The organism is Alteribacillus sp. HJP-4 (assembly GCF_042139015.1).
Lineage (GTDB): Bacteria > Bacillota > Bacilli > Bacillales > Marinococcaceae > JBHIKY01.
In genome coordinates, this window is record NZ_JBHIKY010000001.1 from 1 (window position 1) to 57,671 (window position 57,671).

General features: G+C 43.4%; 44 protein-coding genes (1 of these 44 running past the window's edge). 8 read left to right on the top strand and 36 right to left on the bottom strand.

Annotated features, from left to right (window positions below; all coding sequences use genetic code 11):
* Positions 1-343: 343 nt before the first annotated feature.
* Positions 344-1,744, bottom strand: coding sequence for a sensor histidine kinase (locus ACE4RR_RS00005; protein ID WP_375533334.1), 1,401 nt, complete (start codon positions 1,742-1,744; stop codon positions 344-346).
* A complete protein-coding gene (locus tag ACE4RR_RS00010) occupies positions 1,734-2,432 on the bottom strand; it encodes a winged helix-turn-helix domain-containing protein (RefSeq protein ID WP_375533335.1) in 699 nt (232 codons plus the stop codon). Before ACE4RR_RS00010 ends, ACE4RR_RS00005 begins: the two co-directional genes overlap by 11 nt.
* 121 nt (positions 2,433-2,553) lie before the next feature.
* Between ACE4RR_RS00010 and aldA the strand changes: the two genes are divergently transcribed.
* Positions 2,554-4,002: an aldehyde dehydrogenase gene (gene aldA, locus ACE4RR_RS00015; RefSeq protein WP_375533336.1), complete on the top strand. Its 1,449-nt coding sequence runs from the start codon at positions 2,554-2,556 to the stop codon at positions 4,000-4,002.
* Positions 4,003-4,090: 88 nt separating this feature from the next.
* Here the strand turns inward: aldA and ACE4RR_RS00020 are convergent, their stop codons facing one another.
* From ACE4RR_RS00020 to ACE4RR_RS00070, 11 genes are all read right to left on the bottom strand, one after another.
* Positions 4,091-5,266, bottom strand: a complete 1,176-nt coding sequence (locus ACE4RR_RS00020; RefSeq protein WP_375533337.1) for a Gfo/Idh/MocA family protein — start codon at positions 5,264-5,266, stop codon at positions 4,091-4,093.
* A 20-nt stretch (positions 5,267-5,286) separates the two neighbouring features.
* Entirely contained in the window at positions 5,287-6,363 is a 1,077-nt protein-coding gene (locus ACE4RR_RS00025) for a Gfo/Idh/MocA family protein (RefSeq protein WP_375533338.1), read from the bottom strand.
* Positions 6,364-6,433: 70 nt separating this feature from the next.
* The gene (locus ACE4RR_RS00030) at positions 6,434-8,035 is read right to left on the bottom strand and encodes a response regulator transcription factor (protein WP_375533339.1); all 1,602 of its coding nucleotides are present in this window, start codon (positions 8,033-8,035) and stop codon (positions 6,434-6,436) included.
* Positions 8,036-8,041: 6 nt separating this feature from the next.
* The gene (locus ACE4RR_RS00035; protein WP_375533340.1) at positions 8,042-9,826 is read right to left on the bottom strand and encodes a cache domain-containing sensor histidine kinase; all 1,785 of its coding nucleotides are present in this window, start codon (positions 9,824-9,826) and stop codon (positions 8,042-8,044) included.
* 19 nt (positions 9,827-9,845) lie between these two features.
* Positions 9,846-11,162: a multi antimicrobial extrusion protein MatE gene (locus ACE4RR_RS00040; RefSeq protein ID WP_375533341.1), complete on the bottom strand. Its 1,317-nt coding sequence runs from the start codon at positions 11,160-11,162 to the stop codon at positions 9,846-9,848.
* A gap of 59 nt (positions 11,163-11,221) precedes the next feature.
* Complete coding sequence (locus ACE4RR_RS00045) at positions 11,222-12,193, bottom strand: bile acid:sodium symporter family protein (protein ID WP_375533342.1); 972 nt, start codon at positions 12,191-12,193, stop codon at positions 11,222-11,224.
* Positions 12,194-12,237: 44 nt separating this feature from the next.
* Positions 12,238-12,879, bottom strand: coding sequence for a YesL family protein (locus tag ACE4RR_RS00050; protein ID WP_375533343.1), 642 nt, complete (start codon positions 12,877-12,879; stop codon positions 12,238-12,240).
* A gap of 21 nt (positions 12,880-12,900) precedes the next feature.
* A complete protein-coding gene (locus tag ACE4RR_RS00055; RefSeq protein ID WP_375533344.1) occupies positions 12,901-14,208 on the bottom strand; it encodes a Gfo/Idh/MocA family protein in 1,308 nt (435 codons plus the stop codon).
* A gap of 46 nt (positions 14,209-14,254) precedes the next feature.
* Positions 14,255-15,103 carry a carbohydrate ABC transporter permease gene (locus tag ACE4RR_RS00060; RefSeq protein WP_375533345.1) on the bottom strand — a complete coding sequence of 283 codons (849 nt, stop codon included), beginning with the start codon at positions 15,101-15,103 and terminating at the stop codon, positions 14,255-14,257.
* Between the two features lie 17 nt (positions 15,104-15,120).
* Complete coding sequence (locus ACE4RR_RS00065; protein ID WP_375533607.1) at positions 15,121-16,017, bottom strand: carbohydrate ABC transporter permease; 897 nt, start codon at positions 16,015-16,017, stop codon at positions 15,121-15,123.
* A gap of 183 nt (positions 16,018-16,200) precedes the next feature.
* On the bottom strand, positions 16,201-17,547 hold the full coding sequence (locus ACE4RR_RS00070) for an ABC transporter substrate-binding protein (RefSeq protein ID WP_375533346.1): 1,347 nt from the start codon (positions 17,545-17,547) through the stop codon (positions 16,201-16,203).
* A 232-nt stretch (positions 17,548-17,779) separates the two neighbouring features.
* On the opposite strand from ACE4RR_RS00070, the gene ACE4RR_RS00075 reads away from it, so the two are divergent.
* Entirely contained in the window at positions 17,780-18,079 is a 300-nt protein-coding gene (locus ACE4RR_RS00075; RefSeq protein WP_375533347.1) for a hypothetical protein, read from the top strand.
* Positions 18,080-18,310: 231 nt separating this feature from the next.
* Here the strand turns inward: ACE4RR_RS00075 and ACE4RR_RS00080 are convergent, their stop codons facing one another.
* Entirely contained in the window at positions 18,311-23,989 is a 5,679-nt protein-coding gene (locus ACE4RR_RS00080) for a bacterial Ig-like domain-containing protein (RefSeq protein ID WP_375533348.1), read from the bottom strand.
* Between the two features lie 596 nt (positions 23,990-24,585).
* Positions 24,586-25,335 carry a YqcI/YcgG family protein gene (locus tag ACE4RR_RS00085; RefSeq protein ID WP_375533349.1) on the bottom strand — a complete coding sequence of 250 codons (750 nt, stop codon included), beginning with the start codon at positions 25,333-25,335 and terminating at the stop codon, positions 24,586-24,588.
* Between the two features lie 158 nt (positions 25,336-25,493).
* Between ACE4RR_RS00085 and ACE4RR_RS00090 the strand changes: the two genes are divergently transcribed.
* From ACE4RR_RS00090 to ACE4RR_RS00115, 6 genes are all read left to right on the top strand, one after another.
* A complete protein-coding gene (locus ACE4RR_RS00090; RefSeq protein WP_375533350.1) occupies positions 25,494-27,218 on the top strand; it encodes an ABC transporter ATP-binding protein in 1,725 nt (574 codons plus the stop codon).
* 488 nt (positions 27,219-27,706) lie between these two features.
* A complete protein-coding gene (gene cobA, locus ACE4RR_RS00095; RefSeq protein ID WP_375533351.1) occupies positions 27,707-28,855 on the top strand; it encodes a uroporphyrinogen-III C-methyltransferase in 1,149 nt (382 codons plus the stop codon).
* Positions 28,856-28,890: 35 nt separating this feature from the next.
* A complete protein-coding gene (nirB, locus tag ACE4RR_RS00100; RefSeq protein ID WP_375533352.1) occupies positions 28,891-31,323 on the top strand; it encodes a nitrite reductase large subunit NirB in 2,433 nt (810 codons plus the stop codon).
* A gap of 14 nt (positions 31,324-31,337) precedes the next feature.
* Positions 31,338-31,661 (top strand): nitrite reductase small subunit NirD, encoded by a 324-nt coding sequence (nirD, locus tag ACE4RR_RS00105; RefSeq protein ID WP_375533353.1) that lies wholly within the window; start codon positions 31,338-31,340, stop codon positions 31,659-31,661.
* Positions 31,662-31,736: 75 nt separating this feature from the next.
* Complete coding sequence (locus ACE4RR_RS00110) at positions 31,737-33,272, top strand: NarK family nitrate/nitrite MFS transporter (protein ID WP_375533354.1); 1,536 nt, start codon at positions 31,737-31,739, stop codon at positions 33,270-33,272.
* A gap of 219 nt (positions 33,273-33,491) precedes the next feature.
* A complete protein-coding gene (locus ACE4RR_RS00115) occupies positions 33,492-33,692 on the top strand; it encodes a hypothetical protein (RefSeq protein WP_375533355.1) in 201 nt (66 codons plus the stop codon).
* Positions 33,693-33,714: 22 nt separating this feature from the next.
* Here ACE4RR_RS00115 and nasC read toward each other — a convergent pair whose 3' ends face one another.
* From nasC to ACE4RR_RS00220, 21 genes are all read right to left on the bottom strand, one after another.
* The gene (gene nasC / locus ACE4RR_RS00120; protein ID WP_375533356.1) at positions 33,715-35,853 is read right to left on the bottom strand and encodes an assimilatory nitrate reductase catalytic subunit NasC; all 2,139 of its coding nucleotides are present in this window, start codon (positions 35,851-35,853) and stop codon (positions 33,715-33,717) included.
* 19 nt (positions 35,854-35,872) lie between these two features.
* A complete protein-coding gene (locus ACE4RR_RS00125; protein ID WP_375533357.1) occupies positions 35,873-38,149 on the bottom strand; it encodes an FAD-dependent oxidoreductase in 2,277 nt (758 codons plus the stop codon).
* Between the two features lie 586 nt (positions 38,150-38,735).
* Complete coding sequence (locus ACE4RR_RS00130) at positions 38,736-39,026, bottom strand: hypothetical protein (protein WP_375533358.1); 291 nt, start codon at positions 39,024-39,026, stop codon at positions 38,736-38,738.
* Positions 39,027-39,074: 48 nt separating this feature from the next.
* A complete protein-coding gene (locus tag ACE4RR_RS00135) occupies positions 39,075-40,787 on the bottom strand; it encodes a DUF6044 family protein (RefSeq protein WP_375533359.1) in 1,713 nt (570 codons plus the stop codon).
* Positions 40,781-41,911 (bottom strand): dTDP-4-amino-4,6-dideoxygalactose transaminase, encoded by a 1,131-nt coding sequence (gene rffA, locus ACE4RR_RS00140; protein WP_375533360.1) that lies wholly within the window; start codon positions 41,909-41,911, stop codon positions 40,781-40,783. The genes ACE4RR_RS00135 and rffA overlap by 7 nt, the downstream gene beginning before the upstream one ends.
* Positions 41,912-41,937: 26 nt before the next feature.
* Positions 41,938-42,303, bottom strand: coding sequence for an EamA family transporter (locus ACE4RR_RS00145; RefSeq protein ID WP_375533361.1), 366 nt, complete (start codon positions 42,301-42,303; stop codon positions 41,938-41,940).
* A 12-nt stretch (positions 42,304-42,315) separates the two neighbouring features.
* Entirely contained in the window at positions 42,316-42,993 is a 678-nt protein-coding gene (locus ACE4RR_RS00150) for a GNAT family N-acetyltransferase (RefSeq protein ID WP_375533362.1), read from the bottom strand.
* 21 nt (positions 42,994-43,014) lie between these two features.
* Complete coding sequence (locus ACE4RR_RS00155; RefSeq protein WP_375533363.1) at positions 43,015-44,007, bottom strand: glycosyltransferase family 2 protein; 993 nt, start codon at positions 44,005-44,007, stop codon at positions 43,015-43,017.
* Positions 43,994-45,031, bottom strand: coding sequence for a dTDP-glucose 4,6-dehydratase (rfbB, locus tag ACE4RR_RS00160; RefSeq protein ID WP_375533364.1), 1,038 nt, complete (start codon positions 45,029-45,031; stop codon positions 43,994-43,996). The genes ACE4RR_RS00155 and rfbB overlap by 14 nt, the downstream gene beginning before the upstream one ends.
* The gene (gene rfbA, locus ACE4RR_RS00165; RefSeq protein ID WP_375533365.1) at positions 45,031-45,957 is read right to left on the bottom strand and encodes a glucose-1-phosphate thymidylyltransferase RfbA; all 927 of its coding nucleotides are present in this window, start codon (positions 45,955-45,957) and stop codon (positions 45,031-45,033) included. The genes rfbB and rfbA overlap by 1 nt, the downstream gene beginning before the upstream one ends.
* A 645-nt stretch (positions 45,958-46,602) precedes the next feature.
* Positions 46,603-47,688, bottom strand: a complete 1,086-nt coding sequence (locus ACE4RR_RS00170; protein WP_375533366.1) for a Gfo/Idh/MocA family protein — start codon at positions 47,686-47,688, stop codon at positions 46,603-46,605.
* Between the two features lie 17 nt (positions 47,689-47,705).
* Positions 47,706-48,668: a Gfo/Idh/MocA family protein gene (locus ACE4RR_RS00175; RefSeq protein ID WP_375533367.1), complete on the bottom strand. Its 963-nt coding sequence runs from the start codon at positions 48,666-48,668 to the stop codon at positions 47,706-47,708.
* A gap of 22 nt (positions 48,669-48,690) precedes the next feature.
* A complete protein-coding gene (locus ACE4RR_RS00180; protein ID WP_375533368.1) occupies positions 48,691-49,791 on the bottom strand; it encodes a Gfo/Idh/MocA family protein in 1,101 nt (366 codons plus the stop codon).
* 25 nt (positions 49,792-49,816) lie between these two features.
* A complete protein-coding gene (locus ACE4RR_RS00185) occupies positions 49,817-50,695 on the bottom strand; it encodes a sugar phosphate isomerase/epimerase family protein (protein ID WP_375533369.1) in 879 nt (292 codons plus the stop codon).
* Between the two features lie 35 nt (positions 50,696-50,730).
* Positions 50,731-51,564, bottom strand: coding sequence for a carbohydrate ABC transporter permease (locus ACE4RR_RS00190; RefSeq protein WP_375533370.1), 834 nt, complete (start codon positions 51,562-51,564; stop codon positions 50,731-50,733).
* A 17-nt stretch (positions 51,565-51,581) separates the two neighbouring features.
* Entirely contained in the window at positions 51,582-52,517 is a 936-nt protein-coding gene (locus tag ACE4RR_RS00195; RefSeq protein ID WP_375533371.1) for a carbohydrate ABC transporter permease, read from the bottom strand.
* A 57-nt stretch (positions 52,518-52,574) separates the two neighbouring features.
* The gene (locus ACE4RR_RS00200) at positions 52,575-53,882 is read right to left on the bottom strand and encodes an ABC transporter substrate-binding protein (RefSeq protein ID WP_375533372.1); all 1,308 of its coding nucleotides are present in this window, start codon (positions 53,880-53,882) and stop codon (positions 52,575-52,577) included.
* 408 nt (positions 53,883-54,290) lie between these two features.
* Entirely contained in the window at positions 54,291-55,439 is a 1,149-nt protein-coding gene (locus ACE4RR_RS00205; RefSeq protein ID WP_375533373.1) for a GntR family transcriptional regulator, read from the bottom strand.
* Positions 55,440-55,752: 313 nt separating this feature from the next.
* On the bottom strand, positions 55,753-56,874 hold the full coding sequence (locus ACE4RR_RS00210; protein WP_375533374.1) for a glycosyl hydrolase family 18 protein: 1,122 nt from the start codon (positions 56,872-56,874) through the stop codon (positions 55,753-55,755).
* 160 nt (positions 56,875-57,034) lie between these two features.
* A complete protein-coding gene (locus ACE4RR_RS00215) occupies positions 57,035-57,178 on the bottom strand; it encodes a hypothetical protein (RefSeq protein WP_375533375.1) in 144 nt (47 codons plus the stop codon).
* Between the two features lie 117 nt (positions 57,179-57,295).
* Positions 57,296-57,671 carry the 3' portion of a RidA family protein gene (locus ACE4RR_RS00220; protein ID WP_375533376.1) on the bottom strand. 89 nt of this gene lie beyond the right edge of the window, so only the last 376 of its 465 coding nucleotides appear in the window; the start codon falls outside the window, past its right edge; its stop codon occupies positions 57,296-57,298.

Below are 57,671 nucleotides of genomic sequence, written 5' to 3' on the forward strand. Positions count from 1 at the left end.
GCGGGCTGGGCTTGACGCTTCTGCGAGATCATCTACGATTGAAACATAGGGAAGAATGATCTGTAGCTGTCACCATCGCATCATTCCTATTCTGTTAAAGGGTGTCCACTTTCTTGACAGAGGTCCATCATGTCCGGCAAACCAATAAAACCAGGCTGTTTGGAGCATTTAGCGGAATCAGTGTCCGCGTAACCTGATGTCGTTTCACGACATTTGAGTTTTTCGCAAATTTAGCCTGCAATAAATCCGAAGACCTGGCCCCATCCAGCTTGCGTTTTCAGTAGATCTTAAGCATAGAAGAAAAGCCAGCTATTAAGGTTGCACTGACCTTAAGCTGGCTTAATTATTGTATCGGCAGTCGTATTATGAATGTGGTGCCTCTGCCTTGTTCACTTTTGACATCTATGGTGCCGTCATGCAGTTCCACCAACCGTTTAACGACAGAGAGGCCGAGTCCGAACTCCCCAAAAGTGATATTTGTTCTCGATAAATCCGCCTTGTAAAAACGTCTCCAGATCGATTCAATTTTCTCCGGCTCAATGCCGATGCCGGTATCTTCAATTTCAAAAATGGCTGCATCATTCTGCTGCCTGGCCCTCAGCCACACCTGCCCCTTTTCGGTAAATTGAAGACTGTTTTTTGTAATGTTCATTAGAATTTGAATCAGGCGGTCGTAATCGGCATACACCATCACTTCTTCACTCGAATCAATGATGATTTCGTTCTCCTTTTCCTCAGCCTGTATCACGAGAAATTCTTTAATAACCTCCAAAATTTCGCTTGCCTGAATCGTATTCTTCTGCAGGGTGATCTGGTTGGAGCGGATTTTTTCGTAATCAAGGTTTTCATTTACAAGCCGGATAAGCCGTTTGGTTTCCTGACCGATTAACTGAAGTCCCTTTTCTTTTTCTGACTCCTCAATCATGTTCCGTTCTATTCCTTCAATTACCCCGTTTATAGTCGTTAAAGGCGTTCTCATTTCATGAGAAACATCGGCAATAAACTGGCGTCTCCGGTTTTCGAGGCTTTCAATTTCTTCATTGGATTTTTTGATTTTCACCGTCATTTCATGAAAATCATTAGCCAGTTCACCGATTTCATCAAAATCAGAGGACGGGACATCTACGTCATAATCTCCCCTTGCAACGGCTGAGGTTGCATGACGGAGCCTTTCAATTCGATTTACGTGGAATCGTGATAATACATAGCTCAGCAGCAGGGCTGATGCCAGGGCAATGAATACTGTATATAGTAAAAAATTGTTGATTTGACTTATCATTTCGGCGGAGTTACTGATTGGTGAAACGAGTAAAATCCCGCCGGCAAGCGCTCCGCCTTCAAAATAAGGGAGAACGACAAGTGAAACGGTCTGATCAAACCGTGCCACATCCCTCGTAATTTCCAATTTAGACCCCTGCTGGATCTGTTCCCACTCTTCTTCGGTCAGCTGAGGGTTGCGATATTCCCCCGTAACAGGATATAGCACTCGGCCCTCGTTATCAAACACGCTGAAATCAATATTTCGTCCCTGCAGGATTAACGTGTATGGCTGAAGATCTGCCCCTGTCCGGCCGCGGTTAATATCATAGAGTATATCCTCCCCATAGCTGGTCAGTTCATCGACTTTGTCCTCATAAACAAACTCTTCCATATAATGAACAAACAGCAGGCCGAGCAATATAATTGCGAGTATGGAAACACCAACGTGGCTGATAAGCAGCTGATACATATATCTAATTTTCATGACTGTTCTCTACCTCATCGAACTTATACCCGACTCCCCACACCGTGATGAAAAAAGAATAGTGGTCAGCTTGAAATTTTCTCCGCAGCCGCTTAATATGAACGTCCACCGTTCTTTCATCTCCGTAAAAATCATAGCCCCACACCTGTTCGAGCAGTTGTTCCCGGCTGAAGACCTGGCGGGGATGCTGAAGGAGATAAAATAATAGGTCAAATTCCTTTGGCGTCAGATTGGAAACGGTCTCTCCCTGAAAGAAAACTTCTCTAGTCTCTTTATTGATCCGGAAGAAACGTGTCTCTGTCACATTTTTTTCAGGAGCGGCGGCTGCTGCGGTCCTCCGTGTTACTGCTTTGATCCTCGCCATTAATGCGAGCGGACTAAACGGCTTCGTTACATAATCGTCTGCCCCCATTTCAAAACCGATGACCTGGTCAGACTCACTGTCCTTGGCAGTCAGCATAATAATAGGAACCGTACCTTTTTCTTCCCGAATTTTTCGGCAGAGCGTCACACCGTCCATTCCAGGAAGCATCCAGTCAATAATCAAAAGGTCCCATCCGCCATCTTTGTAACGTTGATAGCCTTTTAATCCATCTGTTTCAAATGTACTTTCCATGCCTTCTTTTGAAAAAAACATTTCCAGCATGGAACGGACACTTTCATTGTCTTCTATTACTAAAATCTTCATCCTAACACCTGCCATCAAGCGTTCTCATTTGGTTGTAAGTTTACCATACGTGCTTCCGGGAATGTTTAAAACCATAAAAATGTGGAATAGAACAATCACGTTCCATCCTAGGAGGTATATCATGACAACTTATAAACATTATATCAATAATAAATGGATTACATCCGATCATGACGAGACTATTGAAGTTCTTAATCCTGCCACAGAAGAAGTCATTTCTACGATTCCTTCCGGCTCAAGAAAGGAAACAGAGCTTGCGATTGAAGCGGCGGATCTTGCTTTTAAGAATTGGAGCAGGACGCCTGTCATTGAACGGGCAGAATACTTGACGAAAATTGCAGATGTTTTTGAGGAAAATAAGGATCACCTCGCCCGTTGTCTCACGCAGGAGAACGGGAAGGTTCTTTCTCTGTCTGAAGCCGAGGTTGATACAGCTGTAGATTATTTTCGATATATGGCAGGCTGGGCACGGAAGTATGAAGGGGAAATCTTAGATAGCGACCGCCCGAATGAAAATATTTTAGTTATGAAAAAGCCGATTGGAGTCATTGGCGGTATCATCCCATGGAACTTTCCTATATTTATTTTTGCAAGAAAGGTTGCACCTGCACTCCTTACAGGGTGTACAGTTGTGATTAAACCTGCTCAGGTAACTCCGAATACAACAGGAGAAATGATAAACCTTATTAATGAGCTTGATCTCCCGAAAGGCGTTTTAAACGTTGTATATGGAAAAGGCTCCACCGTTGGCAATACGCTAGCTTCCCATAAAAAAATTGGCATGGTTTCCATGACCGGAAGCAAGCCGGCAGGTACCGCAGTGATGGAAGCCGCAGCACAGGGAATTACGAAGGTAAATCTCGAGCTTGGCGGCAAAGCTCCTGCCATTGTCACAAGGCATGCTGATTTAGACACAGCGGTAGAAAATATTTATCTTTCCCGAACAATTAACAATGGACAGGCCTGTACAAATGCGGAGCGTGTTTATGTTCATGAAAGCGTAGCGGAAGAGTTTACCGAGCGGCTGATTGATAAAATGAAAAAAGCGAAAATCGGCGATTCCTTAGAGGATAGCAGCGCTGAAATCGGCCCGCTAGTGAATAAAGATCAGCTTGATGGTGTCGTAGATATGGTAAAAGAAGCAGTCAGTGCCGGAGCTACAGTCCGTACCGGTGGACAGACAGCAGGTAATGGCAGAGGATATTATTATGTACCTACGGTGCTTACTGATGTTTCGCAGGAAATGAATGTTATCCAGGATGAAATATTCGGTCCGGTCATACCAGTAATGACCTACAGCACAATGGATGAAGTAATAAAAAAAGCCAATGATACAGAATATGGTCTTTCTTCGTCCATCTTCAGCGATAATTATCATGAAATTATGAGGGCCGCCAATGAACTAAAATTCGGAGAAACCTTTGTAAACCGTGAAAACTTTGAAGCCATTCAAGGCTTCCACGCCGGCCGAAAGCAATCCGGAATCGGCGGGGCGGATGGACGCCATGGTCTCGAGGAACATCTCGAAACTCACGTGGTGTATATGCAGTATAAAGAAGATATGCAGTGAGCTGAATAATTTTTTATGAAACTTTCTTAACCAAATGGTATTTATCGAAGAAATGGAGCCTTGGGCAGACGCCGGGCTCCATTTTTGCTTATTGATTTGTAATAAGTCCTCCGCGTTGAGCCCATACCGCTGCTTCAATGTCGCTCGGAAGCCTCCATTTCTCATAACACTGTTTCAGGACAGCTTCGAGTCCTTCAACTTCCCTGCGCTTCTCTTCTTTATTATAGTGTATGACTGCCTCCGGAAAATCAATTGCTTCCGGCACAGACTCATGAAGTCCATTGATGCATTTCACGTGGGTTAAAGCCGCTTCAGGTCCGCACATTGGTTCTGACTCATTCTTTTCAATCATTTCAATACAGCGGTGAATTTTGATAGAACGCTCTTTTTCAGGGTCGCTGTAAGTTTTAACAGTGCCATCTGCCATAACTGCTTTCATTGGCTCATATCGATTATAAGTAATCACTGCCTTTTCAAACTCATATTCAAATACTGGTCCAAGCTGTTCGGCTACTGCATGAGCTGCAAAGAAATAAAAATCAGCTCCATTTTCGGTGGTGCCTTTCAGAGCGCAAGTATCAAACGTTTCGATGGGATTGGCCCTGTACAGCTCAGCTGTTATTTCTGTAATATCAGTACTTTTGTACTGTTTGTCCCCGAGTATATAAAACATATTATGCAGAAAATGTGATGTAGCGTTATTGGCCACGCTGTCAAATATTAAACTTCCGGCACTGCTGTATTTTTTACCTGCCCACGGAGACCTTGCATAATAGTCATCGTTTCGCGGCCAGAGCGCCAGCGTTTTTAAGCGTTTGGCCTTTCCAAAGGCACCGTTAAGAATATCCTTTTTCAGCTCTTGGATAGAGCTGCTGAATGACCAGTTAAAGCCGATCGCTACAAACTTACTCTTTTCACTTTTTAATGCGATAATCTGTTCGGCTTCCTCAACGCTAGGACTCATGGGCTTTTCACAAAGGACATTGCTGTTATTTTCCAGCGCACAGATTGTCTGAGCTGTATGAAAATGAATCGGGGTTGAAATGACAGCCAGATCTGCGCTGTGTGACTCATAAAAAGCTTCTAAGGAAGCGTACACAGGAATATTTCTTGATTTAATCTCTTCATAGTAATCACTTTTTTCCGGATAAATATCAACAACGCCTTCTATATAATCAAGCAGGTCGTTTTCCCGCATTTCTCTGAGATAGTCATTTCCATACCCGCCGATACCAACGAGAACTATTGCTAATGATCGTTTCATTTTCCTGCTCCTCTCTCCAGTCACTTTTCGAGCCAATTTGCTTTTTCCTGTGCCTCAAGACATAGCTCTGCTGCTTTGAAGGCGTGTCCCTGAGTCATCGCATTTTCCGTACCATGCATGCAATCATGTATCAGGTCACGATAGTAGGGATACCCGACTTGCCCTGTCAGCGAAAAATACCTCTCCCCCTCATGATTGACAAGAAACAGATGATTGGGCCCAGTATCTTTTGTTACGTCAAGGTTCTTCCTGAGTTCAATATAGCCATCTGTACCAAGGATGACCGTTCGTCCGTCCCCCCAGGTGGGCAGTCCGTCCGGTGTCAGCCAATCTACACGGAAATAATTCACAGCCCCATTATCTGCTGTTAAGGAAGCTTCGCCAAAATCCTCCAATTCCGGAAATTGTTTATTTTTATAATTGGCAACGTTACTTAGGGTCACATGCGCTGATGCTGCCCCCGTGAAATACAAAAACTGTTCAATTTGATGACTGCCAATATCACACAAAATTCCGCCGTACATCTCTTTTTTGAAAAACCAGTCCGGCCTTGCCGGTGCATTTAAACGGTGCGGCCCTGTTCCAATAACCTGAACAACTCTGCCGATTGCTCCTTCATCTATCAGCTGACCGGCAAACACCGCACTTTCCACCGCTACTCTTTCACTATAATTGATCGCCCATTTCAGCCCGGTTTCCTCCGTTTTAGCCTTCGCTATTTCAAGCTGCTCTTTCGCCGTGAAAGGGGTTTTCGCAGTGAAATAATGTTTGCCGGCGCTTAATATCTCAAGACCAAGGTCTCCACGCTGAGAGGGTACAGCGGCAGCGGCTACCATCTGAACTTCGTGATCCTCCAGTATTTCAGCTTTCGAAGCAGCCTGCCTGACACCTGGAAATTTTTTTAAAAAATGATTTATTTTCTCCCTGTCCTCATCAAACACCCATTTCAGTTCAGCGCCGGCTTCCATCAGCTTTTCACACATTCCGTTTATATGTCCGTGCTCAAGCCCGATGGCAGCTATCGTAAATTCTCCCGGCCCTGCTGCTTTCCCAGGTTTAGGCTTAGGACGGTAATCTATCGTATTTGAACCGCTCATTCCTGACCGCTCCTTACAAACACATAATAATTATCCTATCATTGTAAGGGATTATTCAGCTTTATTCTTATTAATCCCGAATATCCTTCTCAGATTCGGAAATGGTTTTTTCCAAATCAGTTTTCTTATACTCTGAAGGGGTCAACCCGGTATGTTTTTTAAAAACCTGGCTGAAATAACGAGGGTTATTTCCGAATCCAACTTCTTCCGCTACCTCAAACACTTTCGGCTCTTCCGTCTGCTCGATCAGCTCCATCGCCTTTGCCATCCGCTGTCTCATTAAATAAGCAGAAAATTTCTCCCCTGTTTCTTTTTTGAATAATTTTCCGAGGTAATCAGAATTCATGTAAAATACATCAGATGCAACGAAGGACAACGATAACGTTTCTTCTTTAATATGTTCATGAGCGTATGCAATAACCTGGTTCACCAGATCGTTTTGTGTCCTTTTCTTCGCATCATAGTTCATTTCTGCGATTTCACCGGCCACGTTCTTCATAAAATTCTCGATTTCAGGTAGAGTGGAAAACGTATGAAATTCTTTTATTTTTTCAAACATTTGATCCATCACTTCTATTTTCGTCTGTCTGATCATGGACATGAATAATTCGATGCAGTGAGAGCGCACGACTTGAACCTCTTCTTTTGTTTTTACTAATTCCTTGAAAAATTGATCAAGTATCAGCCTAACATTTTTTTCATTTCCACTGCGAATGGCCAGGATTAGTTCCTCATGATCAAAGGAAAAGGCTTTGTGGGGCGCTGTCTCTCCAGCATTAATATCATCCGCAGTAATAATGCCGCCGCTCCCTAAATAAAATTGGTGGGCCAGGCCATCGAGAATCTCCTGATATAACGGACGAAGCTCCGTAATCGAGTTTGTTGTGCTGATGGAGGTGGTGAAAGTACTTTTATAATAAGTCTCCCATGTTTCCTGTACTTGTTTTACTTGTTCAAGTAAAGACTCTGGTGGCGATTCTTCCACTAACAGGACAATCCTTTCAGAAATGATCGTAGAAAGAAGAATACGCTGCTCATTTTCTAATTGTTTGGTCACCAATTCTTTTAAGGAAAACAGCTTTTCAAAATTGCCTTCCTCGTCATCCAGAACAAATGCAAGCAGTCTATACGATTCCGACCGTTCTTCAATCCCGAACAATTCCTTGTAAAAATCCAATTCTTTTCTATCGTATTTTTTGTTTATAATGAATTCACGCAAAAATTGTTCCTTCGCTTTTGGGATAACCTTTTTCAGGCTTGTTTGTATTTCTTCAATAAAACGCTCTTTTTCTGCTCCGCTCTGCAGTTCCTCGACCAGCTGCTTTAAAGCTTCTTCAATTTTCTTTTCATTGCTCGGCTTTAAAAGGTAATGCTTGACCCCGCATCGCATAGCTGTTTTGGCAAATTCAAACTCATCATATCCTGAGAGCACGACAAAGCGGATTTCCGGAAGCACCTCATGAACAGCTTCAATAAGCTCTATTCCATTCATGCCCGGCATTTTTATATCAGTCACTACGATATCAGGAGGGTTTTTTTGAATCATTTCAAAGGCCATTTTGCCGTTATAGGCCTTGCCAGCCAGCCGGGTGCCGCATTCTTCCCAATTAACCAGCATCGATATTCCTTCCAATATATTTATTTCATCATCGACTACGAGCACATTATACATCCGGCCTCACCCCTTTATATATGGCAGTGTAATCGTTACAGTTGTGCCCTGTTCAATCTCACTTGCAATATTTACCCCATAATCATTTCCAAACATTAAGTGGATTCTTTCGTTGATATTATATAAACCAATCCCCGATCCCTTCGGCTTTACCTTTCCTTCATAAATCTGCTCAATCGTTTCTTCCGGCATCCCCGGTCCATTATCTTTAACGATAATATCAAGAAAATCTCCTTTTGAAACGATATTCACGGTGATTGTACACGTATCAATCATTTCCTCCAGGCCGTGCTGAATGGCATTCTCCACGATCGGCTGAATGGTTAGCTTTGGTATGCTGGATACATCCAATTCCGGATCTCTTTCCAGATGAAAGTTAAGGCGGTCACTGTACCGGTATTTTTGGATAGTAATATAATTCTCCACGATTTCCAATTCTTCTTTAATTTTAATTAATGGATCTTTTTTACTTATAATATTTCTCATCATATTTCCGAGGGCTTCTGCCATGGCTGAAATTTTCAGCTGCTGGTTCATTTTAGCCATCCAATGAATGGAATCCAGTGTGTTGTAAAGAAAATGAGGATTGATCTGCGATTGCAGTGCTTTATATTCCGTTTCTTTTATTACCAGCTGTTTTGTGTAGTTTTCTTTAATTAATTCATTTATTTTATCAAGCATGATATGAAAGTTCTGCTGCAGGTCGCCAATTTCATCCTTTAAATAATGCTCCTGATCGTATTCGACCTGATCAAAATTCCCCTGCTGTACTTTCTTCATCTTTAAAGTTAAGGCTTCAATCGGTCGTGAGATTGCTTTTGCCGACTGGCGGCTGATGAAAACCGTAATAAATGTGACAAGGATAATATAAATGATCATGACACGGGTAATCAGCTGTTTTTGACTGGCCACATTTTCAAAAGAAAGAATATTGTAGTAGGTCATATTAAAAAAACGGGAAGGCTGCGGTGTGATGAAATAGCGGCTGCCATCCACATCTCTGATCTGATAATCTTCACTTGACTGGATATCGAGAAATGAATTAACTTCAGCATCTGTAAACTCATCAGAATAAATAATCTCGTCTCTATGCGTGATGACAAAGTTTTTATTTGAAGAAAAATTCAGTGTGTCGTCAATGAGATCTTCAAGATTTAACATGATCATCAAATATCCGAGATTTTCTAACGAAAAGCCTGCTTCCTGCTTTATTTCCCTCGCTGCCAGCAGAGACTTCCCATTCTCAGCTCCCTGCCAGATGTTTCTTCCCCCTACTTCATCCACTCTATTAATAATTTTTCTATATTGCATATCCTCCGGGGAAAATCCTGCTCGAATTATATCGCCGCGCACATCGATAACCTGTACGGAGGAAATATATGATTCTTGATTTAAAAAAAGCGTCAGCCGGTCTGTTAGCTCCGTTCTTGTCCGGTAGGCATCATAGCTTATATTCTCTTCCCTTAAGTCTGCCATGATAGACTGTATACTCGGGTCTGTCACAATTTGAAAAGAAAGCTCTTCCATTTTCTCAAGCTCCCTGTCGAGAACAGTGGACGCAAGGTGTAGACTGTCAGCAGACTCTTCAAATATTTTATCTTCATATATAATAGAAAGAAAATGAAAAATGAGGAGGCCCAGCACACCAAAAGCAAACAGTAATAAAAAGGTGAGCGAGAAGATTTTGTTGCGTATTTTTGTAAACTGGTTAAATATCGAAGTTGGGTGAAGCGTTTTCAAAAAACGCATCACAAACTGTCTGCTCGTTGCTGTCTTATCTTTAATGCTCATAAACAGGCCACCCCCTGCCTTATCCACGCATCTGCTTTTTTGAATTTAATGCACGGTATTCTCTGCTGCGAAATACAATGAAAATCACCGCTGCGAGTCCTGCTAGCTCCCCCACTGACGCGGCGATCGCTCCATTCACCCCATTCCACTCGGGATACAGAGAAACCAGGCCATACAAGACGATAAAAACAACGAGTAAATTAATCGTCTGCGCAAACAGCATCTTTCTCGTATGACGTTCCAGCATAATGAAGCCGTTGAAGAAATCAACCCATGGAAAAATAAGTACTTTTAAAATAAAAAACTGAAGAACTAGAAGAGTCGGATCCGCGAGTGCCGGTTCCGCGCCCATCACTGTTTTCATAAACCATGGCCCAAATGCAGTAAACGACATTAATGAAAGTAAAAGAGCCGGCGCAAGACTGAGAAAAATGTTGAATTTCCACACTTTGTTTTTATCGGTTTGATAAAATTGTAGCACAATTTGGTGAGTGTACATGAAAAAGCTCAGCATCAATTGAGAAATCGCAAACGCTAGCGCAAAGGAAGCAATGCTCAGCTCAATTTCTTCACTTTTCGCAAGAAAGACATAAATTAATGGCTGCAGCAGCGTTTGAAAAAGGAAATAAAAAACGAGCGGCAGGTAAAATGGCATAATTTCTTTTGTTTTTAATTGATGAGGAGCCGGGTCTTTATTCTTTAATATATTGTGTCCTCTCCACACGCTGATCACACATTCAATGAACATTCCGACCAAAAATAATACAGCTCCGGTCATGCTGGTCACACTGTCTGTGGCAACAAACCAAAAAGCGGCTGCAAACATTCCCGCCAGCCGCAGGACAACACCGATCGTCAGCCATTTCGTCTCCAGGTTGCGGATAATAACCCCTTGATAAATTCCACGGATTCCTGAAAAGATGATTACAATTGAAATAACGCCGAAAGTGACTGAGATTGTCCGTACCATGTTGTCATCTGCACTAAATAAGTGGACAAACATCCAGGCTCCAAGGGGGGTAAAGCTGATTATCATACTTATGGAAACCATCAATATGCTTACATAGACGAATAAAACAGAGAGCACCTTAAACGAGCGCATATCCTTAACTAGAGCAGAGCTGGTCTGACGAAAAACAATCATCGGTTTTTCCACCAGACCAAACATTGCAAGTGCCACCGCATAACAAGCGATGATAAAAGCAGCATCCTCCCCTCTGCTGAGCGTACCATTAATAATAATATGCGTGATAGCTGTCAGGCTCGAGGACACTCCAAGTGGAATAAAAAAACCTGCCAGTTTTTTATAAGTTAATGCAGAAGTCTGGTCTTCCATCTTACATCACTTCTTCCTGCATCTAGAAACAATGCTTTCTCATTGCACTTTTCTTTCTTTTATTGATTGAACCGGAAATCTTCTTCTTTTTCATCTTTATTCATAAAATAATACTGAACATACTTCCCGGCAAGGACTGCCAATACCTGCTGGAATATGATGGCCAATACGACTGGAAGAGCAGCTGCTGCCGGAAAATACGTGATAGCAAGTGTAGCACCGACGCCGGTATTCCTCATCCCACTCGTATACATCAAGCTGACCGAAGTACTTTTCTCCCATTTTAATACTCTGGCTGTGCTGAATCCGACCACATAGGCAAAACAGGCAATACAAGCGACCAGCAAAAATAAAAAAATCAGCCTGCCGTTAATCGATTGAAAATATGGAGAAACCACGGCGCTATTTATTAAAATTACTGTCAAAACGCCAATTTTTGAAAAAGGAGCGAGCGATGCTCCAAATTTCTTCGACCTGCCGTCAATGATCCTGTTCACAATTATACCAAGAAGAGAAGGCACCACTACCATCCACAGCAGTCCCGTAATCAGTCCCCATACATCCATAGCTACCTGAGCTCCTACTAGTATATTCAATGTTAATGGCACAAGCAGAGGAGAAACCAGCGTATTCAGCAGAACGACAGCCAGTGTAATTCCTGTATTACCTCCGAATATTCCCGTCCACATTATGGTGATAACACCGGTCGGAATCGTGAATGCAAGCACCAGCCCGGTAATTAAATAAATATCGTCTGAAAAAAAAGCGAGTCCCGCAACGTATGCCACCGCGGGAATAAATACCTGTAAAATTATCATGCTGGCTATAATAGGAAGGGGACTGGTAAAAGCTTTTTTCAATTGAGTCAGATTCAGGTTAAGACAGCTTGAAAAACTAATAAATGCAAATATCCATTTTACGAGTGGTGATAATGCCTCTGCTCCGTTCAAAATCGTGACACCCAGTAGAACGATGATGGGAATAGCGTATGGCAGAACTTTCTCTAAGCAGTAATTCAGAGCAGTTAACATGAGATTTCCTTCCTTTACTAATAGTGCAAAAAGACCTAATAAAATTAGGCCGTTTTGCTTTGCAGTATTGTATTTTTTTGTTTGACTTTTTTGAACGACTGGTAAGCCATCCACATATTCAGCTGAACGAACAGGCTGACACCGAGTATGGGAATAAAACCTGGAAAAGTTATGAAGAAATAATATGCGGATACCATCGTGATCACCATTAATATTACATTACTCAGGTTTAAAAAGCTCATTGCGATTGCGTATTTAATGTTATCTATAAATTTCAAGTCGTAATGAACATAGACTGGGAAGATAAAGAAGAGCATGAAGATAAACACTACCCCGATGACAGTCATGACTACATTCATTAAAAAGAACATCTCTCCCTCAAAGCTGCGGAAAAAGTTTAAATTAAAGTACCAGAGCATTCCGAACGCAATTAAGGACATGCCAAGACCATTAGCTTTTATAAACTCTTTTTTATACACCTGCCAAAACATCCTAAATACCGGTATATCCTCTTCTCCGAGCGCTTTACGTCTGGCAACAGCAAACAGGGCGACAGTACTCGGTGCAGCTCCAAATACGATGCCTCCAAGAAGTGTACAGGCTGTCCACATGACATTTAAATAGAAGAAATAACATACCCACTGACATACGGTGTACACGAATTGAAATAATCGTCCTTTAACCAACCTTCTCTCCTCCTATCTTTCTCAGTCTATCTTTTCTCTACTGTTTACCTGCTCACTTGCGAGAAGATCTTCTATAAGCACCGGTCTGCCTTCTTTTACAGAGCGCCAGACTGCTTCACCTGTTGTCACCGAGTAGGCACCATCTTTGCTTCCTGACAGAATAGTATAGGGCCTGGATGGATCTTCACCGAGAAAAATGTCCTCTTGAATGACAGGATCTCCACCTCCGTGTCCGCCATCACGCTCGACTACATTAATGGTTTCCTTCGATCCGAAGAGTGGAAAATAGTCAATGGTCTGCCCTGGTGTTGGAAACGGCACTCTTGACGGGGCGTGGTATTCCATAGTTTCCAGCCGGCCTTTCGTACCGTTAATCGCCAGCCGGTATCCTTCATATGGAAGAGAAAAATTAATCGAGTAACTGAGCAGCGCACCTTTATTATACTTTACTGTCGCAGTATACGTATCTTCAATTTGAATCTCGGAATCAAACACACATTGGTCCGGCCGATAATTCGTGTAACCTTCCCTCCGCTTTAAGTCTGAATCGATATGATCATCCTGAACCGTCGCGCTGTTGCTGCGGGTATTCCAGCGCGTATAATAAGAACAGTCCTGCTTTACATCACAAGTACCGCAGTGACGTCCATCTTCTTTCACTGGATTATGCACGCTGTCTTCCCCGTAATAATTCAATCCACCAAAAGAAAATACCTCTTCTGGAACCTGGTCGAGCCACCAATTAACTAGATCAAAATGATGGGAGCTTTTGTGAATGGATAATCCTCCTGAAAGCTCGCGATTTCTGTTCCAGCGCTGAAAATAGCTGGAGCCGTGGTACGTATCAATGTACCAGTTTAAATCAACCGAAGTAATGCGGCCAAGCTTTCCATCAAGTATCATTTCTTTGATTTTCATATGATAAGGACTGTAACGGTAATTAAACGTTACCGTCACCTTACCTTTGCTTTCATTTTCAGCGTCCATAATTCTGCGGCAGTCTGCAGCGGTAGTAGCCATTGGCTTTTCGGTAATTACGTCAAGACCGCGGGCAAGACTATGAACGATATAATCTACATGCGTATCATCACGGCTGGCAACGATGACGATGTCGGGATTTGTTTCCTCGACCATCTGTTCAAAATCATTGCCGCCATATTCTGGAACACCAGCGGTTTCCGGAAAATGTTCTTTGCATACTTGAAAGCGCTTCGGATCAACGTCAAGCATGCCGACGAGTTCGCAGCTTCCGGAAAACGTCCGGATCATCGGATCGATAAACATACCGATCGCTCTTTTACTAACTCCACAAACGGCATATCTTTTCACAACCGACACCTCATTTTTTCTTGATCTGCTACTATAATGAAGGAAATTATCCTTTTAACCCACTTGTGCTGATTCCATCGACAATATAGCGCTGGAATATGAAGAAAATTACTACAATCGGGAGTAGACTTAAGGTGGTCATCGCAAAAAGTCCGCCCCAGTTTGTTACTGAGTTAGGATCCGAGAAAAGCTTCAGTGCAAGCGAAAGCGGATACTTTTCCGGAGTCTGCAGATAAATAAGCGGTGCCATAAAGTCATCCCATCTCCAATAGAAGGAGAAAATTGTTGCCGTCATCATTGCCGGCACGATTAGCGGTACAATTATTCGGAAGAAAATTGATATCGTATTACACCCGTCAATTCGCGCTGCCTGATCCAATTCTCTTGGAATGGTGCGGATGAACTGCATCATCAAGAAGATAAAGAACGGTACACCGAAGAATGACGGCGCAATTAATGGCAGATACGTATCAATCCACTGGAACCAGCTGAACATAATGTACTGCGGGATCATTACCATTTCAAAGGGCAGCATCATCGTCAGCATCATAACTATAAACCAAAACTTTTTCCCTCGAAAATTTATACGTGAAAATCCATAAGCGACTACAGCTGAAAATACTACACTTCCTATCGTCGCTAAAGTCGTGATAATAAAAGAGTTTTTAAAGAAAGTCGCAAACGTGATGCCGCCAAAGCCTGCCCAGCCGTCTGCATAGTTTGAGAAATTCCATGCTTCCGGTATAAGATGGTGGGCATCAACGAAAACCTGCGAGCTTTCCTTTAACGAGCTGCTCGCCATCCAGATCAGCGGGTAGAGCATAACCGCTGTAAAGATAATGAGACAAAAATGCATGATCAGCTTTTTTATTAGTTTTTTTCGTTTGTATGTCATTTGCTTTTCTCCTTTCCTTAATTATCGTCGTAATGTACCCAGTGCTCTGAGCTTTTGAATATCAATGCCGTAAAGATCGCGATCACCAATAACATAATCCAGGCCAGCGCTGCTGCATATCCCATATTGAAATATTCAAATGCCTGTCTGTACATATAAAGGATGTAGAGAAGCGTACTGTTGATCGGATCCCCTTCTGTTACGACGAAGGCAGGAGTAAAAGCCATGAATCCTTGTATGGTCTGCATAATCGTGTTAAACAATATGACCGGTGTCAGCATTGGCAGCGTAATCTTAAAAAATTGCTGAATCGGCTTTGCGCCATCTACAGCCGAGGCCTCATAAAAGGTTTTCGGAATATTTCTCAGCCCTGCAAGGAAAATAAGCATCGATGAACCGAACTGCCAGCCGTATAAAATAACAAGTGTCCATATCGCTGTGTCCGGATCTCCAAGCCAGGAATGCTGCGGAAGACCGAATTGGCCAAAGAAGCCGTTGACTGCACCTTCCGTTCCAAACAACTGCCTCCACATAATAGATACACCGACACTGCCGCCGACTACGGATGGCAGATATAAGAGTGTCCGGTAAATACCTACCATTTCCACAACTTTATTTAAGGCAAGTGCGATTAATAAAGCAAATACAAGCCGTAGCGGAACCGCAGTCCCAGCGTATAAGAATGTGACTTCCATCGCCTTCCAGAACATTGCATCCGCGGTAAACATTTTTACGTAGTTGTCCAAACCGATCCATTGCGGCGTGCCGCCCATTGTATAATCGGTAAAAGATAAATATAACGAGTAAAGAATTGGAAAAAGCGTCAAACCAATCGTTCCGATAACGAATGGGGACAGGAACAAGTATCCCATTCCATTTTCTCTGTCTTTTATCGGAGGTTTATTTTTTTTCATTCCAAGAAAGTTTTTTGGTTTCTTCCCCGGCGGAAGACCGGTTTTTTCCTGTAGTCTTGAGTGTTCATTTGCTTGCGGCTGTTCCATTCCTCTCACCTCTCTTGAAATCCATCTCCTATTCACTCCTGTAAAGGAAACGCGGTCCTGCGTTGGAACTATCACAGGACCGCGAACCGTGATGATTTATTGACCCAAAATAGATTCAGCTTCCATTCTGAACTGTTCTGCCCCTTCTTCCGGGCTTAATTCACCGTAAATGACAAGCTCATCTGTATCCGCGAGAGAGTTTAATACTTCAGCTGCTTCCGGCGGGAAGTTATTGTCAATCGGCGAGCTGTTGTCAGTCAATTCATCAATATACTCATATACCTGCTGATCTGTTTCACTAAGTTCCGGCTCCATTGCTTCTTGTACTTCCGGGCTGATTGGAACACCGCGGTCAGCACCTTGAATTTGATATACTTCTACTTCGTTAGTGTAGAAATTAATAAACTTCGCTGCTTCTTCTTTGTGTTCAGAGTTTTCACCGATCGACCAGAGCATAGCCGGCTTCAAATACATTCCATCTGTATTATTTTCACCAGGCAGAGGGGTCATCTCGATGTTACGTCCTGCGGAGTCTACCATGGTGCCAAGCTGATTTGTCCAGCGGAAGTCAAATGCAGCTTCGCCGCGTGCGAGAAGTTCATCTTCCAGCCCCTGAATTTCTCCGATTGTGTCATATCCAGGAGACACACCGGCATCAACAAAGTCTTTATTCATTGTGAAGTAGTCTGTAAGAAGTTGATCGTCGTCGTAACCAAGACCGGATCCATCATCATTAAAGAGTCTCTGTCCTTTTTCTCTCAAGTAATATTCGAACATGTTTCCAGGCTCCATCAACCGGACACCGTAGTTACCAGTTTCATCCGTTATCGTCTGTGCAGTCTCTGAAAACTCTTCCCATGTCCAATCAGCCGTTGGCTGCTCGGCACCTGCCTCGTCAATCATTTCAGGATCATAAAGACCTGCCAGTGCGTTCACACCAGTTGGAATACCTACAAGCGTGCCTTCTACTTCACCAGATTCCATAATGGTATCGCTTACACCTTCGAGTTCAATTGTTCCATCGTCAACAAATTCTGTCAGATCAGCGAGCTGACCCTGTCCAGCATACTGATTTACAAATTCGCCGTGATTCTGCTGGATTATGTCCGGCATGTTTCCACCTGCTGCCTGCGTGGATAACTTTTCAAAATAGCCGTCAAAACCAGTGAAGTCTGGTTCGATTGATACATTCGGGTTCTGTTCTTCGTATAATTCAATGATTTCGTTTGTCATATCGTGACGCCCCTGTGAACCCCACCAGGACATTCGAAGTGTGATTTCTCCGTCTTCACTTTCTCCGCTGTCTGTTTCTTCACTATCAGAACCAGCATCAGCATCGTTGTCTTCTCCGGCATCTTCCCCGCCGCTTGTACCTCCGCCGGCGCATGCTGCCATAAAAATAACCATGAGTGCTGCGGCTAAAAGTAGTAAAAGCCTCTTCACATTTCTCACTCTCCCCTTTTATTTTTGAAAGCGCTTTCTGTTACTGGTTCAATCATAAGCCAAGCTGGCATATATCATAATAAAAATATCAGACTTCTATGTTTAAAAAACAGACAATAATCTGAAAATTTTTAAACAAGAGATAACTTTTGCATTATAAAGGGGCGGTATCAAAAGTGGTTTTTTTAAATTCTGCCCCACTTTGGTGGTTAAAATCACACCAATACAAGTTATGGGGCTGTATCATAAATGGTACTCGCCCCTTTTTGGGATTTCATCCCTGCAGGCGGACGCTTTCCGCGGGGCTTGTCTTCAACTAATTCAGCCTCAGCGAAGCTTCGGCAGAATGGATTTTCAGACGGCGCTGATCCCGTCGGAGTCGCCGCCTTCCGATCTTCAATCTAAGAATATACACCAAAAGGGTGGCTTGGCATTTCACGTTGTTGAAATGAATACAGTCAAAGATGGCCGTACGAAGAAGCTTGGACCAATCAATAATAGTATTTTGAAAGACGAATCCGGGGAGGCTTGAGCCGTGCCCGCGGAAAGCGAAGCGTTTTGACGGAGCACATGTTGAAAACTCATAATTAATAAACAGGGGCATCTGAATAATCGGGTTAATAACCAAATAAAAGGTTGAGGCGAAGGGTATCTCACCAACCTGGCAATCCGTATTGGGGTGGTTTTCTGTGCACATGAAAATGGAGTCAGGATTGAACTCATCCTGACTCCATTTTCTTATTGTAAAGGGCTTTTGATACTCCTAGTTACTAAAGTCTACAAATGTGAGGTATTCATCGAGCATTTTTGCCATTTGTCCTCTGGTAGTACCTGCCAAAGGATCAAAAATACGTCCATCCTCACGTCCGTCGATAATACCTGCCTGTAAAAGACGTTCTACATCATCAATTGCCCAATCGCCGATTCGGTCTGCATCCTCAAAGGATTGAGCCGATAGCTCTTCATTGAGCTTATTATCATCAAAACCTGTAATTTCCATTGCTCTTGATAGCATCGCGGCGGCCTGCTGACGTGTGACGGATTCATTGGGAGCGAACGTTCCGTCGCGGCGGCCTTGAATGATTCCCTGTTCAATGGCCGGCTGGATTTCTTCTGTAAACCAATCATCGCTTCCGACATCTTTAAATTCACCATCATACTCGCCTTTCGCTTTTAATCCAAGTGCACGTGTTAATAGAGCAGCAAACTGAGCGCGCTTCATCTCTTCATTTGGAGCGACCGTTCCATCCTCACGCCCTTGGAAAATAAAGCGGGAGCCGAGCTTGTCAAAATATTCTTTAGCCCAGAAGTCGTTTGGAACATCTTTAAATTTCGGATCATTTTCCACGATCACATACCTGCTGAGTGATTGTGTTTTAAAGAAAGCCGTATCTCCCTCGACAATTGTCGGTACAGCCGTGAAACGATTTCCTCTATTTTCAAGACGAACCACCGATGCTTTGTTCTCATCCAGCTCTGTTTCGCTCGTTATCGAATTCGTGATATGGCGGTCAAAGGTGGTGAGAACCGCATTTTTCATACCAGCATGTGCCGTTACGCGGAAACTCATAACCGGAGATTCAGCGTTAAGCTTGTTAGATTTCAGCTGGCCGTTGTTTCTTTTCGCATTTGAGACATTTGAAGAAAACCTGACTTCAGCTGTTCTGTCTGGATTTTTCAAGGACAGTTCGTCACTAAGACGATCCTTTGACAGTTCAGAGATATACATTTCCATCGATGAGCTCGGAAATTCAATGCGAATGCGAGCTTCTGGATTCTTTTCCTGGATGAAAGCGATACTTTCCTCAGTAAGTTTAACTCTTCCTCTTTCTCCTTCTTCATGGTCAACCTCAAGAATAACCAGGTTCACCGCATCCTCAGCGTCAAGTACTTCCTGGAGACGCTCTGCAATAACCGAGCGGACTACTCTTTTTACGCCGTTATTGTTGGTTTTCTTTTCTTGATCATAAGCATCATCATCAAGTCGAACTGTTCCTTCTTCCTCTTCATCCTCATCAGGTGGGGTAGAATCATCAGGAGCGATGAATTCTAGGAAGTCTCCCCAGATAATATCGCCATTTTCATCGCGCTCGTATGGAAGCTCTGGTTCAAGACTCGCGAAATTATCGTCATTCAGTTCTACACCGGATTGATTTGCAGAAACAGAGCCGTCAAACAAGTAGTTGCTGTCTGATTCGAGCTCTTCCGGATAGCTGTCTGATTCCTCATAATCCTTTTGATAAGAGACAAACTCACTTAGTTCAAAATCTTCTTCAATATCTGAATAAGTGGAGAAATTAAGGTTTCCTCCGGCATTGTTGAAGGAAACGTTATCCTCAGCAATGACGCCCGGATTACTGTTACTTGTGAAGCCGTAGGCACCGTTATTAAAAGCGATGCTGCTGCGGATCACATGAGGAACGTGGACCCCTTCTCCGCCTAGTTTGAATCCGTTCTTGTCACCGGATCCCTCCGTTCCGTCAGTCAAGAAGCCATTATCGTAAGCAATACTGTCTTCAATCAATACAGATCCGATTTCACCAGTTCCGACCTTCGTGTAAAGATCCCATCCGTCATCAATGTTGTTATGGGCAATGGTACCCCGGAAAACATTGCCTTCCCCTGAGGTAAGCTTTGCTGCAAAGCCGTCCGCATTGTTATCGGATGGATCACGATTGTCGAACGATGTGCTGTTTAACACGAGGTTATCTGAAGGCCATTCCTCTCTCTCTTCTTCCTCTTCATCTGTCCGGCTGATCTGCAGCCCTGTATCGCCGTGCTCATAAAATCTGCTGTTTTCGACAATATTATTGCTTCCGCCGATTACAAAGCCTTTCGTATTTCCTGCGGAACGGGCAAAGTCTATCCCTTCGACATGCCAGTAATCCCCGCTGAGCTCGACACCTTCAGATTGTTTATCAAAATCGATAACCGGAGCTGCACCAGGTGCTGCTTTTAATGTTTTTAGTGCATCCTCCGACCCGTCATTGAATTGTTCAATCATCAGCATGGAATCGCGGACATAGTCGCCATCAAGCAGGAGTATATCCTGGCCTTTGCCGACATAATGTACAGCTGTGTCTAAATCAACCGGATCCTCTTCTGATCCATCACCAGAGCTTGTTCCATCCGGGGAAACATAAATGTCTCCGTCAAACGTTCTGTTGGTTACGGTGAAGTTCGTAACAATCTGGTCAAATGAAGTCAAATTTTGTGTATCATCCGGTAAAAAGACTGCGGAAAAGTTTGTGTCTTTATTTTCTTCCAGATTTGTTTCGATTGTTTTAATCGTTCCTGCTTCCATTTCCTCCTGCTGTGCTATATTTTCCTGACCCTGCTTCAAGTTAACTTCGCCGTTCACATTTGAGCGGACCATTACTTCGTAATTTTCCGTTTCTGAAGTGTTCGAAAGTGACTGCACTTCAAAGTCAGGTTCCACGGGCTCACTTGGCGGATCTACCTTTGGAGGATCTGTGCCAGCCGCCGTGACATTAAAATCAATGTTGCTCACTTCAATGTCCGCAACGCGGGCAGTGTAGAACCCTACATAAATTTTGTCATCCTGCACATTAAGAATATCCGGCTCATAGATAATTTCTTCTGTTCCGTTATTCAGTGTGCCTGTATAGCCACTGTTCGTTTTTGACAGTGTAAGGTTATATTCTTCATTTGGATGCGTGTTATCGGCAGTTGGCTTTGCATCATCAAGCATAATTTTTTGGATACCCTGGCTGCCGGCTCCGTCAGATGATTCCACCCCGGTTCTGGCAAACAGCTGCGTTCCATTTTCTTCCGTTGTACCTCCGCTGAATCCTCCGATGGCAGCGATGTTCGAGGCGAACACACTCGTTTCATCCTGCTCACCGATAGCGTCCCTTGCCATGATACCAAAGGATTCCTGTCCGTCATGCGGGTCCTTTGCATATTCATTAACCTGGATATCAGCGGATAATTCAAAGTTATCTTCTTCGGCATCAATTTCAGTATAGTAATAGGATATACCATCATGGTCACCTGTAATTTTACCGCCGCTTGGCCCTTCTGCGATAAGCCTTACTGAACCATCTTCCTGCTCTTCCACAGAGTTAGATTCACTGCCGGCCGATTGTCCGAAATTAATAGCCGCCCAATCACTTTCCACTGCATCTCTTACCGAAACGTTGTAAGAGACTGGCTCTAAGTTTTCTGATTCCGGTGTAATCGTTATTTCATACGTTCCTACAGCAGATGAGTCGTAGGCTGATGAATCAACAGAATATTCGTCTGAAGATAGTACTTCTTCATCGCCGTTGTCATATACTTCAGAAACTTCTAAACCCTCTGTTGAGAACTCTTCATCAAGATCATAGGTAGTCTGAGGGTACGTAGTGACTTCAAGTCCAGTCACTTCTTTTTCTTTTACTACCACATCAAAGCTTGATGATTCGCCCTTATGGGTGATGGTGACCTGATCTTCTCCCGGTTCAGATGTATCCAGCTCAGATGCTTCAAAGTCACTGCGAACTAAGCGGACTTCACTGTCATCGCTGTATTGAGCATATACGACGATCCCGTCAAGATCTAGCTCATCACCAAGGAAATACGTTGTTTTTTCAGGTGCTTGTCTAATATAAAGTCCAGTTAATTCTGCTTCGGCAACTTCCACTTTAAAGCTTGCAGAAACGTCAGGGTTATCGATTGCTGTTACCGTCACTGTTTTTGTCCCGGCATCACTGAAAGTATCTCCTTCTTCAATCTCTTCCCCGTCAATGGAAATAGTGTAATCTTCACTGGAAAGCTCTGATGATTGATAGCCGTCATTATAATCAGCAATAACCGTCAGACCTTCCGGATCAAAAGCATCTCCTTGATAATAAGACGTTTTTGCCGGTAGATATTGTATATCGAGATCTGTCACTGACAACTCGCTGATAGTCAGATCTATAGTTTCTGATACTCCGTTGTAATTTATAGTTATGGTATTGGTTCCAGCTTCACTGCTGTCAAAGCCTGTAACAATATAATCATCGTCCGCAAGCTCTTCTTCACTGCCGTCTGAATAAACCGCATTGACATTAAGGCCTTCTGTATCAAGGTCTTCATCAATTAAGTAATCCGTTTTCATATTGCTTGCATCTACTTCTAATTCACTTACTTCATTGGTTTCGACTTCAATCTCGTAATCACTGAAGTTCACTTCGGCATCTCTTGCCGCATAGAATCCGGCGAAAACCTCATCAGAGAACATTTCTTCCTGAGTCAGCGTCTGCTGCTCCCCATTCGAGGACATAACATAAGTGTCTCCGGATTTTTGAATACTTAATTCGTATTCTTCATTCGCTGCAGGTACATTGTTATTTGCAAAAGCGTCGTTTTTACTTACACTGTCATCACCAATTTTATAAAAGCTTTTCATTTCCCCGTCCAATGCACCGGATGCAGCATAATTGGCTGATTGCGTGCTTGTATCGCCGTTTTCACCGACAGCATCTCTGAGCATCAATCCAAAGGATGCCTGACTGTCGCCACCGTTAAAACTGCGGACATTGGCGGTTGTCGTAATCTCAAAGTTTGCATCAGCAGGCAGTTCATTAAAGAAATAAGAAATACCTTCTGACTGACTTTCAATTTTTCCACCTTCGGCAGTAAGAGTTACAGAACCATCGTCCTCCATGAGTGGGTCGGGGTTGGAGCTCTCTCCTGTATTCGAACCAAAAGCGCTGAAATTCCAGTCTCCAAGCTCCACTTTCTCGTCTTTCCCGAACGAAATATCGCTGTAGGTTACTTCCGTATTTCTTGTAGTATATAATCCGGCATATTCAATTGCCCCATCGAAGTCTTCTACGGTTTTCGTTTCATCTCCGATAGAAATGCTGTATAAATCGCCATTTCTTTCTACGCTCAATTCAAATTCTTCTCCACCGGCTGGTGCATTAGCGGATTCAAACTCATACCCATCTTTTTCGACACTGCTTAAGCTTTCCAGGTTATAAAACCCTTTCATCGTCTGATCCAGCGCCCCGACCGATAAATAATCTCCGGTGAAATCTCCCTGGTTTTCATTATCGAGAACATTACTGCGCAGCATCAATCCGAAACTCACCTGATTATTTGCATCAAAGGATTCAACCTTCGCTGTCGCCTTCAGCTCAAAGTTTCCCTCCTCAGGAACGTCTTGAAAATAATAAGCGAGACCTTCTGCATTACTCTCTATTTTTCCTTTGTCGTTCGAGCTCCTCAGCGTAACGGTATAATCATCATTCTCTATAATTTCAAAATTTTCTGAATTTATACCGTTCTGGCCTCCATTGTTACCGAAGACACTGCCCTGCCATGCACTATCGTCAGCTATATTAATCATTTCGTCATCTTCTGCAGCATGAATATCACCAATCGAGGACAACGGTGAAAAAACGAGCAGCATCGACATTGTCAGTGCAAAAGTCTGCTTTGCAGTTTGCATTTATCCAACTCCTTTTCTTAAAATTTTTTAAAGCTCCTCCTTTCCAAATAAGATTTAATAAAGTTATTAACAATAAATAAGCTAATAACGATTCAAAGTGTAAGCGCTGTCAAATAATATTGTCAATTATCCAAAAATTTTGCAAATGGATATTTACTGAAACAAATATAGCTGATGACATTTTTAGATTCATAAGTACTGGGTATTTTTACTTATATCTTTATTTGTGCTTGTCAATGCTGTTTAAAATCCTTATTTTGCTTCAAATATTTTTATTTTCCATTAATATACATTAAAATCCCGCTGTGTCTTTACACAAACATATACATTTTTAATGGAAGAAATTTTGTGTTTTCCTATATGATCACCGCCAATAAAGTTATTCCTTAATGAATGATTTAATATCACTTTTAGGTAGAAATTTTAAAATCCAGATAACAGATACACGCAAAGTAAAAATTTTACTAAATAATAATTAGGTAAATACTCATTTTTTTAAATTGTTATGTTTATGTCGAAATAACGGGACTTTTTATCTTTGGCAATAATAAAACTCCCCCCCTATTTACCGGAGGAGAGAAGAGAATTCAACGCTTTTATTTGTGATGAAATGGACACTTTCCTTCAATAGGCTTACTATCATCACCGATAAAATACTGCTTCCATTCACGGTGATTCGGATCACCGTAATGACTGATATTTGGGTGCTTCGGGAGTTCATCCCACTTTTCTACTCGCTCACGCACTTTTTCCCGGGACATAATCCCTCCTTTTGAAGTGCCCTCTAATCCTTCAAAGATCCTGCGCGGCTGAAAACCTATTACCAGGCTGTTTCCTAAGTCTCTCGTTTTTCTCTGTTTGTAAGCAGGCGCATTGCCAAAGGCAAAAAATGGCTCACCGGCAAATGAAAATGCCCATAAATGGTGATCGGAGTCCTGAGGATAGCCCTCCGGCCATGGCTTTGTATCATTATCATGCAAAAATTGAAGGATTTTCCAAAAATACTCTCTGTAATAAGGGACCGATTTTTCTTCTGATTCCGGCTCCACAAACAGAAAAAATCCATGACGGATAAAAGGGCCAGGCTGATCGAACAATGCAATAAACTCCTCAAGTGTCTCAGGCAGGTGAGACCAGTCATTATGACTTATATAAGAATAACGGAGCTCGCCTTTTCGTTCAGCACTCATGCCAAAATAACAGGGAAAGGTGTCATTCGTCACTACTTCATGAAAATTAATATATTCTCTAGCGGCCCATTCCGGCAGCATTTCTGCTTTAGTCATATCTTCCTTCGTCAGTAAACGGCTTTTCGTCAATTTCATGCTTTTCACCTCTGTTTTCATTTACCTACCCCCTATCTTCCTTCTTCTATCCAAACATAAACCAATCAGCAATCATTCTATTCGAAGTGCTTTCGAGAGTAAGCTGAAACAATTGACAATTGTTATCAATTAGAATAAGCTGAAATTAATTTTGATGCGATAGATAAAGGACGATTTCAATGATTAGACGTTTTTACGAATACTATCTGCCCCATAAACGCCTCTTTTTTATAGACTTTTTTAGTGCCATTATCGTGGCCTTGTTAGAATTGGCCTTCCCGCTTGTTGTGCAGTGGTTTATTGACAGTCTGCTGCCGGAAGAGAACTGGTCTCTGATTGTGGTTGTCTCGATCGGGCTTTTTTTCGTGTATGTTCTCAGCACATATCTGCAGTATATTGTTACATACCTTGGTCATAAGCTCGGAATCAACATAGAAACTGACATGCGCCAGGAACTGTTTGAAAGTGTACAGGGTCAGTCTTTCCGCTATTTTGATAATACGAAAACCGGTCATATTATCAGCCGTATTACGAATGACCTGTTTGATATTGGCGAGCTTGCACATCATGGTCCGGAAGACCTGTTCATAGCAGTGATGACCTTTACCGGAGCGTTTGCGATTATGTTTACGATTAATCCTTCGCTTGCGCTGGTGGCACTTGTATTTGTACCGCTGCTGATCGCGTTGATCACCTACACAAACATTAAAATGAACAAAGCATGGACGAATATGTACACTGAAATTGCTGACGTCAATGCGAGAGTGGAAGACAGTGTTTCCGGAGTCCGTGTCGTGCAGTCGTTCACGAACGAAGAGTTTGAAATTAATAGATTTAAGACGAACAATAAAAGGTTCCGACTTGCGAAATTAGGCGGCTATAAAACGATGGGGTATACAACAGCCGGCATTTATTTCACAACAAGATTTATGATATTGGCAGTGCTCGTCTTCGGGGCGTGGCTCACATACAACGGAAGTTTATCCTATGGAGAATTTGTCGGTTTTGTTCTTTATATTAATGTTCTCTTTAAGCCAATTGAAAAAATAAGCGCGATTCTTGAGCTTTATCCGAAGGGGATGGCCGGCTTCAAGCGATTCATTCAAATCCTCGACACCGATGCTGATATTGTCGACCGTGAACATGCCACGCCGGCTCCAGTTCTCGATGGAGACATCATTTTCGACAACGTTACCTTCGGCTATGAAAAATACCAGCCTGTCCTTCAGGATGTCAACCTTCATATCGGAGCTGGAAAAACCGTAGCATTCGTCGGGCCTTCCGGTGCTGGAAAAACGACGATAAGCTCTTTAATTCCCCGCTTTTATGATGTCGATAAAGGAAGCTTAACAATTAATGGTGTCGATATTCGAGACATGACAAAAAAATCGCTGCGGTCTCAAATCGGCATTGTTCAACAGGATGTCTTTTTGTTTAACGGCACCTTGAAAGAAAATATTGCATACGGTGACAACGAAGCAGCCGAAGAAGATATCATCTACGCGGCCGGGCTTGCAAATCTAGAAGAATTCATTGCTTCGCTTCCCGAGGGACTTGAAACGAAAGTCGGCCAGCGCGGCTTAAAGCTTTCCGGCGGTCAAAAACAGCGAATCGCAATTGCGAGGACGTTTTTAAAAAATCCTCCAATTTTAATCCTTGATGAAGCTACATCCGCTCTCGATACCGAAACGGAAGCACAAATCCAGCAGTCATTACAAACACTCGCGAAAAACCGGACGACCATTGTCATTGCTCACCGATTAGCCACCATCCGGCATGCTGATCACATTGTCGTTGTCACAAAAGAAGGTATTGTCGAACAGGGCACTTACGAAGAACTGGTTGAGCAGAACGGCATTTTCACCTCTCTTAATAACATCCAACTAGAGAAAATTGGCCGCTGATTCAGAGGCTGGTGCCTCAGAGGAGTTAAGAAATGCTTCCGGTGTGAACGATGGAGCGGAGCCATCGAGATACCAGGTCGATTAAAACCGGGCATCTCCTGCGGCAGACGTCGACACTAGAAAGTCCGGTGCTCCGCGGAAAAGCAACGACTGAAAATCCCGCAGCAGCGACCATCTGCCGAGGCACAGTAAAGAAGAAAAGCTAATCCTTTCGTCATTTGAACCTGGCGACAAGGCTTAGCTTTTTTTATTTTCAAAATTCCTTCGTCCTTCGAAAAACTCTCTGTCAGATTAATTGAAAAAATATGCTCTTAACATGCATAATAAAGCGGTTTTTCCCCGTCATGAAAGGGTTTTAAAAAATATTTATTTGAAAAAAGTGTGTGAGATAACCTTCCGTAAGTTCCCAACTTCTCAGTTTGCTGCTATACAATCACTCACATAAGAAAAATTGATTACCGCATCCACAGAAGGGAGAATTAGCTTTCATGAATCAATCATATGGAAAGGTATATTTGGTCGGTGCCGGACCGGGCAGTCCGGATCTGCTGACGATACGCGGGGCAGAATGCCTGCAGAAAGCAGATGTTGTTTTGTATGATCGGCTGGCTCATCCCGCTCTACTTTTTCATATACCAGCACATGCAAAACTCATCTACTGTGGAAAAAAGCCTTGTGCCCACACACTCCGGCAGGAGGATATTCAAAATGAGATGTATATTCACGCAAAACGCGGAAAAACTGTTGTCCGATTAAAAGGCGGGGACCCGGCTGTGTTTGGACGTGTGGCTGAAGAGTTGACTGAACTCGCTGTACGGGGTATTGCTTATGAAATTGTTCCTGGAATCACTGCCGGAAGCGCTGCCGCCTCATACGCGGGTATCTCCCTGACCCACCGGGAGTACGCCCATGGCTACCAAGTGTTGACAGGTCATGGCAAAAATCCGGACGAAGACAGGCCGGCTAAGTGGCTGCAGTTAGCAGAAACTACTAATACGCTGATCTGGTATATGGGAATGAAACGATTATCCCATATCGCCAGCCAGCTGATGTTATACGGAAAAGACCCTCATGAAAACGTACTTGTCATCGAATGGGCCACACACCGGCACCAGCGCACAATCTCAGGAACACTGGAAAATATCGCTGAGAAAGTGGACGATGCAGCTATTAAAAATCCTTCTATTATCATTATCGGGAAAGTAACCAGGCAGCATGAAGCATTGCAGTGGTTTCATTCATCCTCCGTCGGTGGAGTGCTTACATTTATTCAAAATGACGATGAAAGACAAGCTTTTGAGGAGTTAAAAACTAGTGACATGGAAGTTTATATAAGCACTCATTTTACTAAAGATGCTTCCTCTTTCAACAACTCCATGGAAATTACAAAAAGGCTTGCTGAAGAAAAGTTCATTAAGCACATCGTCATCCCTCCAACTTCAGAAGGGATGAAGCTGAAGGAAAACCTTTCTGAACTCGGTAATGCAGAGGATATTTCCTTCTGGTGCACTGCCGAATCTAGTGAAGCTACTTCAATCTCGGCAATTACGCCTTTACACACATTAAATAAAGATTCGAAGAAATGGCTTGGCCAGTTTTATGACAAAGAGCATTTGGATGAAAAAGCAACGGTATAACATTGCCTGCAAAAATAAAAGGAGGACCATCATTCATGACTGACAGAAAAGAGAAGCTGGTTGTTATAGGAAATGGGATGGCGGGCGTACGCACTGTAGAAGAGATCCTAAAAAGAGACCCGGACCGTTTTGAAATTACTATTTTCGGAAAAGAACCTCACCCGAACTACAACAGAATTTTACTATCCTCTGTCCTACAGGGGGATACAACGGTAAATGATATTATCTTAAACACTTATGAATGGTATGAGCAGAACAATATTACACTTTATACCGGCGATCCGGTAACAAAAATCGATACAAAAACACAGACCCTCGAAAGTATGCAGGGAATAAAGCTCAGATATGATCATTTAATTATGGCCACCGGGTCGAATCCTTTTATGCTTCCACTTCCCGGCGCAGACAAAGAAGGAGTTATTGCCTTCCGCGATATCAAAGACTGTGAAACGATGATCGACGCCTCATCAAAGTACAAACGAGCGATCGTCATTGGCGGCGGTTTATTAGGTCTTGAGGCTGCACGCGGGCTGTTGAACCTAAACATGGAAACAGAAGTCGTACATCTTGAGGAGACATTGATGGAACGCCAGCTCGATCAAACAGCCGGAACTATGCTGAGAGAAGAACTGGAATCTCAGGGCATGAGGTTTCATATGCCGAAAATGACTGAGCGTATTTTCGGAAAAGACCGGGTACAGGGCATTCAGTTTAAAGACGGTACGAAATTATATGGGGATCTTGTGGTAATGGCGGTCGGAATTAAGCCGAACGTCGAGCTTGCAAAAGAGTCCGGCCTGGAGACGAACCGCGCTATTGTCGTAAACGATTATTTAGAGACAGATACCCCCAATGTTTATGCGGTCGGGGAATGCGCGGAGCATAACGGCATAGCTTATGGTCTTGTGGCCCCGCTTTATGAACAGGGCCAGGTGCTCGCCGACCGTCTCTGTGATGCTTCTTCCAATTCCGCCTACAATGGATCTCTTCTTTACACACAGCTGAAAGTATCCGGCGTAGACGTATTTTCAGCCGGCGATTTCCAGGAAGGTGAAGGCAAGAAAGCGATTCGTGTTCATGATGAATTTGAGGGCATGTATAAGAAAGTGATGCTCCGCGACAACAAAGTCGTAGGCTCAGTGCTGTACGGAGACACAGCCGATTCCCCGAGACTGCTTGACATGATGAAGAAACAGGAGGATGTGAGCGGCCTGAACAAAGCTGTCATCCTTCCGTCTGAATCAGGCGAAAAAGCGGAAAGTCCGGTAATTGCGATGGCTCCTCAAGAAACCATCTGCGGCTGTAATGGGGTTTCCAAAGAAGCCATCGTTCAATCTATCGAGCAGGACGGGCTCCGCTCAGTGGAGGAAATAAAACAGCATACCAATGCTTCACGCTCGTGCGGAGGCTGTAAACCACTGGTCGCTGATCTCCTGCAGGCCACCCTTGGAGATGGAGCGGAAGTGTCAGCAGCTGAACCAGTATGCGGCTGCACTCCCTTATCGCATGAAGAAGTACAGGAAGCCATCCGTAACCAGCAGCTGACTCACCCCAGAGAGGTCATGAATGTGCTCGGCTGGGAAAACGACGAAGGCTGTTCTAAATGCCGTCCTGCTGTTAACTACTATCTCGGAGTAATTCATCCCCAGACGTATGAGGATGACGACCGTTCCCGCTTTGTTAACGAACGAGTTCATGCCAACATCCAGAATGACGGCACATACTCTGTTGTTCCCCGCATGTACGGGGGCGTGACAAATCCAGAACAGCTCCGAAAAATTGCAGAGGTAGCAGATAAATACAGCGTACCGCTGCTTAAATTAACCGGCGGCCAGCGAATAGATATGCTTGGCATCCATAAAGAAGATCTCCCGCACGTCTGGTCTGATCTCGATATGCCATCGGGATACGCCTATGCCAAATCTATCAGAACTGTAAAAACGTGCGTAGGGGAAGACTTCTGCCGTTTCGGTACCCAGGATTCCATCGGACTCGGAATTGCCATCGAGAAAAAATATGAGCGTTTGAACACCCCTCACAAAGTAAAAATGGCCGTTTCTGCCTGTCCGAGAAACTGTGCAGAATCAGGGATTAAAGACATTGGGATTGTCGGCGTGGAAGGCGCCTGGGAAATGTATGTAGGTGGAAACGGCGGGGTGGAGCTGCGTGCCGGTGATCTCCTTGCCAAGGTAGAAACAAGTAAGGAGGTACTGGAAATTATCAGTGCATTCTTACAATTCTACCGTGAAGATGCTAAGTATTTAGAGCGTACTTCCCATTGGGTGGAACGAGTAGGACTCGATCACATCCGCAGTGTGGTAATAGATAATCTCGAAAACCGTCACTACTTTGCAGAACGAATGGATACAGCCCTTGAAAACCGTTCTGAAGATCCGTGGGAGAAGCTGACACATAATGAACAAAAACGAAACGAGCTGTTTGAACGAAAAGCAGTCGAACTAGTTTAGAAGGGAGCACCTACATGGAAAAATTACAGGAAAAACAACAGTATTACGTTATGAACTATGATGAGCTGCGAGTAAATATCCCTCAGGAAGTCTTACTCGAAGGCCAGTCCATCGCCGTTTTCCGAACAAACAAAGGAGAAGTTCATGCTATTGAGAACAGCTGCCCTCACCGGGGAGGGCCGCTTTCTCAGGGTATTGTGAGCGGCGATAATGTTTTCTGTCCCCTTCATGACTGGAAAATAAATGTGACGGACGGCCAGGTCCAGGCCCCTGATGAAGGCTGTGTGAAAACCTATAACACATTGGTAGATAACGGCTCTATTTATCTAATCGTCTAAGTAATTTTTTTATCATTCTTGTTTTTCAATTTTTCTGTTCATTGATCATTATAAATACAGAAAGGCGGCCAATCCTTGACAGTTAAAGAATTCTTCACGTTTAAAGATGAAAAGGTAAAAATCCTACACTTCTGCTGGTTCGCTTTTTTTGTATCGTTTTTTGCCTGGTATAACATGGCTCCACTTGCCACGACCATGATGGAGGATATGGGATGGCTGACACCTGAACATATCGCAGCACTTGGTATATTAAATGTGGCGTTAACCATCCCCGCCCGCATTGTCATTGGGTCCCTGCTCGATCGATTTGGGCCGAGAATAGTATACTCGGGCTTACTGATAATTATGTCGATACCTACCTTTGTGTTCGCCTTTGGAGACACATGGGCCCAGCTGATGGTTTCAAGGCTTATTCTCGGCAGCATCGGTGCGAGCTTTGTAGTCGGCATCCGTATGGTTGCAGAATGGTTTCCCCCAAAACATGTCGGATTCGCAGAAGGCATCTACGGTGGGTGGGGAAACTTTGGTTCTGCTGCCGCTGCCATGTTCCTTCCCTGGCTCGGCCTTACCCTGTTCGGGGGAGATGAAGGCTGGCGTTATGCGGTCGCGTTTACCGGACTTGTCTGTTTGATATACGGGTTTGTATTTTACTTCAATGTCAAAGACACACCGGATGGACGAAGCTTAATTAAGCCTAAACGTACCGGGGCGATGGAAGTAAGCTCATGGAAGGACATGTTTCAGCTTATTTTTTGGACAATACCTTTAGGCGGCGCTCTGGCGCTCAGTGCCTGGAGAATTGAAAACATGGGCTTTATGTCTGTAAATGTCCTGTATGCAATTTGGGTCGTTATCGGATTAGTGTTTGTCTATCAGATATATCAAATCTTAAAAGTGAATATTCCGTTGTTGAAAAAAGGAGTTCCGGAAGACGACAAGTATTCATTTAAAAATGTCGGAGCCCTGAACAGTACTTACTTTGCCAACTTTGGAGCAGAACTTGCGATCGTATCAATGCTCCCAATGTTTTTTCAGATGACTTTCTCTTTAACTCCATCCACGGCTGGAATTATTGCAGCGTCGTTTGCGTTTATAAATCTGCTTGCAAGACCGCTCGGCGGAATTCTTTCCGATAAAATGGGGAGTAGACGTAACGTCATGCTGGTCTACATGATTGGTATTACAGCCGGACTTGTCGGCATGGGCCTGATTGATTCCAATTGGCCGATTGCTGTCGCGGTAATTGTCACAGTTGTTACCTCTATGTTTATCCAGGGTGCTGAAGGGGCAACCTTTGCGATCATTCCAATGATTAAAAAGCGCATCACCGGCCAGGTTGCGGGGATGGCCGGTGCCTTTGGAAACGTTGGAGCCACAGTTTATCTGACGCTCTACACCTTTGTAACCCCACAGCAATTCTTTTTCATTCTCGCCGGAGGAGCCTTTGTAAGCTTTGTTGTATGTTATTTCACCTTAGAAGAACCAAAAAATGCCTTCAGCGATGACTACTACATGTCCGAAGACGATCTCCTATTAGAAGAAGAGTCGCTTGAGGAAGAAGTTGCGGCGACCAAAGAAAGTGTCTATGCCGCAAAGCGTAAAATTGATTAAAAGCTGCCAGGGGCTGTATCATAAATGATACTCGCCCCTTTTTGCATGGTAAAAAAAGCAGTGGACAAGTCCTTCGCTTTCCGTGGGCATCGCTTCAGCTAACCGGGCGAAACCCGCGCCCGGCGGATCTTCAGCCGCTGCTCTTCCCACTGGAGTCTTCGGACTTGTCCCCTGCTATCTTCTATTTAGGATACTACTTTTTTCTATAAAAAGGGGCTTTTGATACAGCCCCTTCTTTGTGTGCACACGGAAGCTGCCCATTACAGCAGCAGCTTCGAAAAGCTTGAAGCCGTCATTGGGCTTTTTACATTGAGCGTTCAGCTGAAAAAAGGCTGGGATGTTGGATGGGAATGCGGGCAAAAATCGGAGAGTATAGAAAATGATCCGGGACATATTCTGCCCCGGATCGTTATTTTTTAATGTATTCTTCCAGTGGTATTATCTACACACTCGACGCAGAACGGATCGCTACTGTGGATCGTTTAAATCCAGGCATACGGCAAACAGGATCAAGCTCGCCGCCTATCAAATTATTAATGTTTTGTTCCTTTCCCCAGTGCATTGGAGCAAATACTGTATCCTGCCGAACTTGATCCGAATAAAGACATCGAATTGTAGTTTCTCCTCTTCTGGAGGAAAGAACTACGCGTTCGCCCGAGCGGAGCCCATATACTTGAGCAGTTTCCGGATGGATATACACAAACGATTCAAATTCACGGGCCAGCAGCTGCGAGCTTCGGCGTGTCTGCTCCCCTGTTAAATAATGATTCATTGTCCTTCCAGTCGTAACAAAGAGAGGATACGCTTCACTTACATCTTCTTTTTCCACAGGAGCTGCCGTTCCAGAATAGAGAGCTGCCCGGCCGTCAGCTGTTGGAAATGAATCTTCAAACATGACTTTTTGACCTGGTTCATCAAGAGATGGACACGGCCAAAATACACCTGATTCCTTTCGGATACGGTCGTAGGTGATACCATAATAGTCTGCCTTAGCACCGCGGGTGGCAAGTCTAAGTTCATTAAATATATCTTCTACTGTTTCATAGGGGAAATATCTCCCCTTACCTACAGCTTCTGCGATTGCGGATAATATCTCCCAATCATGGCGGCACTGTCCAGGCGGACGCTTAGAAGCTTCACGAAGAGTCACGCGCCCTTCCAGGTTCGTAATAGTACCTTCATCCTCAAGGTATGAGGTAGTTGGTAAAATAACATCAGCGTACGCTGCGGATTCACTCATAAACATTTCGAATGCTACCATAAAACTCAACGACTCAAGCGCCCGATGAGCCAGGTTTGCATTAGGATTGGAAATGACAGGATTTGAACCGACTAAAATGAGGCCTTTTATATCTCCTGTTTCCATTTGTTCGAGCATTTCATATGCGGAAACCCCTTTGGCCGGTAATGCTTGCTCGGAAATTCCCCATACTTCAGAAATATATCTCCGATCTTCATCATTATCAATAAATCGATAGCCGGGAAGCTGATCCGCTTTCTGGCCATGCTCCCGGCCGCCCTGCCCGTTAGCCTGGCCAGTAATCGCTCCGTATCCACAGGCAGGTTTTCCAATTTTCCCTGTCAAAAGCAGGACGTTTAAGAAATTCCTCACAGTTTCGTACCCATTTGTCTGCTGTTCCACGCCCCGGGCCGTAAAAATCATTCCCGTATTCGCTCTGCCAAACCGTATGGCTGCCTCACGTACATCTTCCGGTTGAAGCCCTATCTGCTCGCATAGCGTGTCAGCTGGCAGGTCAGCCATTTCTTTAAGAAGTGCATCAGCACCAGTTGTTCGTTCTTCACAAAAATTTTCATCTACTAAGCCATCTTCTATAATAAATTTTTGCAGTAATTGGGCAAGAATTTTGTCATTGCCAGGTTTAATTTTAAGGTGAAGATCTGCCATTGCCGTCGTATCCGTTTCACGCGGGTCAATAGCAATTAGAAATGAACCGTTTTCCTTCGCTTCTTCTAGATAAGGCATGAAGGTCGGCTGGCACTCTGCAACATTCGTGCCTGCCAGCACGATACATTTGGCATCTGCAATCTCCTCGAGACGATTTGTCAGCCCGCGGTCGACACCAAATGCTTTGGTTCCGGCGGAAGCGGCAGAGGACATACAAAAGCGGCCATTGTAATCAATATATTTTGTGCCGAGCCCCACACGAGCAAATTTACCGAGCAGGTACGCTTCTTCATTGGTTAACGATCCTCCTCCGTAAACCGACATCGAATCGTTTCCATATTCCTGCTGGAGGTCTTCAATATTTTCTTCAATGACTTTCAGCGCTTCTTCCCAGGATCCCTCCTGAAACTCACCATCTTTCTTAATAAGAGGAGTCGTGATCCGATCAGGATGAACCGTATGCTGATATGCATTTTTTCCTTTGACGCACAGACGCCCTTTAGTAGTAGGGTTATCCATTCCTACCGTACGATAACGGGAGCGGTACGGCCCCCTTTCTTCTATTACCTTTTTCTTGCATTGCATGCTGCAAAAAGGACATTGAGTTTCATATATGGTTTCTTTGACTGAGGATTCCTGTCGTTTACGGAAGCCTGCAAGTAAGTTTTCGTTCATTTATTTCCCTCCCTGTCCTTTACGCGTATGGAGTCAGTATTTTAGAAGTACTGCTCCACACTTGAATGATCTGTTCCTGCAACCGAGCCTGCAGGTAGTCTCTTTCATCTTCGGAAAATAGAATTTCTCTGATCGCTACTGCCGATATGCGAGTTGTCCAGTCAGCAAAGGATTCATTAAAATACGCTGTCTCCCGATAGAGCTGAATCGTTGTTTCAGTCACTGCTTGAAGTTCCTCTTCCGGAATAACATATAAAATAATTCTGTCCCTGCCATTAGCTACGTGGAGCTCCCATAGGCGGCCCGTTCGCACCAGAGTAAAGCCGTCCCGGGAAAGCAGCTCTGGAAACTCCTCTGTAGAGGAAATTGAAAGCGGAGCAGGAAAAGATAGAGGAAATAAATTCTGTTCCAGTTTTTCTAATATTTCTTTGTCAGCAGTGCTGTAGAGCGTAAATGGCCGTAATAAAGAATGCTCCTGCGCTGCCATTGGGGTATCTGTCGACCCGCACACTTTTTCCAGCAGCTGCAGTGGGATTCCAGAAAGCTGCAATTGACGGTTATCAATGACTGCCAGCTCTGAATCAGGAATCGATTCTTTTACTTCCATCCACTTACGCAGCGTGTTCATCGTATCTTTTTCATCAACCGGTAAGGAGGTGATCGTCATTCGTCCTTCGTCTTCGCGAATCCACGGCGGGGAAATTAATCCTTCTGTATTCTGTAAAGAAAAATAATATCGCAAAGCCGGGATACAATGACCGCAGCCGTTGTTATGCCAATCAATGGAATGAATGACTTCTTCCACACCGCTCCAAACGCCAGTACTTATCCGCTGCATAACTTCATCTTCCTCGAGCGGGGTACAGGAACAAAAAGCTTCCGTTCCTGCTTGGTGGGAACATTGATCAAACACCTTCAGCAGGCCTGCCACATCTCCTGAGCACCCTCCACACGAGGAGGAAGCCCCGGTCGACGTGCGTATTGATTGAGTGGTAGCTTCATCAGAAGCAGCAATATGCTGCAGGATCGACTGTTTGTTTACTTGATTGCACTTACAAATAATCGTGTCCGCTGAACAGCTGACAAGTTTTTCAGCACTTCCCCCGTCCGTAAACAGATGTTGTTTTTCCTTTACTGATAATGGCTTTGCCATTTTTATTAATTTGGTAATATCATCAGCGGCAGCAGTTTCTCCAAACAAAACAGCACCTTTAATGATGTCATCCTGAAGAATAATTTTTTTATATAACGGCCTGGTGCTGTCGGCCTGAACAATACTGTCCGTCGTTTCTGATTCTTCTGCCTCACCAGCTGTATAAAGATCAATTCCAGCGATTTTTAAGTGGCTGTAAGGAAAGGATCCCCGGTATGGTTCCGTAGATTTTCCTGTAATATGATCTGCAGCTATTTCTGCCTGTTCATAAACCGGCGGAACCAGTCCGTAACAGGAGCCGTTGTGCTCAATACATTCTCCGACCGCATAAACATCCTCAGCACTCGTTTCCATATAGTCATTAACGAGAATACCGTGATTCGTGGCAATTCCGCTTCGTTTAGCTACTTCCACATTCGGCTTAATCCCAGCAGTAAATAGAACAAAATCTGCCGGAATCTTCGTGCCGTCCTGCAGCACCCCGGCCTTCACTTTTTCTTCTCCCTCTATTTCCACTAGAGACTGATTGAAACGTATCGAAATGCAGCGTTTTTCCAGCTCTTTCTGTAAAAAAGAGGACGCCTGCTTATCAAGCTGCCTGTTTAGTAAAGTGGCTCCTCTTTGAATAATTGTTACTTTTATTCCAGCCTTTGCAAAACCATAAGCAGCCTCCAGGCCTAAAAATCCTCCGCCTACGATAATGCCTTCCGTTTTGTTATCAGCCAGTCCTTTCAGCTGCTTTGCATCCTTCAATGTGCGAAATGTAAATACTTCTTTATGGTCTGCTCCAGGGAGGTTAAATCGCGCTGGCGATGACCCCGTGGCAAACACTAATTTATCGTATGGATATTTATTATCTCTACTGGTTGTCACGATTTTTTCTCTTTGATTGACAGCGATGACCTTTTCATTTGTATGCAAATGGATATCATGTTTCTCGTACCAGTCAGCAGAGTAAGAAAACAATTCATCCTCAGTCACTTCCTTTTGAAGAAATGAGGATAATCCGACTCGGTTGTAATGAGCATCCGTTTCTTCTCCAAAGGTACGGATAAAGTATGTCTCTTCTGCCTGTGAGACCATCTTTTCAATAAAACGAAGTCCACTCATTCCATTTCCGATAATTATCATTTTCTTTGCCATGCTTCACCCTCCACCGTTTTCATACAGTCTCTTTTCTATTTTTCCTTATTACAATAGGTTTTGCTACAACTTCGGCAGGAAACATGACATGCTTTTTTCTCTGACAGTAGTTTGTTTGGTTTTGCTTTTTCCGCTCGCGGCTGAGCATGATATTCTATTTTATTCATGTGGAAAATAAAATGAAAAAAAAGGGGCTGTAGCAAAAGCCCCTTTTTATAGAAAAAGTAGTATCCTAAATAGAAGAGAGCAGGGGACAAGTCCGAGACTCCTGTGGGAAGAGCAGCGGCTGAAGATCCGCCGGGCGCGGGTTTCGCCCGGTTGGCTGAAGCGCTGCCCACGGAAAGCGAAGGGCTTGTCCACTGCTTTTTTTTACCATGCAAAAGGGGCGAGTATCATTTATGATACAGCCCCTACCTGGAATGTGAAATTGTAAAAAGCTTGAAGGATGAACAGTTTTTAAATACCGAAGAAATTGGTACTTATTTTGACCATTAACAGAACGCACGTCCGGCAACATCTTATAAGCTGCTTGGAACAGATAGCGGAACAAGCGTCCGGAGAATCGGCCGCGCACCTATTTTTGAGCTTAACGATTGGGTTTTCCTTTTAAAAAGGTAACAATTATTAAATTGATGAGAGTTCCGAACATAAAAGCGAGCGCTAAAAGTATCCCTGCCTTCACCGGGCCGGAGACATCCGCCATTACCTGAAAGCGGACGAGCGCCATCGGTATAAGAATAACGATCATCGCAGCCATCATCAGCGACATGAGAGAAGCATTCTTCTTCGAGTAGGTGATCCTTATTATCCAGCTTGTAAATCCGATTATCAATGCAAGCGGTAATATATAGCTTAAGAAGAATCTTAAACCCTCCACAGCAGTTTTGCTCCCTTCTTTTTCCTTTATGAAAAAGCTGCTGTCCTATTATTCTGCTTCATACAAGTAAATTCTCCAGCCGGACTCGTTATTTTCAAACTCTTCAAGAAGCTGAAGATCACTTTCGTCCGCATTCTCAATTTCTACTGCGGACAACACATATTTTCCGCCCATTTCTTTAAATCTTTCCGTTCCAAAATCCAGATCTTTGATTTTTTTATTTTTATCCTTTGTGAACAAATACTTTTTTTCCAACTCATCTGTATATACGTACACACGGCCAGCCCATCTGTTATAGTAATTCTCCAGGCTTTTATTTTTATCGAGCTCGCCCTCTACAATGCCACGGAACTCTTCTTTATAGGCGAGCGGGTACATTGTGACATACATGTCGAGCGTGTGCATGCCATTGTACTGCGCCACGGAAGGGTGCATCCCAATGCTCACCACCCGATAATCTGACGGATCTTCCCCAATATAGGATTTTATTTCATCAAATAACGATTCTGAGTAAAACTCTTCGTAAGAAGGGTACCCAAGATCTCTATATTTAAATTCATGGTGCTCACTTGTTAATACTGCGAGCTGCCCTATAATCAGAAGAAGTATCAAGACATTGATCCATTTAAATTTAAATCGGTTCCTAATAATAGTTAATGAAACCGCAAACAGGACGTACCAAATTATAGTATTAAGAAGGTGAAAGCGGGCAAAGTTGAACGTCTTAATAATATCAACAGCCTGTTTTACCGGAAGAAAGCCCTGGTAGTTCCAAAAAGAGATCCATAGAGAAAAGATCGTAATGACCACCAGAAAGAATGGCACTGATTTTTCATGAGCATTTAAAGAAATGATTCCATTTCTTTTTTTATCCATTATTACTTTTACACATACCAGCACCAGAGCCGAAAACACTGCTATGACGATGAATGGCCAATGCATGGAATCAGAGTGGGAATGGGCCGTAAAAAAATTCTCCCCGAAAAACTCCATCGTCCCCTGAAGAGTTCGATGTCCTCTGTTAAAATCCTCCCGATGCGGGGTGAACCCCTGGCCGAGCAGCACACCAGTGACAAGACGATACTGTTTAATAAGAAATATTGAAGTCATAAGAGCAATGCCCGCAATAAATGTCCAATTGATCGTTTTCTTTTTAACTACGTCGTAAAGCCAGACGAGCCCCAGGATTCCAAGGAAAAAGATAAACGAAAACACAAAAATAGAGTAGAACGGCATTAAAGCGAGAATCAGCCAGTCTTTCCATGTGGCTGTGCGGTTCCGTAGATTTAAAAATGCATACAGAGCGAGCGGAATACCAGCAAGGCTCAGTCCGCCGAACGGCCAGAATGGCGTTAATGCAAAGGCAGTGGCTGTTCCCACAATAATAAGCGGGCTTGTTCGATAGTTTTTAAAGATATGTTTTTTCAATAATAAATACATACCAAAAAAAGCTATAAAACGCATCAGAAACAGGTTCAGTGCAAAGACTGTAAACGGCTCAAATAATAAAAACAGCAGTACATACAGACTCAGTTCAGAGTCTAAAGCTGCACGAGGAAGGCCATTCATCATTGTCGGAATGGCGGCATCATTCGGAGCAAACATCAATCCGCTCTCTACTAACGTTTTGTACCATACAACATTTGAATCAAGGTTATCATGGATCCTGACATGGGCGTCCTCACCAAGAATAAATAACGGTAATAAATATATAAAAATCAACACCATGCCGATGATGATAAGAGTTCGTTCCTTCAGCATGAGTAGAATCTCCTTATTGCGTTAGTAATATAGTAAATATCTTGTTCCCGCAGTCCATAATACATCGGAAGCCTGATCAGGCGCTCACTTTCGCGGGTCGTCCAGTGATCTTCCCCGTGAAAACGGCCGAATTGTCTACCTGCTTTTGCAGAATGAAGGGGAACATAATGAAAAGCACTGCTAATTTCATGCTCCTTCAGCCATGCAATCAGCGCAGTCCGCTCCTCCAGATTCTTTGTTTTCACATAAAACATATGTGCATTGTGAGCACATTCCTCTGGTATAAACGGCAGTTCTACATATTTATTTTCGGCAAGAGGCTGGAGCAGTTCTTCGTACAGTTTCCAGGAATTCAGCCTGTCGTTATTAATCGTTTCTGCTTCATCGAATTGTGCCTTCAAAAAAGCTGCATTAAGTTCACTCGGCAAATAGGAAGAGCCTACATCCACCCATGAATATTTATCGACTTCTCCCCGAAAAAATTGAGATCGGTTTGTGCCTTTTTCTCGGATGATTTCTGCACGGTTTTTCCAGTTCTCATTATTAAGGAGAATGGCGCCCCCTTCTCCGCTCGTATAATTCTTTGTTTCATGAAAGCTGAAGCAGCCTGCATCTCCAATGGTTCCGAGCGCCTTTCCTTTATATGTGCTCATAACGCCCTGGGCTGCATCCTCAATTACTGCGATATCGTATTTTCGGGCGGTTGCAAGTAAAGCATCCATTTCACAGGCGACTCCTGCATAATGGACAGGAACAATCGCTTTCGTTTTAGAAGTGATTGCTGCTTCAACCAGCTTCTCATCAATGTTGAGTGTGTCCGGGCGGATATCCACAAAAACGATTTCTGCACCGCGCAGTACAAATGCATTTGCTGTGGAGACAAAGGTATATGAAGGCATGATCACTTCATCTCCCGGACGAATGTCAGCCAGAAGAGCCGACATTTCGAGAGCATGCGTACATGAAGTTGTCAGATAGGAAGCGTAGCAGTCAAATGTATCTTCCATCCATTCATGGCAGGCCATTGAAAAAGAGCCGTCCCCGGACAGTTTTTTCATATCTATGGCCTGCTGGATATAATGTGCTTCTTTACCGGTTACCGGCGGCTGGTTAAATGGAATCATCAGGAACCTCCGTCATTTCGCTGGTTTTATGCGGACTGGCTGGTGACGAGAATTCCCGCTATAATCAACACAAGTCCGGCTATTTTATGAACAGTCATCGGTTCGTTGAATAAGAATACAGACAATATGAATACGAGCATAAACGATAAACTCATAAATGGATAGGCATAGCTTATATCAAATTTAGTCATGGCAGCCATCCAAAAGAAGGATGCGACAAAGGCAGAAAGAAAACCCGACAATATCAGCGGGTCAAATAAAAGCCTGAACAGAAAAAAGACCTTCTCCTGAAATTCTGCAGGAAGGCTTCCAAATTTCGATATGCGCCATTTCAGCATAATTTGGCCATATACAGTAAAAAAGATTGTTCCAAAAATATATAGGTAACCCATCTAAAACCCCACTCACTGCTGATTATTCAGTTTATGATACACATCGACAGCACTTTTAAACCTGAAACCGAGAGAGGAAAGCAGGTTAATCATCGCTAAATTGATGGATGATATGGGCGAAGGTATTTCTGTGTGTCCTCTGTCGATCATTGTCTGAAGTGCTGCGGTCCAAAAATATTTGGCAAGACCCCGCCCCTGGAACTCCGGTTTAAAGGCCTGGAGCCTGATATCAGGCCCCGACAGCGCAAAAAAACCGGCTAACTCTCCATTATAAGAAAATCCCCACACTTCATCCTCATCGTAAAGCTGATTCAGCCAATTATCATAGCGCTTATCTGCACCGCGCTTATCCACTTTGAAATCCCTGTGAAATCGGCCGTGCTGATAAACTCCTTCAGAAATAGCAAGCACATCTTCACGTTTAACATTTTTGACGAGATCCACTTTCTCATCCCGGTATGGGATAAAATGATCTATGCGGAGAGTTGGTGTCAAAAGGGTATCTGTAAAATAAAATCCGTACTGATGAAGCAGCTCTTTAGAATCCAGAGGGTTTACTTTAATAGTAAAATGACCTTTTACAGTGTCAGTCAATTTCAATGCTTCCTCGGAGTATTCCGTTAACTGGTACGTATCCATTTCAAGCGCCCGCTTGTCCCAGGGCGTTTCCTGCAATAATTCCTTTGTCATTTAGCAGCAGTCTCCTTTCGATCACTCTTTCCAGCGGGTTGCCGGTATCGGATCGATCGTTTTTTTCACATTATTTTCTTTAAATCCTACTGATTCCTGCACGATATAAAGCGGTCTGTTTTTAACTTCATTAAACACTTTGCCGATATATAACCCCAAAACTCCAAGGTTTGCAAAAATTAGACCTCCCACAAAATAAATCGATACCATTAGACTGGTCCAGCCTGCAGGCGGTTCTGCGAGAAAGAAAAATTTATATATCAAGTACAGGCCATATAGGAGGGCCGACAAGGAGATTAAAAAACCGAATTTAATGGAGAGCCGCAGCGGCTTGTTAGACTGCGATACTATACCGTCAATCGCCAGGTTTACAAGCTTTGAGACATTATAAGAGGAGCTGCCTGAAATACGTTCCTGATGCTCCACGTTCACTGCCGCTGAATCAAATCCCATCCATTTTATAAACAGAGGATAGTTCCGGTTTTGTTCTCTTAACTCACGGAAGTTCTCGACAACTTTTCTTGAAGAAATACTAAAGTTGGCTATCGTCGGATCGGACTTATTTTCCGTGAAATAATCGTATACTTTATAAAACATTTTCGAACTCGTTTTCTTCATAAAGCTGTCCTGCCGTGCTTCTCTTCTGGCAAATACCACGTCATAGCCTTCCTGCGCCTTATCGTAGAGCTTACTTATTTCTTCGGGCTGGTCCTGAAGATCGCAGTCCATGACAACCACCCAATCTCCTTCTGCTTTATCGAGGCCGGCGGTGATGGCAACATGCTGGCCAAAATTTTTCGCCATACGAATTCCTTTCACACGGCTGTCCCGGTTGGTCAGTTGCTGGATCACCTGCCACGATTGATCCGGACTGCGGTCCTCCACCATAATAATTTCAAAATCAGTCGTAATTGGCTCCAATGCGTTCTTTATGCGATTGTATAATTGTATTAAACACTCGCCGCACCCGTAAACAGGCGTGACGACTGAAATATGCGGATTAGTATTTCTCATGGCTCACATACCACTCCACTGTCTTTGAAATTCCCGACTCGAAATCCTCTTCGCCGTGCCAGCCGAGTTCATTTTCAATCTTACTTGCATCTACTGCATATCTGCGATCGTGGCCGGGCCGATCGTCTACAAAGGTGATTAAATCCTGATAACTGGCCAGATTCTTTTGACGCTTTATCTCCGGAACCAGTTCATCAAGGAGAGTACATATCATTTCGGCTATATATAGATTTGTTCTTTCATTTTTGCCTCCGATATTATACGTTTCTCCTGCCCGTCCCGAATGATAGGCTAAATCGATGCCTTTACAATGATCCAGCACATAGAGCCAATCTCTGATGTTCTGGCCGTCCCCATAAATAGGAACTGGTTCGAGGCTGAGAGCTTTACGGATAATAGTGGGAATCAGCTTTTCACTGTGCTGCTTCGGACCGTAATTGTTCGAGCAGTTCGTGGTCACTATATTCATTCCGTACGTATGAAAATAGCTTCGCACAATCATATCTGAGCTTGCCTTACTGGCGCTGTAAGGACTGTTCGGTCTATAAGGAGAGGTTTCTTTAAACAGCCCGGTATCTCCAAGCGTTCCATACACCTCATCCGTTGAAATATGATGAAAGCGTACCGATTCATAACCCGGTTTATATTCACCTGCCCCGTCCATCCAATGCCGCATGGCAGCATCCAGCAGAGTGAACGTGCCATTGACGTTTGTTTGAATAAACAGGTCCGGCCCAGTAATCGAACGATCCACATGAGATTCGGCCGCGAAATGAATGACTCCTTTGAAATCATGCTTTTGAAACAGTTCTTCCACCAGCTTCCGATCACCTATATCGCCTTCTGCCAGCTCATAGTTCGTAAACCGGTGAAGCTCTCTTTCTTCTGCAAGGTCTGCGGCATACGTCAATTTATCTAAATTGACCACATGGTAATACGGGTACTTTTCCAGAAAATATTCTAAAAAGTGAAGGCCGATAAAACCGGCCCCTCCCGTCACTAATATTGATTTTGTGTCCGTCATTATTTCATCAATTCCGTTCGGTGATCTTGATTTGTTTCCTGCCAGTACTGCGACGTATGAGTGCGCTGGGTGATGCGCATCAAATACTTCTTATAATCGCTGTCCTTCATTTCGGAGAGCTTGACCTGCAGTTCTTCCAGGGAGATATACTTCATGTAATAAGCAATTTCCTCGAGGCATGCCACCTTAAAACCCTGCCGTTTTTCTACTGTTTCAATAAACTGTGAAGCGTCAAACAACGATTCCGGAGTACCGGTATCAAGCCACGCAAATCCTCGACCAAGCAGCTCTACGTTCAGTTTTCCTTCTTCAAGATATGCTTTGTTAATATCCGTAATTTCAAGCTCGCCTCTTTCAGACGGCTTTGTCTGCTTCGCTATATCGATAACATCATTATCGTAGAAATACAGACCGGTCACGGCAAATTCAGATTTCGGATTTTCAGGCTTTTCTTCTATAGAAACTACACGCTGCCGCTCATCAAATTCTACTACTCCAAAACGCTCAGGCTCGCTGACACGATAACCAAATACAGTAGCGCCGGACTCTCTTCGCGCTGCTTTTTGAAGAAGCGGTGTAAAGCCCTGACCGTAAAAAATATTATCACCGAGAATTAACGCAACGTCATCGCTGCCTACAAAAGATTCCCCTATTGTAAAGGCCTGGGCGAGTCCTTCCGGTGAATACTGAACCTCATAAGAAAGTGAGATTCCGAATTTGCTGCCATCGCCGAGCAATTCTTGAAATCTCGGAGTGTCCTTTGGTGTTGAAATAATCAATATATCCTTGATGCCTGACAGCATCAGCACAGACAGAGGATAAAATATCATCGGTTTGTCGTATACGGGAAGCATCTGCTTCGAAATGCACTGCGTCATCGGGTACAGCCTTGTACCGCTTCCACCCGCTAAAATTATACCTTTCATAGAAAGCAACCTCCTTCCAGCTTCCTGCTGGACACAGCTGGACTTACTATTATATTTCCTATCTTATACCACTGAAAACATCTTTCGTGCTATAAAACGGTGTAAAAGTCTGAGAAAGTATGGGATGAGAATGAAATAATTTATGATTCGAAAGCATCAACAGAAAATTTTACAATGATATCACGGGGATCCGGGACAGCTCACTCAGTCACCTTAAGCTGAGAGGTTATTGAGCGAAAAGTCGCCACATGCTGGAAGCGAAGGCGGACATCAGGTACGTTATTTACCCAAATGAAGAGAAATTTTACTGTCATTGCGGCAGATAACAGAACCAGTGTCCGGAGAATCCGCCCCCGGCCTATTACAAAAAAGGAAAAGGGGGCTGTATCATAAATGATACTCGCCCCCTTTTGTATGGTAAAAATGCAGGGGACAAGTCCTTCGCTTTCCGTGGGCAGCGCTTCAGCTAACCGGGCGAAACCCACGCCCGGGTGATCTTCAGCCGCTGCTCTTCCCACTGGAGTCTTCGGACTTGTCCCTGCTCTCTTCTATTTAGGATACTACTTTTTCTATAAAAAGGGGCTTTTGCTACAGCCCCGTTTTATGATTATAGTCAGGCCAATTCAACGAGCTTTTTCCTAACCCCTAGAGTTCCGGCAGGTGGATTTCCACTTCTCTTCCATTCGCTGATGAACGAAGGATTCCATCGATGATTGCCTGATTAATTAGGATTTCCTCCCCAGGGATAGGAGCTGGTTTGTTTTCCTTTACAGCAACTACAAAGTCACGGACTTTCTCGTAAAAAATATCCCTATTATGGACTTCAACCGGTATGGATGTATCGACTTGACGACCGTTGATATCATGAAATAAATCAATTGTCCCAATTCCGCCGTCCCACACCCCGCTCCAGGGGCCGGTACCGGCAGGCGTTAATTTTAAGCCGGCATCCTTTCCTAAAAACAGCGTTGGGCCTAGCGAATCGGCGTGCATGGCCCACGATGTTTTAAAGTTTAGTACTTTTCCACCTTCCAGCCTAATCAGAGCGACTCCAAAATCCTCTACTTCAAAATTTGGCGCTTCCTTATGATAGACCGGGTTGGTGCCAAAATGATTAGAGGCGTAAGCGGAAACCGTGAGCGGTTTCGGGTAGCCAAGAGCATTTAATACTAAATCAAGAGAGTAGCAGCCAATATCTGCTAAAGCACCAGCACCAGCTAACTCTTTATTAATAAATGTCCCCTCCGGCATCCCTCGCCGCCTTCCTCCGCCGGTCTGCACATAGTAGACATCTCCAAGACTCCCGGATTGAACAATTTCTTTTATCATCCGCATATTCGGGTCGTACCTTGGCTGAAATCCTATCGTCAGCATCTTTTTCGTTTCATTTGCCGTTTTCACCATGTCGACTGCCTGCTCAATTGTTACCGCCATCGGCTTTTCCACCAGCACATGCTTATCCGCCAGCAGTGCGTCTACACTCGTGCGGTGATGAGCCACATTAGGAGTACAAATGCTCACACCATCTAAAGGCAGCTCCAGCAGCTTGGTATGATCAGCGAATGTCTCGACATTTTCAAGCTCAAGTTTTTCTTTGAACAATTCTGCCTTCCCCGGCGCTATATCTGCTACAGCAGCCACTTGAACATCCGGCATTTGTTTGTATGCCCGGACATGCGCTGCAGCGATGCCGCCGGTTCCAATAATTCCAACCTGAAGCATTTCTTTCATATAACTTATCCCCCGTTTTAAGTTGGTTGATATCCTGCTGATTGATAAGCCATTTCCGTCAGCCTTACCACTTTTTTAGCAAATTCGCCGGGCACCTTCACCTCATGCCTCTCGAAAATGGCGTCAATAAAGCTTTTATCCTGGTTTGTTGTTTGCAAAGGAAGCTCTGGGACCAGCGGAGCCTCTCCCGATTTACGCAATAATATTTTGCCATTTTCAAAGAAAAGCGCACCTTTTTCTCCTGTCACAACGTAAGTTTCATGCCAGCACGGAGCATTTCCGATCACATTTAAGCCTGCGATTACGTTTTGTTCAAAGCGTACGGTAGAAAATGAATCTATTTCCACCGGAGCATCATACATTTCTAACTGTGTATTGATTTCAACAGGTGATAAACCAGTAATCCATAAAAGTGTGTCAATAATATGACTGCCGGAGTCCATCAGCATCCCGCCTCCTGACAATTGTGGAGATTGACGCCACGTCCCGGCCGAAAGCTGCTTCCAATCCTGGTATAAGGAAGTTGTCACTGTGTTTAACCTTCCGATCGCACCGCTGGATATTGTCTCTTTCATATATAGAAAAGCCGGTTCAAAATGCCGTTGGTAGGAAACCTGCAGTATTTTTCTGTTCTTCTCTGCGATATCAATCAAGTTTTCTGCATCATGATAAGTACACGTCATTGGTTTTTCTATTAACACGTGGCAGCCATTGTGAAGCGATTCCACCGCCTGCTCAAAATGAAGGGTATGCGGGGAACAGATAACTACTGCATCCAGACGCAGCTCTTTAAACATCAAAGATATACTTTCGTAATGATTAACGTCCTCCAGCTTAAACGAAGAACAAAGCTTATTTCTATTATCGACAACAGGGTCAACAACAGCCGCAATCCTCACTTCATTTAATTCCACCAACTGCCTGCAGTGGCTGTAAGCTATTCCCCCGCAGCCAATAATCCCTACTTGAATCTGTTTCATTGAAATGCCCCCTGCTTACTTGTTATTGGACAGAAGAGGTTTGATTGAGATGTACAGCTTTTCCTGTTTTCGCAGATTCATATATCGCTTCTAGAATCTCGGTCACAACATAGGCCTGAATCGGCTTTGTGAGAGGTTCTGTATCATGAATGATATTATCAATCCATAGACGAGCTTCCAGATCGGCGTCACTTTCTTCTTCTCCTTCAAAAAACGCCACTCCGCCGGTTCCTGTGTCTACTTTCCTTTCGTAAAGCTTTCCAAAGTCTTCCCCGTTAAAACGAAGCCCATCTTTCATATCAGCGCCGCCTTCCGTACCGCTTAAAGAGCATTTCGCTTCATCCTCATCCAATGTATTAAGAGCCCAGCTTGATTCAAGAATAATTGTGGCTCCGTTCTCCATCGTAATAAATCCAAAAGCCGAGTCTTCCACTGTAAATTCAGCAGGGTTCCATGGTCCGAATGCATTCGCAGCATTTTGTTTATCTCCAAGCTTATGATAAACAGTTCCGACCACTGTTTTCGGTTTGTAATTGTCCATCATCCATAATGCTAAATCAAGAGCATGAGTGCCGATATCTATTAGCGGTCCGCCGCCCTGCTTTTCTTCATCGAGAAAGACTCCCCAGGTCGGGACTGCCCGGCGCCTGATGGCATGAGCCTTCGCAAAATAAATCTCTCCTAAATCTCCCCGCTCACAAGCTTGATGTAAGTATAGGCTGTCCTGACGAAAACGATTATTATAGCCGATCGTCAGTTTCTTCCCAGACCGTTCTGCAGCTTTTAGCATTAACTTTGCTTCTTTTGATGTTTTGGCCATCGGCTTCTCACACATGACATGCTTGCCGGCATCCAGTGCTGCTGCAGAAATTTCTGCATGTGAGTTGTTCGGAGTGCATACATGCACCACGTCAATTGTCTCATCAAGCAGTAATTGCTTGTAGTCCTCATAGACCTTCGCATTTGCCGTTCCGTAATCCTCTGCCGCTTTCTTTGCTCTGTCTAATTGAATGTCACAAAAAGCAGCCAGCTCTACAACTGCTAATTTACTTAAACTAGGCATGTGCTTTCCATTTGCAATGCCTCCGCATCCGATAATTGCCACTTTCACTTTTTTTTCCATGTACGGATTCCTCCTGCTCGGTATATTAATTTGTATATTGCTTCAGGTGCTCTTTCGCCTTTACAATTCCCTGCCGCTCTGCATCTAAACTGCCCCAATAGCGGTGATCCTCCAATTCAATACTTATTGGCCCTTGATAGCCGATCATCTCCAGCCTTGATGCCACTTTTCCCCAGTCGACATCACCTTCTCCAGGAATCGTATACCGCCATGATCCTTCAGAAAAATCAATTTTCTGTTCAAAGCTAGCCGGCAGATTACCGAATTCATATAATTCTTCTTTCAGCATCTCCGTATCTTTACCATGACAATAATTTATTCGATCACCAAATTCAGATAAAAATCGTAAATAGTCTATCCCTAACCTAACTAAATGAGATGGATCATAATTAATGCCAAAATGACGTGATGGAATGATATCAATCATTGCACGAAGCATTTCCGGTGTACATCCCAGCGTGGAATAATGCGGCGCCGGGCCGGGATAGCCTTCAAGAGCAATATAAACGTCATGCTTTTCTGCCTGTTGAACAACTTCCGGAAATGACTCCTTCCAAATGTCAAACCCTTCCTTCCGGGTGAGAGTGATATCTTCTGGAATCAAACACATAAAAATGACCTTTCCACCGAGGGACGCTACCTCTTCTATTTGGTTCGTTACTTTCTGCACCGCTTCTCTCCGCCGCTGCTTATCTTCACTCAAAAGCTTTGTCGGGCCGACTGCACCTGCCCCATCAATCGATCCTGTTTTTATCCCGGCCGCTTCCAATACTTGTTTAACGTCCTCGTTATATTCTGGTACATCAATGACGTCGAGCCCATTTTGGGCAGCCCATGCTGCCGTTGATTTCAATCCTTCCTTCCCTATATTTGGCGGAATTCTCATACCAATACTTCTTTTCATTACTTGCAGCCTCCTTCTTTTCAATTCTATTGTTTTTATTTTATCCCACTAAAAGTAATGCCTTGAATGAATCGTTTTTGCAAAAAGAAAAATATAATGATAATTGGAACTGTCATCATCGTAGCCACAGCCATCATAAGACCCCATTCTGTGCCCCGCTGACTCTGGAATTGCTGCAGACCCAGGGAAAGTGTATATTCCATTTCATCTGTCAAGTAAATTAGCGGACCTATAAAATCAGTCCAGCTGGCCATAAATTGAAATAGTCCCACCGCAAAAATGGCCGGTGTAGCTAACGGGAGCATTATTTGCAGATAAATCCTAAATTCTCCCGCGCCATCTATTTTCGCAGCATCTCTCAATGTGTCAGGCAGCCCCATGAAAAACTGCCGGAGCAAAAAGATGAAAAAAGGAACACCGAAAAATTGAGGCACAATCAGCGGGAGATTGGTACCGACCCAGCCGACCTGGTTGAACAGCAGAAACAACGGAATCATTGTCACTTGTGCCGGTATCATCATAACGACTAGCGTAATAACAAAAAGCACATTTCTGCCTTTATATTTCAGTTTTGCAAAGCTGTAAGCAACCAAAGGGCAGGAGATCACAACCCCGACTGTACTCAGCACTGTAATGACAACAGTATTATTTAAATACGTAAAGAAAGGAATATATGCTGTCGCATCGATATAATTTCTCCATTGAAACGGATTCGGCATCCATTCAGGCGGGAACGTATAGATTTGAGTGGAATCTTTCAACGAAGTAGATACCATCCATATAAAGGGAACGATAAAGAAAAGAGCAGCAGCAATCAGACAAACATGGGCAAAAATTCTTTGTAGGTTTTTCTTTTTTTGTAACTCCAAAGTAGATATTCTCCTTTCTACTCCCCTTGGTAATGAACCCACCGTTTAGAGGTCATAAAAATAATGGCTGTAAAAATCATAATTACGACAAAAAGAATCCATGCCATCGCAGAGGCGTACCCCATTTGAAAATATTGAAAACCATTGTCGTATAAGTACATGACATAAAATGTGAGAGAGTTAGAAGGACTTCCCTGCCCCTCTGTCAGTGTGTAGGGCAGAGTAAACTGCTGGAACGCATTGATCGCCCCCATTACTAAATTAAAGAAAATCACCGGTGTAAGCAGCGGGATCGTAATACGAAATGTTTTGTGGATCCAGCCGGCCCCATCCACATCGGCCGCTTCGTAAAGCTCCTCCGGGATGTCACCCAGTCCCGCAAGGTATATTACTACGGCTTGTCCAATACCCCATAAAGACATTAAAATCAGCGACGGTTTGGACCATGTCACACTTCCAAGCCAATTCGGCCCCTGCACCCCCACTCCATTTAACACACCATTCACCAGACCGAAGCCCGGGTCCAATAACCACATCCACAGCACAGCTAATGCTACGTGAGGGACTAGTGTCGGAAGAAAGAAAATGGTTCGATAAACGGCCATCCCCTTCACTTTTAAATTCAGCATCATCGCAAGGGCTACTCCGAATATTATACTTAAAGGAACAAAGTACACTGTAAAATAGATCGTATTGTAAATAGATTTCCAAAATAATTCATCATTAAATAGGTTGATATAATTTTGCAGCCCTACAAACTCCCCCGGCTGAAGAATGCTGTAAGAAGTAAAACTAAAATAAATCGACGCAGCGAGCGGAAACGCATAAAATAAAAGCAGTCCGATAATCCATGGTGAAGCAAACAGCCACCCGTTTATATTAGATTTGTTTAACAGCTTCTGCTTAGGAACTGCTGTACGAGTAGTACTGGACATTTTAGGCATATCAGGCATACTTACACCCCTTATCTGTTCCGGAAAAAAGGGGAGACAAGCTCCCCCCGTCCGCAATTATTCATATTCCTCGAGAGCCTTATTTACTTTGTTTGTTGCCTTGTCCAGATTTTCCTCTGGTGTTCCATCACCTCTCGTAGAATTCTCTACAGCATTAACTAATTCGTTCCATAGCAGCTGACCTTCAGGAATAACCGGTCTCGAGTTGGAATCATCCAGGATATTGATAAACTCTTTCATGGTTTCATCTTCTGTGTAGCCCAACGACTCATTCACTGATTCAATAACAGAGAAATCTGAAGAAATTTCTGAATACACTTCCTGTCCATCTTCTGAAGCCATGAATTTCAAAAACTCCCAAGCTTCATCCTCGTTGTTAGCTCCTCTTGGAATCACGAGTGACATACCGCCGGACCAAGTGGTAAAATCTTCCCCAGTTGGCGTTGGAATAGGCGTCACACCATAATTTAAATCCGGTTTATATTTGTTAATACCAGCCATCGTAAAATTCCCATCAATTTTCATGCTCAGCTGGCCTGTAATAAACGGATCCGAAGCACCCGTTCCGCTTGAGCTTTCAAAACCGGAGATATCTTCTACTCCGTACTTCTGTCCAAATTCTGTCATCCATTCAAGCGCTTCCACTATTTTTGGGTCATTGGCAGTGACTTCTCCTGTTTCTTCATCATAGAAATCTCCACCAAATCCCCATCCCCAGCTGTAGAGCCAGCCCTGTCCATACCAGGGAATAAAACCTACCTGTTCAAAACGCTTACCTTCTTTGACGGTCAGCGCCTCAGCCGCCTCCTCAAGCTCGTCTATTGATTTAGGGGGATCATTGGGGTCAAGGCCGGCTTCTTCAAAATGGTCTTTATTGTAATAAAGCAGGCGTGAATCTGTCGTCAACGGAACAGCATACAATTTATCATTATAGCTCGACTCTTCCCAGGCATAATCGTAATACTTGTCTTCTGTAATTCCATCTTCCTCCGCCTTTTCTGTTAGATCCGTCAGCGCGTCCTCCACAACCCATGAGCTCACCTTGAATCGGTCAAAATAAGCCACATCCGGGGGATTATTACCAGCGATTGAGGTCAGCAGCTTTTGGTCTGCCCCTTCGCTTGATTCTGTATAAACAAGCTTTATTTTTATGTCCGGGTTTTTCTCTTCAAATGCCTTCGCCGAGGCTTCTAATGCTTCTTGTGTTGTATCAGAAGTGCCGTGCCAAAATGTAATTTCTTTTTGTCCGTCATTACTTGCTTCAGAGCTTCCAGATTCAGAATTATCGCCGGAGCAGCCACCCAATACGAATACACACACCAATAAAAAAGCGAAAATTTTGATATTAATTCCTTGTTTTCTCACGCTTTCTCCTCCTCATTAAGCTTCGTTCGAGAACAGTGTGCCTTTTTCTGCTTCGCCTCCCCTTTCCTATTCATTTATAAAATCAAAAACTAAATAGTTTTGATTTCCCAAATACAGAAAGCGCTTACAAAGAGTAGTTTAATAATAGGGAAAAAGACCTTAAAATGTTATAACAACATATACCAACTTTTTATCAACGATTAAAATATACCAACTAAAAATAAATATGTCAACTTTGTTTTTTATAACTTTTCTGGAAATTTGCTTGGCGTATTGGTGGTGAATGTTAAATCTTCGTAAAATAGAACAATTTCATAAGTCAATTTCACATTCTGAATAGTACTTATACAATTTAATTCAAAAACAACAAAAAAAAGCCTTGATCAATTGTTTATGATCAAGGCTCTACTATATATTGGCGAGGCTGTTACTTGTCGACTGCCCATCTATTAGCTTATATTCAGCATCAGAATGCACAGGCTCCTTTTCCCCTTCTAATTGTGCCGCCAATAAATCGACTGCTTTGTAGCCAATCGCTTTTTCATTTTGCTGAATATGAGTGAAAAAAGGCGGACTCATCAGATTTTTCGGAGAATCAAAGCATACGATTGAATAATCCTCAGGAACCCTTTTTCCTATCCTCTGGATCTCTTGATATAATTTTACCGCTATTCCATATTCACAAGCTACAAAAGCTGTAATATATGGGTTTTCTTCAATAAGCTTCCTGATTTCTTCGATATCGTCCGTCGAATGAAGTGGCGCGGGATCATTTTTATTAATATCAATCGAGCTCACCGCATTATTAAAGATAATATCAGGGTTTGTTTTAAAGCCTTTCTCAGACATCGCCAGATGAAACCCCATCAGCCGGTCCTCCACAGAGGAGGTGCCCTCTACCGGTGGTGATATAAAGGCAATATGCTCATGCCCGAGCTCTATCAAGTGCCTGGTCAGCTTGGTGGAGGCTGCTTTATTATTAATACAAACAGAACTAGAGGGGATCCCTTTTAAGTATCTATCCACTAATACAAGAGGGAAATTATCGACCACCAGCCTCAACAACTCATTATTGTAATGCTTGCCGGGAGAAGGAAAAAAAATCAGCCCTTTCGCTCCAACATTTGTCAATGATTTTATGGCTTTATCCTCTTCTTCTAATTTACCGTGTGTCTGCTTCATAATCATACTCAAATTATGATCTGAACATCGTTCTTCAATACTTTCCAGCAGTCTGCTTCCATAGACCTCCCCAAAGCTTGGCAGCACAAAACCAACCAATTTTTGGGCAGAAGTCGGACTTACTGCTGCTTCAGCATTTTCCGTGATATTTAAAACTTCCGGATCAAGCTGGGCTACAAAAGAACCTTTTCCCCTGTATCGCTCAATTAAATTTCGCTGAGCCAGCATATTTAGTGCCTTTTTTGTTGTAATGCGGCTGACATTAAATTTATCCGCAAGCTCATTTTCTGAAGGGATTTTATCGCCGCTTTTTAATGCCCCGCTTTTAATATCTTCTAGAATATTCAGATATATTTTTTTATATAGTTGGCTCATAATAACTCCTTTAAACAATCTCATCCAAAAAATACACTCACATCTTCAAAGTATACCAATTTATTACGCGAATTAATACATTCTAGCTATTTACACTAAGAAGCAGCTATTTCCAGTAAAATAATGGCAGATAATTCACGCCATGCTTCCGCTTATCTATATCATACCAACATACCAACTGTCAATACCAACTAATATTTCAGCCGGACAGCTGAAATATTTATTAATACTTGTGAACAGTCTGCTGTCCTTAAAAAGGTGCAGGAAGTAAGTTGATGAGACAGGAGCAAACGAGACTCCTGCCTGATAATAATTATTTGAACCTTTTCATTTTTTGAACGTCATAAATTGCACTCGTTAAACTGTGTTCTCCTTTTGAATCGTGTCCAAGCTCCCATATCATCATTCCTCCAAATCCGTTATGATGAGCAAGCTCGGTTTTCTTTCTCATAGTCTTTTCTCCATTATAATGATAAACCTTTCCGTCTATGTCCGCTTTATCCCGTAAGGCATTTGCCGGATCCTGGCTGATTATATTAGAATATGATATTTGACTACCTTTCGCGTCCTCTGGTTGTCCATAAAAAGGTACTCCTAACACTAGCTTCCCCCTTGAAATGTTATGGGTGTTAAATAAATCAGACCAATAGCTTACAATTTTCTCCGTGAAAGGGTATGGAGATAAATTTTCAGCTTTATATTCTCCGCTCCAGTGTCCGTCATAAGCCATCACGTTTACATGATTCACATGATGAAACATGGCCGGTTCATAAATGACTGATGGCACCTCTTTTCCTGTTTCACTATCAATCTTCGAGAACACGGCAATAGATAACTCCTTATCAGATGCGCGAAGTTTTTCTCCCAATTTTTCAGTGAATTCTGCAAGGTATTGGGCATCTTTCTGCGTGCGGGGGTGTTCAAAATCAATGTCTATGCCGTCCAGATTTTCTTCATTCGATATTTCAATAAGCTCGTCAATCAGTTTTGCCCGAGACTTGGGATTATAAATGGCAGCTTTAAAATAATCATAAGTCCCGCCCCCTTCCAGATGCTCGGCACCCCCTACAGCAAGCATAGCTTTTGTATCTTCCTGGTGTGCCTCTTTCACCATATTGCGGAGATTTGCTTTTGCTTCCTCTCCATTCAGCTCGAGACTTCCATCTTTCTGTGGATGAGCAAATGAAAATATAGCATGGGTTAACTGCGAATAATCGATCGATGACGGATCTCGAAAATCCTGTACATATCCCATTAATACTTTTTCGTCCAATTTCGAGTTAGATTTTTCTTCTTTAATAGATTGTTCTGATTTAGGAGCATTTCCTATGGTGAGTTCACTTTGGTTTTTTTCTGTACTGATATCTGTAAAGATAAAGAATCCACCTATGCCCAGTAAAGCTGCTATGATTAAAAGGAAATAATATATCTTCATGAGAAAACCCCTTAGTCTAAATAATCTTCGGTATGTTTTTTCTGTTTTTTTCACACAGAAAAGCCCATCGATAATGATGGGTTTTCTGCGTCTAAATTACATTAAAGTGGGGTTGAATGAAGTAATGGGGGGTTACTTCACAGCTAGTGTAGTAGAATATTTAATGAATAGAAATAGTTTGCGTGATTTTTACATTAAAATGTGGAAGTATTCCATATTTCTCAAGATCTGCTTTTGAAATCATTAACGGAACCAGTATCCGGAGAACAAGCCCGGACGCCACAGCTGCCCGGTGCTTCCGCATCTGATGCCCCCGAAGTTTCTCTCCTTCCCAAGAGCAGGACCTGCCGACACTGAAAAAGCAAAAACCACCTGCTGGACCGGCTCTATAAACAGCCTGACAGGTGGGTTGTCTTTGTTATTAATCTTCAACTTCAACAATTAGCTCTATTTCTACAGGGGTATTAAAAGGAAGCTCATTTGCAGATATTGCCGACCTTGCATGCTTACCCCTTTCTCCGAAAATTTCTTCAAGAGTGGAGGAGGCAGCATTAATAACATATGGCTGGTCTACGAAACCATCGGCGGAATTCACAAATCCGAGCATTTTCACGACTTGTTTTATTTTATTAAGGTCGCCGATTTCCCCTTTAATGACAGATAAACAGTTGATAATGCTCTGCCTCGCTGCTTCCTGTCCCTGTTCAATTGTGAGGTCCGAGCCAAGCTTGCCTTCGTAAATATTTTCCCCATCTTTTCTGCAGTCCTGACCGGACGTATAAATTAAGTTCCCCGTA

What these genes read in the sequence shown, in the direction of transcription:
- ACE4RR_RS00005 (WP_375533334.1), bottom strand. Translation starts at nt 1,744, where the DNA reads ATGAAAATTAGATATATGTATCAGCTGCTTATCAGCCACGTTGGTGTT.
- ACE4RR_RS00010 (WP_375533335.1), bottom strand. Translation starts at nt 2,432, where the DNA reads ATGAAGATTTTAGTAATAGAAGACAATGAAAGTGTCCGTTCCATGCTG.
- aldA (WP_375533336.1), top strand. Translation starts at nt 2,554, where the DNA reads ATGACAACTTATAAACATTATATCAATAATAAATGGATTACATCCGAT.
- ACE4RR_RS00020 (WP_375533337.1), bottom strand. Translation starts at nt 5,266, where the DNA reads ATGAAACGATCATTAGCAATAGTTCTCGTTGGTATCGGCGGGTATGGA.
- ACE4RR_RS00025 (WP_375533338.1), bottom strand. Translation starts at nt 6,363, where the DNA reads ATGAGCGGTTCAAATACGATAGATTACCGTCCTAAGCCTAAACCTGGG.
- ACE4RR_RS00030 (WP_375533339.1), bottom strand. Translation starts at nt 8,035, where the DNA reads ATGTATAATGTGCTCGTAGTCGATGATGAAATAAATATATTGGAAGGA.
- ACE4RR_RS00035 (WP_375533340.1), bottom strand. Translation starts at nt 9,826, where the DNA reads ATGAGCATTAAAGATAAGACAGCAACGAGCAGACAGTTTGTGATGCGT.
- ACE4RR_RS00040 (WP_375533341.1), bottom strand. Translation starts at nt 11,162, where the DNA reads ATGGAAGACCAGACTTCTGCATTAACTTATAAAAAACTGGCAGGTTTT.
- ACE4RR_RS00045 (WP_375533342.1), bottom strand. Translation starts at nt 12,193, where the DNA reads ATGTTAACTGCTCTGAATTACTGCTTAGAGAAAGTTCTGCCATACGCT.
- ACE4RR_RS00060 (WP_375533345.1), bottom strand. Translation starts at nt 15,103, where the DNA reads ATGACATACAAACGAAAAAAACTAATAAAAAAGCTGATCATGCATTTT.
- ACE4RR_RS00065 (WP_375533607.1), bottom strand. Translation starts at nt 16,017, where the DNA reads ATGAAAAAAAATAAACCTCCGATAAAAGACAGAGAAAATGGAATGGGA.
- ACE4RR_RS00075 (WP_375533347.1), top strand. Translation starts at nt 17,780, where the DNA reads ATGGGGCTGTATCATAAATGGTACTCGCCCCTTTTTGGGATTTCATCC.
- ACE4RR_RS00080 (WP_375533348.1), bottom strand. Translation starts at nt 23,989, where the DNA reads ATGCAAACTGCAAAGCAGACTTTTGCACTGACAATGTCGATGCTGCTC.
- ACE4RR_RS00085 (WP_375533349.1), bottom strand. Translation starts at nt 25,335, where the DNA reads ATGAAAACAGAGGTGAAAAGCATGAAATTGACGAAAAGCCGTTTACTG.
- ACE4RR_RS00090 (WP_375533350.1), top strand. Translation starts at nt 25,494, where the DNA reads ATGATTAGACGTTTTTACGAATACTATCTGCCCCATAAACGCCTCTTT.
- cobA (WP_375533351.1), top strand. Translation starts at nt 27,707, where the DNA reads ATGAATCAATCATATGGAAAGGTATATTTGGTCGGTGCCGGACCGGGC.
- nirB (WP_375533352.1), top strand. Translation starts at nt 28,891, where the DNA reads ATGACTGACAGAAAAGAGAAGCTGGTTGTTATAGGAAATGGGATGGCG.
- nirD (WP_375533353.1), top strand. Translation starts at nt 31,338, where the DNA reads ATGGAAAAATTACAGGAAAAACAACAGTATTACGTTATGAACTATGAT.
- nasC (WP_375533356.1), bottom strand. Translation starts at nt 35,853, where the DNA reads ATGAACGAAAACTTACTTGCAGGCTTCCGTAAACGACAGGAATCCTCA.
- ACE4RR_RS00125 (WP_375533357.1), bottom strand. Translation starts at nt 38,149, where the DNA reads ATGGCAAAGAAAATGATAATTATCGGAAATGGAATGAGTGGACTTCGT.
- ACE4RR_RS00135 (WP_375533359.1), bottom strand. Translation starts at nt 40,787, where the DNA reads ATGCTGAAGGAACGAACTCTTATCATCATCGGCATGGTGTTGATTTTT.
- rffA (WP_375533360.1), bottom strand. Translation starts at nt 41,911, where the DNA reads ATGATTCCATTTAACCAGCCGCCGGTAACCGGTAAAGAAGCACATTAT.
- ACE4RR_RS00145 (WP_375533361.1), bottom strand. Translation starts at nt 42,303, where the DNA reads ATGGGTTACCTATATATTTTTGGAACAATCTTTTTTACTGTATATGGC.
- ACE4RR_RS00150 (WP_375533362.1), bottom strand. Translation starts at nt 42,993, where the DNA reads ATGACAAAGGAATTATTGCAGGAAACGCCCTGGGACAAGCGGGCGCTT.
- ACE4RR_RS00155 (WP_375533363.1), bottom strand. Translation starts at nt 44,007, where the DNA reads ATGAGAAATACTAATCCGCATATTTCAGTCGTCACGCCTGTTTACGGG.
- rfbB (WP_375533364.1), bottom strand. Translation starts at nt 45,031, where the DNA reads ATGACGGACACAAAATCAATATTAGTGACGGGAGGGGCCGGTTTTATC.
- rfbA (WP_375533365.1), bottom strand. Translation starts at nt 45,957, where the DNA reads ATGAAAGGTATAATTTTAGCGGGTGGAAGCGGTACAAGGCTGTACCCG.
- ACE4RR_RS00170 (WP_375533366.1), bottom strand. Translation starts at nt 47,688, where the DNA reads ATGAAAGAAATGCTTCAGGTTGGAATTATTGGAACCGGCGGCATCGCT.
- ACE4RR_RS00175 (WP_375533367.1), bottom strand. Translation starts at nt 48,668, where the DNA reads ATGAAACAGATTCAAGTAGGGATTATTGGCTGCGGGGGAATAGCTTAC.
- ACE4RR_RS00180 (WP_375533368.1), bottom strand. Translation starts at nt 49,791, where the DNA reads ATGGAAAAAAAAGTGAAAGTGGCAATTATCGGATGCGGAGGCATTGCA.
- ACE4RR_RS00185 (WP_375533369.1), bottom strand. Translation starts at nt 50,695, where the DNA reads ATGAAAAGAAGTATTGGTATGAGAATTCCGCCAAATATAGGGAAGGAA.
- ACE4RR_RS00195 (WP_375533371.1), bottom strand. Translation starts at nt 52,517, where the DNA reads ATGCCTGATATGCCTAAAATGTCCAGTACTACTCGTACAGCAGTTCCT.
- ACE4RR_RS00205 (WP_375533373.1), bottom strand. Translation starts at nt 55,439, where the DNA reads ATGAGCCAACTATATAAAAAAATATATCTGAATATTCTAGAAGATATT.
- ACE4RR_RS00210 (WP_375533374.1), bottom strand. Translation starts at nt 56,874, where the DNA reads ATGAAGATATATTATTTCCTTTTAATCATAGCAGCTTTACTGGGCATA.
- ACE4RR_RS00215 (WP_375533375.1), bottom strand. Translation starts at nt 57,178, where the DNA reads ATGCGGAAGCACCGGGCAGCTGTGGCGTCCGGGCTTGTTCTCCGGATA.